The 57,142-nt window shown below is 74.0% G+C and carries 50 protein-coding genes (2 of these 50 only partly in view); 15 read left to right on the top strand and 35 right to left on the bottom strand.

The window, feature by feature from the left end; all coding sequences use genetic code 11:
• Both ACGFI9_RS03365 and ACGFI9_RS03360 read right to left on the bottom strand, forming a co-directional pair.
• On the bottom strand, positions 1-772 hold the 5' portion of the coding sequence (locus tag ACGFI9_RS03365) for an alpha/beta fold hydrolase (RefSeq protein WP_393174380.1). Its footprint begins 101 nt before the window's first position; the window shows 772 of its 873 coding nt (coding positions 1-772); it begins with the start codon at positions 770-772; its stop codon lies off the left edge, out of view.
• Between the two features lie 109 nt (positions 773-881).
• On the bottom strand, positions 882-2,225 hold the full coding sequence (locus tag ACGFI9_RS03360) for a glycoside hydrolase family 18 protein (RefSeq protein WP_393174378.1): 1,344 nt from the start codon (positions 2,223-2,225) through the stop codon (positions 882-884).
• 367 nt (positions 2,226-2,592) lie between these two features.
• Between ACGFI9_RS03360 and ACGFI9_RS03355 the strand changes: the two genes are divergently transcribed.
• Entirely contained in the window at positions 2,593-3,582 is a 990-nt protein-coding gene (locus ACGFI9_RS03355; RefSeq protein ID WP_393174376.1) for a glycoside hydrolase family 11 protein, read from the top strand.
• Between the two features lie 171 nt (positions 3,583-3,753).
• On the top strand, positions 3,754-6,759 hold the full coding sequence (locus tag ACGFI9_RS03350) for a DUF4157 domain-containing protein (protein ID WP_393174374.1): 3,006 nt from the start codon (positions 3,754-3,756) through the stop codon (positions 6,757-6,759).
• Between the two features lie 165 nt (positions 6,760-6,924).
• Here ACGFI9_RS03350 and ACGFI9_RS03345 read toward each other — a convergent pair whose 3' ends face one another.
• From ACGFI9_RS03345 to ACGFI9_RS03245, 21 genes are all read right to left on the bottom strand, one after another.
• Complete coding sequence (locus ACGFI9_RS03345) at positions 6,925-9,480, bottom strand: DUF6519 domain-containing protein (RefSeq protein ID WP_393174372.1); 2,556 nt, start codon at positions 9,478-9,480, stop codon at positions 6,925-6,927.
• A gap of 1 nt (position 9,481) precedes the next feature.
• On the bottom strand, positions 9,482-11,545 hold the full coding sequence (locus ACGFI9_RS03340; RefSeq protein WP_393174370.1) for a hypothetical protein: 2,064 nt from the start codon (positions 11,543-11,545) through the stop codon (positions 9,482-9,484).
• Complete coding sequence (locus ACGFI9_RS03335; protein WP_393174368.1) at positions 11,542-13,941, bottom strand: hypothetical protein; 2,400 nt, start codon at positions 13,939-13,941, stop codon at positions 11,542-11,544. The genes ACGFI9_RS03340 and ACGFI9_RS03335 overlap by 4 nt, the downstream gene beginning before the upstream one ends.
• Entirely contained in the window at positions 13,938-16,439 is a 2,502-nt protein-coding gene (locus ACGFI9_RS03330) for a hypothetical protein (RefSeq protein WP_393174366.1), read from the bottom strand. Before ACGFI9_RS03330 ends, ACGFI9_RS03335 begins: the two co-directional genes overlap by 4 nt.
• On the bottom strand, positions 16,436-16,810 hold the full coding sequence (locus ACGFI9_RS03325; protein WP_393174364.1) for a hypothetical protein: 375 nt from the start codon (positions 16,808-16,810) through the stop codon (positions 16,436-16,438). Before ACGFI9_RS03325 ends, ACGFI9_RS03330 begins: the two co-directional genes overlap by 4 nt.
• Positions 16,807-17,136 (bottom strand): hypothetical protein, encoded by a 330-nt coding sequence (locus tag ACGFI9_RS03320; protein ID WP_393174362.1) that lies wholly within the window; start codon positions 17,134-17,136, stop codon positions 16,807-16,809. The genes ACGFI9_RS03325 and ACGFI9_RS03320 overlap by 4 nt, the downstream gene beginning before the upstream one ends.
• A complete protein-coding gene (locus ACGFI9_RS03315; RefSeq protein ID WP_393174360.1) occupies positions 17,136-17,618 on the bottom strand; it encodes a phage baseplate assembly protein V in 483 nt (160 codons plus the stop codon). Before ACGFI9_RS03315 ends, ACGFI9_RS03320 begins: the two co-directional genes overlap by 1 nt.
• A complete protein-coding gene (locus ACGFI9_RS03310) occupies positions 17,615-18,709 on the bottom strand; it encodes a phage late control D family protein (protein WP_393174358.1) in 1,095 nt (364 codons plus the stop codon). The genes ACGFI9_RS03315 and ACGFI9_RS03310 overlap by 4 nt, the downstream gene beginning before the upstream one ends.
• Entirely contained in the window at positions 18,702-18,965 is a 264-nt protein-coding gene (locus ACGFI9_RS03305) for a hypothetical protein (protein WP_393174356.1), read from the bottom strand. Before ACGFI9_RS03305 ends, ACGFI9_RS03310 begins: the two co-directional genes overlap by 8 nt.
• Positions 18,962-19,585 carry a hypothetical protein gene (locus tag ACGFI9_RS03300; RefSeq protein WP_393174354.1) on the bottom strand — a complete coding sequence of 208 codons (624 nt, stop codon included), beginning with the start codon at positions 19,583-19,585 and terminating at the stop codon, positions 18,962-18,964. The genes ACGFI9_RS03305 and ACGFI9_RS03300 overlap by 4 nt, the downstream gene beginning before the upstream one ends.
• A complete protein-coding gene (locus ACGFI9_RS03295) occupies positions 19,579-19,755 on the bottom strand; it encodes a hypothetical protein (protein ID WP_393174352.1) in 177 nt (58 codons plus the stop codon). The genes ACGFI9_RS03300 and ACGFI9_RS03295 overlap by 7 nt, the downstream gene beginning before the upstream one ends.
• Positions 19,752-21,626, bottom strand: a complete 1,875-nt coding sequence (locus ACGFI9_RS03290; RefSeq protein WP_393174350.1) for an ATP-binding protein — start codon at positions 21,624-21,626, stop codon at positions 19,752-19,754. The genes ACGFI9_RS03295 and ACGFI9_RS03290 overlap by 4 nt, the downstream gene beginning before the upstream one ends.
• Positions 21,623-22,822: a DUF4255 domain-containing protein gene (locus ACGFI9_RS03285; protein WP_393174348.1), complete on the bottom strand. Its 1,200-nt coding sequence runs from the start codon at positions 22,820-22,822 to the stop codon at positions 21,623-21,625. The genes ACGFI9_RS03290 and ACGFI9_RS03285 overlap by 4 nt, the downstream gene beginning before the upstream one ends.
• On the bottom strand, positions 22,819-23,643 hold the full coding sequence (locus ACGFI9_RS03280; RefSeq protein WP_393174346.1) for a hypothetical protein: 825 nt from the start codon (positions 23,641-23,643) through the stop codon (positions 22,819-22,821). Before ACGFI9_RS03280 ends, ACGFI9_RS03285 begins: the two co-directional genes overlap by 4 nt.
• Positions 23,640-24,281 (bottom strand): hypothetical protein, encoded by a 642-nt coding sequence (locus tag ACGFI9_RS03275; RefSeq protein WP_393174344.1) that lies wholly within the window; start codon positions 24,279-24,281, stop codon positions 23,640-23,642. Before ACGFI9_RS03275 ends, ACGFI9_RS03280 begins: the two co-directional genes overlap by 4 nt.
• Positions 24,282-24,294: 13 nt before the next feature.
• Entirely contained in the window at positions 24,295-24,798 is a 504-nt protein-coding gene (locus ACGFI9_RS03270; protein WP_393174342.1) for a phage tail protein, read from the bottom strand.
• Position 24,799: 1 nt separating this feature from the next.
• Complete coding sequence (locus tag ACGFI9_RS03265) at positions 24,800-26,698, bottom strand: phage tail sheath subtilisin-like domain-containing protein (RefSeq protein WP_393174340.1); 1,899 nt, start codon at positions 26,696-26,698, stop codon at positions 24,800-24,802.
• A 258-nt stretch (positions 26,699-26,956) separates the two neighbouring features.
• A complete protein-coding gene (locus ACGFI9_RS03260; protein WP_393174338.1) occupies positions 26,957-27,640 on the bottom strand; it encodes a BTAD domain-containing putative transcriptional regulator in 684 nt (227 codons plus the stop codon).
• A 432-nt stretch (positions 27,641-28,072) separates the two neighbouring features.
• Positions 28,073-28,939 (bottom strand): MauE/DoxX family redox-associated membrane protein, encoded by an 867-nt coding sequence (locus ACGFI9_RS03255; RefSeq protein ID WP_393174336.1) that lies wholly within the window; start codon positions 28,937-28,939, stop codon positions 28,073-28,075.
• A gap of 74 nt (positions 28,940-29,013) precedes the next feature.
• Positions 29,014-29,610 (bottom strand): cell wall protein, encoded by a 597-nt coding sequence (locus ACGFI9_RS03250; RefSeq protein WP_393174334.1) that lies wholly within the window; start codon positions 29,608-29,610, stop codon positions 29,014-29,016.
• A 14-nt stretch (positions 29,611-29,624) separates the two neighbouring features.
• A complete protein-coding gene (locus ACGFI9_RS03245) occupies positions 29,625-30,035 on the bottom strand; it encodes a hypothetical protein (RefSeq protein ID WP_393174332.1) in 411 nt (136 codons plus the stop codon).
• Between the two features lie 224 nt (positions 30,036-30,259).
• On the opposite strand from ACGFI9_RS03245, the gene ACGFI9_RS03240 reads away from it, so the two are divergent.
• Positions 30,260-31,741, top strand: a complete 1,482-nt coding sequence (locus tag ACGFI9_RS03240; protein ID WP_393174330.1) for an amidase — start codon at positions 30,260-30,262, stop codon at positions 31,739-31,741.
• Here the strand turns inward: ACGFI9_RS03240 and ACGFI9_RS03235 are convergent.
• Positions 31,700-32,722 carry a zinc-dependent alcohol dehydrogenase family protein gene (locus ACGFI9_RS03235; protein ID WP_393174328.1) on the bottom strand — a complete coding sequence of 341 codons (1,023 nt, stop codon included), beginning with the start codon at positions 32,720-32,722 and terminating at the stop codon, positions 31,700-31,702. The genes ACGFI9_RS03240 and ACGFI9_RS03235 overlap by 42 nt on opposite strands.
• Positions 32,723-32,846: 124 nt before the next feature.
• Between ACGFI9_RS03235 and ACGFI9_RS03230 the strand changes: the two genes are divergently transcribed.
• Positions 32,847-33,455: a DUF402 domain-containing protein gene (locus ACGFI9_RS03230; RefSeq protein WP_393174326.1), complete on the top strand. Its 609-nt coding sequence runs from the start codon at positions 32,847-32,849 to the stop codon at positions 33,453-33,455.
• A 154-nt stretch (positions 33,456-33,609) separates the two neighbouring features.
• On the opposite strand, the gene ACGFI9_RS03225 is transcribed toward ACGFI9_RS03230, so the two are convergent.
• From ACGFI9_RS03225 to ACGFI9_RS03210, 4 genes are all read right to left on the bottom strand, one after another.
• Complete coding sequence (locus ACGFI9_RS03225) at positions 33,610-34,119, bottom strand: FBP domain-containing protein (RefSeq protein WP_393174324.1); 510 nt, start codon at positions 34,117-34,119, stop codon at positions 33,610-33,612.
• A 169-nt stretch (positions 34,120-34,288) separates the two neighbouring features.
• Positions 34,289-36,361, bottom strand: a complete 2,073-nt coding sequence (locus ACGFI9_RS03220) for a phosphocholine-specific phospholipase C (RefSeq protein WP_393174322.1) — start codon at positions 36,359-36,361, stop codon at positions 34,289-34,291.
• A 157-nt stretch (positions 36,362-36,518) separates the two neighbouring features.
• Complete coding sequence (locus tag ACGFI9_RS03215; RefSeq protein WP_393174320.1) at positions 36,519-37,892, bottom strand: glycosyl hydrolase family 18 protein; 1,374 nt, start codon at positions 37,890-37,892, stop codon at positions 36,519-36,521.
• A gap of 195 nt (positions 37,893-38,087) precedes the next feature.
• On the bottom strand, positions 38,088-39,170 hold the full coding sequence (locus tag ACGFI9_RS03210) for a hypothetical protein (protein WP_393174318.1): 1,083 nt from the start codon (positions 39,168-39,170) through the stop codon (positions 38,088-38,090).
• A gap of 305 nt (positions 39,171-39,475) precedes the next feature.
• On the opposite strand from ACGFI9_RS03210, the gene ACGFI9_RS03205 reads away from it, so the two are divergent.
• The 3 genes from ACGFI9_RS03205 to ACGFI9_RS03195 all read left to right on the top strand — a co-directional run bounded on the left by ACGFI9_RS03205 (position 39,476) and on the right by ACGFI9_RS03195 (position 42,372).
• Complete coding sequence (locus ACGFI9_RS03205) at positions 39,476-40,387, top strand: NAD-dependent epimerase/dehydratase family protein (protein WP_393174316.1); 912 nt, start codon at positions 39,476-39,478, stop codon at positions 40,385-40,387.
• A 151-nt stretch (positions 40,388-40,538) separates the two neighbouring features.
• Positions 40,539-41,630 carry an aldo/keto reductase gene (locus ACGFI9_RS03200; RefSeq protein ID WP_393174314.1) on the top strand — a complete coding sequence of 364 codons (1,092 nt, stop codon included), beginning with the start codon at positions 40,539-40,541 and terminating at the stop codon, positions 41,628-41,630.
• Between the two features lie 136 nt (positions 41,631-41,766).
• A complete protein-coding gene (locus ACGFI9_RS03195; RefSeq protein WP_393174312.1) occupies positions 41,767-42,372 on the top strand; it encodes a TetR/AcrR family transcriptional regulator in 606 nt (201 codons plus the stop codon).
• A gap of 73 nt (positions 42,373-42,445) precedes the next feature.
• Here ACGFI9_RS03195 and ACGFI9_RS03190 read toward each other — a convergent pair whose 3' ends face one another.
• A complete protein-coding gene (locus ACGFI9_RS03190; protein ID WP_393174310.1) occupies positions 42,446-43,765 on the bottom strand; it encodes a cytochrome P450 in 1,320 nt (439 codons plus the stop codon).
• The gene (locus tag ACGFI9_RS03185) at positions 43,762-44,517 is read right to left on the bottom strand and encodes an alpha/beta fold hydrolase (RefSeq protein ID WP_393174309.1); all 756 of its coding nucleotides are present in this window, start codon (positions 44,515-44,517) and stop codon (positions 43,762-43,764) included. Before ACGFI9_RS03185 ends, ACGFI9_RS03190 begins: the two co-directional genes overlap by 4 nt.
• A 424-nt stretch (positions 44,518-44,941) precedes the next feature.
• Between ACGFI9_RS03185 and ACGFI9_RS03180 the strand changes: the two genes are divergently transcribed.
• The 3 genes from ACGFI9_RS03180 (at position 44,942) to ACGFI9_RS03170 (ending at position 49,657) form a co-directional block, all read left to right on the top strand.
• A complete protein-coding gene (locus ACGFI9_RS03180) occupies positions 44,942-46,474 on the top strand; it encodes a glycosyltransferase family 39 protein (protein ID WP_393174307.1) in 1,533 nt (510 codons plus the stop codon).
• Positions 46,475-46,673: 199 nt separating this feature from the next.
• Positions 46,674-48,506: a glycosyltransferase family 2 protein gene (locus ACGFI9_RS03175; protein ID WP_393174305.1), complete on the top strand. Its 1,833-nt coding sequence runs from the start codon at positions 46,674-46,676 to the stop codon at positions 48,504-48,506.
• Positions 48,500-49,657: a glycoside hydrolase family 26 protein gene (locus ACGFI9_RS03170; RefSeq protein ID WP_393174303.1), complete on the top strand. Its 1,158-nt coding sequence runs from the start codon at positions 48,500-48,502 to the stop codon at positions 49,655-49,657. Before ACGFI9_RS03175 ends, ACGFI9_RS03170 begins: the two co-directional genes overlap by 7 nt.
• A 32-nt stretch (positions 49,658-49,689) precedes the next feature.
• Here ACGFI9_RS03170 and ACGFI9_RS03165 read toward each other — a convergent pair whose 3' ends face one another.
• The gene (locus tag ACGFI9_RS03165; protein ID WP_393174301.1) at positions 49,690-50,316 is read right to left on the bottom strand and encodes an AAA family ATPase; all 627 of its coding nucleotides are present in this window, start codon (positions 50,314-50,316) and stop codon (positions 49,690-49,692) included.
• Between the two features lie 109 nt (positions 50,317-50,425).
• Here ACGFI9_RS03165 and ACGFI9_RS03160 point away from each other — a divergent pair, with 109 nt between their 5' ends.
• Positions 50,426-50,746, top strand: coding sequence for a hypothetical protein (locus ACGFI9_RS03160; protein WP_393174299.1), 321 nt, complete (start codon positions 50,426-50,428; stop codon positions 50,744-50,746).
• A gap of 163 nt (positions 50,747-50,909) precedes the next feature.
• Here the strand turns inward: ACGFI9_RS03160 and ACGFI9_RS03155 are convergent, their stop codons facing one another.
• Positions 50,910-51,158, bottom strand: coding sequence for a hypothetical protein (locus tag ACGFI9_RS03155; RefSeq protein ID WP_393174297.1), 249 nt, complete (start codon positions 51,156-51,158; stop codon positions 50,910-50,912).
• Between the two features lie 316 nt (positions 51,159-51,474).
• Here ACGFI9_RS03155 and ACGFI9_RS03150 point away from each other — a divergent pair, with 316 nt between their 5' ends.
• The 4 genes from ACGFI9_RS03150 (at position 51,475) to ACGFI9_RS03135 (ending at position 53,681) form a co-directional block, all read left to right on the top strand.
• Positions 51,475-52,671 (top strand): helix-turn-helix domain-containing protein, encoded by a 1,197-nt coding sequence (locus tag ACGFI9_RS03150; protein WP_393174295.1) that lies wholly within the window; start codon positions 51,475-51,477, stop codon positions 52,669-52,671.
• Between the two features lie 152 nt (positions 52,672-52,823).
• The gene (locus ACGFI9_RS03145) at positions 52,824-53,069 is read left to right on the top strand and encodes a hypothetical protein (RefSeq protein ID WP_393174293.1); all 246 of its coding nucleotides are present in this window, start codon (positions 52,824-52,826) and stop codon (positions 53,067-53,069) included.
• Positions 53,038-53,466, top strand: coding sequence for a hypothetical protein (locus ACGFI9_RS03140; RefSeq protein ID WP_393174291.1), 429 nt, complete (start codon positions 53,038-53,040; stop codon positions 53,464-53,466). Before ACGFI9_RS03145 ends, ACGFI9_RS03140 begins: the two co-directional genes overlap by 32 nt.
• The gene (locus ACGFI9_RS03135; RefSeq protein ID WP_393174289.1) at positions 53,463-53,681 is read left to right on the top strand and encodes a hypothetical protein; all 219 of its coding nucleotides are present in this window, start codon (positions 53,463-53,465) and stop codon (positions 53,679-53,681) included. The genes ACGFI9_RS03140 and ACGFI9_RS03135 overlap by 4 nt, the downstream gene beginning before the upstream one ends.
• Before the next feature lie 283 nt (positions 53,682-53,964).
• Here the strand turns inward: ACGFI9_RS03135 and ACGFI9_RS03130 are convergent, their stop codons facing one another.
• From ACGFI9_RS03130 to ACGFI9_RS03120, 3 genes are all read right to left on the bottom strand, one after another.
• Positions 53,965-54,621 (bottom strand): HAD family hydrolase, encoded by a 657-nt coding sequence (locus ACGFI9_RS03130; RefSeq protein WP_393174287.1) that lies wholly within the window; start codon positions 54,619-54,621, stop codon positions 53,965-53,967.
• A gap of 77 nt (positions 54,622-54,698) precedes the next feature.
• Complete coding sequence (locus ACGFI9_RS03125) at positions 54,699-56,123, bottom strand: endo-1,4-beta-xylanase (RefSeq protein WP_393174285.1); 1,425 nt, start codon at positions 56,121-56,123, stop codon at positions 54,699-54,701.
• 279 nt (positions 56,124-56,402) lie between these two features.
• A protein-coding gene (locus ACGFI9_RS03120) for an endo-1,4-beta-xylanase (protein WP_393174283.1) crosses the window boundary here: on the bottom strand, positions 56,403-57,142 show its 3' portion. 454 nt of this gene lie beyond the right edge of the window; 740 of the gene's 1,194 nt are visible here — the last part of the coding sequence; its start codon lies off the right edge, out of view; the stop codon is at positions 56,403-56,405.

Below are 57,142 nucleotides of genomic sequence, written 5' to 3'. Positions count from 1 at the left end.
ACGCCCGCCATACCGCCAGCGGGTCGTACCAGGCGGCGACCGGACCGGCGTGCGCCCAGAGGGCGAGCACCGGACAGCGGATCCGCCGGTTCCCCCGGTCGGCCTCGTCGTGCTGGTAGTCCAGCGTCGCGGCCGCCCGGTACTGCTCACAGACGGCGTGGATGGTCTCCGGCGCGCTGAGCTTCGCGGTGTACTCGGCCCGTACCTCGGGGGAGAAGGCGTCCGGCAGCTCGGCGAGGTCGTCGAGCATGTGGTCGACGATCACCCGCGGCGCCGCGCCGACCAGGCGCTCGGGCACCGGCTCGGGCGCGGCGAGGAACGACCACAGCCAGAATCCCAGGCTGAAGTCCCGGTCGGCCCGGCGGTAGGCGTCCCCGGTTGGCACGATGTCCAGCACCGCCAGGCGGGTGACGGCGTCCGGATGGTCCAGCGCCATCCGGTACGCGCACCGGCCGCCACGGTCGTGCCCGACCACGGCGAACCGGTCGTGCCCGAGCAGCCGCATCACCTCCAGCTGCTCGTCGGCGATGACCCGCATGCTGTACGGCGCGTGGTCCGCGCTGCTCGGTGGCTTCCCGCTGTCACCGAAGCCGCGCAGGTCGGTGGCGACCACGTGGAACCGCTCCGCGAGGCGTCCGGCCACCCGGTGCCACATGAGGTGGGTCTCCGGCATGCCGTGCAACAGCAGCACCGGCGGGCCCTCGCCACCCCGGCGGCCGTGGATGACCGTGTCTCTCGTCCGGACGTACAGCTCCTCGAAGCCGTCGAACACCAGACCCTCCGCTCCCCGCCGACCGACGATCCCGTGGTCATCGTCCCGCCGGACGGGGGTCCGGTGGGACGAAACGGCTCTCGGCGGGCCGACGACCGTCGCGGTACGGCTAGGGCGTCGCGAGCCCGAAGCTGATCGTCCTGGTCAACGTGGCGTTGTCGTCGTCGCCGTCCAACGACCAGACCATCGCTCCGCCCAGCCCGGCCCGGCGGATGTACAGCGCCTTCTGCAGCACCACCGCCGGGTCGTCGTACGTCCAGAAGGTCGTGCCGTCGAACAGCCAGGCGTGCCCGGCGCGGAGATCGCGGTGCACGGTGAAGCCGTTCTCGGCCAGGACCTTGAGCCGCCGGTAGTCCTCGGACCCGGCCTCGAAGGTGGCCGGCGCGGGCCCGGCCGCGGGCTGGAACAGGCCGTCCCCGCCCCCGGTCACGCCGGTCCAGCCGCGACCGTAGTACGGGATGCCCAGCACCAGCTTGTCGCGCGGCGCGCCGCGGGCGATCCAGCCGTCGATCGCCACCTCGGCCGAGAAGTCCGGGCTGTCCGGCGCCCCGGCCGGGACCCGCAGCGCCGACTGCTGGTTGGTCACCCCGTCCCAGGAACCGTGGAAGTCGTATCCCTGCACGGTGGCGAAGTCCAGGTACCGGAAGATCCGGCGGCCCTCGTATCCGGCGCCCATGGCCGCCGGATTGGCCGGCAGGAAGGCGGTCAGCGAGTAGTGCTTGCGGGTCTGCCGGCCGTACGCGTCGAGCTGGCGGCGGAATTCGGCGAGCAGCGCGGTGAAGTTCTCCCGGTCCTCCGGGCGGACCACGTTGCCCGACTCGCCGGGCCAGTTCGGCCACTCCCAGTCCAGGTCGATGCCGTCGAAGACGCCGGCGGCGGCGCCCGGGCCGCCACTGCCACCGTCCAGGACCGGTAGGTTGCCCTTCAGGTAGAGGTCGATGCAGGAGGCGACGAACGCCTTGCGCGAGGCGTCGGTGCGGGCGGCGTTCGAGAAGTACGTCGACCAGCTCCAGCCGCCCAGCGAGATCATCACCCGCAGGCCGGGGTGTCGGGCCTTGAGCTTGGCCAGTTGGCCGAAGTTGCCGTTGAGCGGCTCGCCCCAGGCGTCGGCGACACCGTCGACGCTCTCCTCCGCCGGCACGGGGCGCTGGTAGTCGGCCCAGGCGTCGCCCTCACCCGGCCCGCCGTCCACATAGCAGCGGCCGTCCTCGCTGACGTTGCCGAAGGCGTAGTTGACGTGGGTGAGGCGCCCGGCCGCCCCGGACGTGTCGAGCTTCTTCACCGGGAAGGCCCGGCCGTAGATGCCCCACTGGGTGAAGTAGCCGACGCGGTGGTATCCGGCCCGGCGGGTGGCGTTGTCCGTCGCGCTCGCGGCGCTCGGCGGGACCGCGGTGACCAGCAGGGTCGTCAGGGCGACGAGGGTGGTGAGGCGGCGGTGGCGGAATGGTCGCATCGGCACTCCCACAAGGGACGGACGAGATTCAGTAAAGGAACCTTCCTGATCGATGAAGCTAAGCCGGTCGGAGTGCCCGGTCAAGGGCGACGCGGCGCGCCGGCGCTACCCGGAAGGGCCTCGAAAGTTTCGGAGATCTCGATGCGGTGAACCGCCACTCGCCCGTCGTCGATCGACCCCGGCGGATCCTGCGTCCGCTGCTGGGCTGCGTTGCCGTCCCGCCCGGCAGCGATTGCCGAAGAGCGAGGTCCCGGAACATTTCCGAAAGTTGTTGACCGGTGGACGGGCCTGATCCGATACTTTCGCCATCGACAGGCTTCAACGTATGGCTGCCTGACTTCCCAGCACCCGTCCCGAGGGAGGAAGCATGGTCAGGAAAGATGCCCCCGTCCACCCCGTACGTCGCCGACGCGGCCGCCTCCGGCTGCTCGCCAGCGGCGCCTGCGCCGTCGTGCTGGTCGCCGCCACCGCCCTGCTGCTGCCCGGCGTCGCCAACGCCGCCGTCACCTCCAACCAGACCGGCACCAACAACGGCTACTTCTATTCCTTCTGGACCGACAGCCCCGGGACCGTCTCCATGAACCTCGGGTCCGGCGGCAACTACAGCACCTCATGGAGCAACACCGGGAACTTCGTCGCCGGCAAGGGCTGGAGCACCGGCGGCCGCATGAGCGTGAACTACTCGGGCAGCTTCAACCCGTCCGGCAACGCGTACCTGGCCCTCTACGGGTGGACCACGAACCCGCTCGTGGAGTACTACGTCGTCGACAACTGGGGTACCTACCGGCCCACGGGCACCTACAAGGGGACGGTCACCAGCGACGGCGGCACCTACGACATCTACCAGACCACGCGCTACAACGCCCCCTCCATCGAGGGCACCAAGACCTTCAACCAGTACTGGAGCGTCCGGCAGTCGAAGAAGACCGGTGGCACCATCACCACCGGCAACCACTTCGACGCGTGGGCCCGCAACGGCATGAGCCTGGGCGCCTTCAACTACATGATCCTGGCGACGGAGGGCTACCAGAGCAGCGGGAACTCCAACATCACGATCGGCGGCACGTCCGGCGGCGGTGGGGGCAGCGGTGGCGGCTGCACCGCCACGCTGTCCGCCGGCCAGCAGTGGAGCGACCGGTACAACCTCAACGTCTCGGTGTCCGGGGCCACCAACTGGACCGTGACGATGACCGTGCCGTCCCCCGCGAAGATCATCGCGACCTGGAACATCAGCGCCAGCTACCCCAGCGCCCAGGTGCTGACCGCCCGACCCAACGGCAACGGCAACAACTGGGGGGTGACCATCCAGCACAACGGCAACTGGACCTGGCCGACGGTGTCCTGCGCCGCCGGTTGACCCCGAGCCTCCCTGCGTGGCGCGGCGGCCCCGGGCCGCCGCGCCGCCGTCTCCGCCGCTTGCGGTCGTGGGGGCCGCAACGGTTGTCGGAAATGCGATCCGACCAGCCCGAACGGTCCTTGTTCGACGGTCCGTGGGGCGGCAGGATGGGCGGGGACGGATGGAGTTGCGGTGAGCCAGACGCATGCTGTTGCCGCCCCGAGCGCCGCCCCGCCCGCGGCGAAGACCGCCCCGACCAGCGACCAGCGCCCCTCCGCATCGACGCGGCCGGCCGCCGGGTCCGAGTTCGGCCGGGTGGCGTTCGAGCGGGCGTTCGCCGACCCGGCCCGGCCCGTCCACGGCGCGGTCCGTGCGTCCGTCGAGGCCGCCACCGGCGTGTCGCTGGCCGGCGTACGCGTGCACACCGGCCCGCGGGTGCGGACGGCGGCCCGGGCCGCCCGCGCCGCCGCCTTCACCCTCGGGCGGGACATCGGGATCGCGGTCGGGCCGGGGCAGGCCGTCCCTGACGCGTTGCTCACCCACGAGCTGATCCACGCCGCCCAGCAGTCCGGCGACGGGGACGCCGCGCCGGCCGACGCGGAGGCGCAGGCGCACCACGGCGCGTACGACCTCCACGCGCTCGGGCCGCTGCGCGGCACCGGCACGCCGTACGTCGCGTTCGCGGCCGAGGACTGGCTGCACGGCACCCCGGACATCCGGCACTACAGCTTCACGGAGCTGGTGGACGAGCTGCGCGCCGTCGACGAGTGGCTCAACCGGCAGATCGTCGGCAGCCAGGAGACCGACCGGATGATGGAGGCCAAGGATGCCCTGCAGGCGGAGATCGCCCGCCGGCAGGCCGCCATCCGGGCCGCCGACCGGCCAGCACCGCGACGCCGGGGCCGGGGCCGGGCGGCGCAGGCGCAGCCCCAGCCGGAGCTGCCCGAGCAGACGGAGATGCCGCGCGTGCTGCGGGAGCGGACCAGCACGCAGCTCACCGACCCGGCCGAGATCCGGGCCGAGGTGGACCGGATCACCGCCTGGTTGCAGCGCCCCGACCTGAGCCGGGCCGACCGGTCGATCCTGCGGCAGGAACTCGCCTCGCTCGAGCCCGGGTTCGGCGCGGAGCTGGGCCGGGCGAGCGCCCAGCGGCAGCAGCAGCGGCTGGCCCGCGCCCTGTCGCCCGGGGACGGCGCGGACGAGGCCGCGGTGCTCGCGAACATCCGGCTGATCGAGTCGATCCGGCCCTACCAGGAGCAGCCGGGCATGGCGTACGTCATGCACGACGGCGAGCTGCTGGTCTTCCCGCAGGAACTGGCCGACCGGGTACGCGCGGAGGTCACCGCCGCGTTGCAGGAGGCGGCACGCCGGGCCCGGGACATGAACGACAGCACCGAGTACCGGATGAACGAGCACCTGCGGCTCAACTACGAGGACCAGTACGTCGTCGGCTTCTTCGTCAGCCTGGTCAGCGGCGAGGAGCCGGTGGACCTCCAGCGGCGCATGCTCGGCCCGATGGCCGACTCCAACGTCGCGCTCAGCCGCTACCGCACCGCCCAGCAACGCGGCTCGCTGAGCGAGATGGCCGACGCCGTCTTCACCGCCGTGACGAAGGCCGACCAGGCGCAGACCATCGTGCTCAACGGTATCGACCGGGCCGTTGCGGCCGCCGGCGCGATCGTCACCGGGCTGACCATCACCCGGAACCTGGCGTTCGCGGTGGCGCTGTCGATCGGCGCCATCCTCGCCGCCCCGGTGGTCGCGGCGGGCGTCGCCGGCACCGGCGCGACGGGCCTGCTCGCCACCGGCATGACCGCGGTCGGCACCGGGACCGTGGTGGGCGGCGAGGGCTTCCTGCTCGGCTTCGCCGGCGGGGCGGGCGGTGAGCTGGTCGCCGGTCACGGGGGCGGGGCGGCGCTGCGGACCGGGCTGAGCGAGGGGCGACGCGTCGGCGAGCAGGGCTTCGCGATCGGTGTCGGCGGCGGGGCGAGCCTGGGGCTGGCCCGCAACCTCGGCGTGGGCGCGGCCGGCCTGACCCGCGGCGGGCAGTTGTGGCGCGGCGCGCTCGCCGGTGGCGGCGGCAACGCGCTCGGGTCGATGACCGGCGCCGCGCTCAGCGACGTGCCGGAGGGCGAGAGCCGGGCCGGGTTCGTGCTGCGGTCCGGCGCGTGGGGTGCCGGGCTCGGCATGTTCGGCGGCGCGGCCGGCACCGGCTCCCAGTGGCTGAGCAACCCGGCCGCCCGGTTCGGCGTCGGCGTGGGGCTGCCCAGCCTGGCCGGCGCCGGCGGGACGTACCTCCAGACCGGGGGCGACTGGAGCCAGACGCTGCAGGCCGGCGCGCTGGGGCTCACCGTCGGCGCGCTCGCCAGCCGCCAGCCGACCGGGGTCACCCCCACCCAGCAGCGCGCGTTCCAGCTCGGCCAGGGGTTCATGCGCACCACGCGGACGTACGCGGGTGCGTTGATGATCGGCCTGAGCAACGTCGGGCCCTCGGTGCGGATGGGGGAGTCACCCACCTCGGCGATGATCACTGTGCGGGATGTCGAGGGCGGGGCCGTCCCGCAGGGCCAGGCGCCGGTGCAGCAGCAGGCCCCGGTCCAGCAGCAGGCGCCGGCGCCGGTGCAGCAGGCTCCCGCGCCGGTGCAGCAGCAGGCGCCGGCGCCCGCACCGGCGCAGCAGCCGCAGCAGGCGGTGGCCATCCGGGTCTCCACCGGGGCGTTCATCCCCAACCCGGCCCGCCAGGTGGTCGACCCGTTCTCCGGCCAGGTGCTCGGGCAGCGGTCCGCGTCGGCGCAGACGGCCCGCTCGCTCATCACCGGCATCCGGGCCGACGAGGGGGAGGCGGCGGCCTGGCGGCAGGCCCTCGCTCGCGGCGAGATCGGGTTGCAGGGACCGACCGGCTCGAACGTGCCCGGCGGCGACTTCTACACCGCCGAGATCGACGCCAACGGGCAGGTGACCCTCGTCGCCACCGACGTCAAACTGTCCACCGTGGGCAGCTTCCCGACGCCGGCCACCACCATCAAGCCCACCTGGATGGCAGAGTTGCAGGCGGCCATCGCGCCGGGCCGGCTCAACCTCGGCGACCCCGCGCTGGAGGCCGCGATCCGGGCCGCGTTCGCCGCCGGCCGGGTGCGCATCCGCCAGCTCAACGCCGACTACTCGCCGACCGGCGGGGGCACCATCACCGGCTGGTGAGCCGGGCGAGCCCGGACAGACGAAAGGCGCCGACCTCGTCGGCGCCTCGTCATCCGTGCCGTCCAGCCATACGGGGTGTCGAACCCCTCATCCATGACCGCAAGGTCTCGGCTGTCCCTACCGCGGGTTGTCGTATGCCTGGACCTCCGAGAATAATCCCCTTCGTCAGGGTATGCAACGGTCCAGCGTGAACGAACCCTGCTCCACGCGTACTCCGACGCCCAGCGGGTTGAGCACGTCGCTGACGTAGCGCAGCGACACCCGCTGCACCGGCCCCTCGTCGCGCAGCACCACCCCGGCCCGGAACGGCCCGGACGCGTCGAGGCCGCGCAGTTGCAGGAACGCGCCGAACTGGCCGGTCACCCGCACCGCGTCGACCAGGGTGCCCTCGGTCCGGTCGCCGGTACGCTGCAACCGCGCGTGGTTGTCCAGCATGGTCAGACTGGTGAAGCTGCCCACGTAGAAGGCGTGGCGCTGGCGGCCCCAGAAGAACGGGACCGCGCAGGACACCGTGTTGTTGCTGATCACGACCTGGCCGAGCACCCGCCGGCCGCCACCGGCCGCCCGCAGCGCCACGTGGACGCCCTGCAACGCCCCGGTCACCTCGTTGCCCTCGACCCGGACCAGGTTCGCCCGGTCGCCGGCCACCACGATGCCCTGCCCGATGGCCCGGGTGTCGTTCAGCGCCGCCGCGAGGAACCGGCCGCTGACCGCGCCGACCGCCGCCTGGTGCGGTTCGGTGGCGCTGGCCGCGACGAACCGGGCCAGCCCCTGGTGCAGCGAGGAGCCCGACGCCAGTCGCCGCGCCGGGGTGGCCTTCGCCCAGTCGGCGGCCAGCCGGCGCAGCGCGGCCGGGCCGTCCATCCGTACCGTGCGCTCGTCGGCCAGCGTGACCGCCGCGCCGCCGGCCTTCGGGTCGACGGCCAGGTGGGCGGCGACGAACCGGCCCAGCTCGCGGGCCACCAGGCGGGTCATCCCCACGGTCGCCTTGCCGGCCGACAGCACGACCGTGTTGTCCACGACGGTGCTCTCGGTCGCCGAGGCGACGACGATGCCGGCCTGCTGGTCGCCGATCTCCAACCGGTTGCCGCGCACCTCCACCACGCCCGGACGCACGCCTTCCGGGTCGGGCGCCGCGTAGATGCCCGACTGCGCCTTCCCCGACGAGTCCGGGCACCACACCTCGCAGTCGCGCACCCGTACCCCGTCGCAGCCCAGGAAGGTCAACGCGCCCAGCAGGTGCTCCTCGCCGGGCGGCGTGCCGGGAGCCAGGCCGGACTCCACCCGCAGGCGGGTGACCTCGATGTCCGGGCAACGGGTCGCGACCAGCACCGCCTCGTGCTTCTCGCCGACCAGCACCGTGGCCGGCCCGACCCCGGTGATCACCACCCGCCGCTTGCCCTTGACGGTCAGCGGGACGCCGATCCGGTACGTCCCGGCGGCCAGGCACAGCTCGCCGCCGGTCGCGGGCAGCGCGTCCAGGGCGGCCTGCAGGTCGTCGCCGGGGAACGCGGTCACCGTGCAGGTGCCGCCGCGCAGGCCGGTCAGCGGCGGGAAGGTCGGCCGGCAGTCGGTGAGCACCGTCTTGCTCGTCAGGTCCACCACGGCCAGCGGCGCGGCGGTGTGCACGACGCCGTCGGGCGGGGCGTCGGTCAACGTCTCCACCGCGTCCGCGGCGCTGCCGCGTACCCGCACGCCCCACCAGTCACCGGCCTGGTAGGTGCCGGGACGGGCGGTGAAGGCGATGCCGACGTCGGCGCCGCCGAGGGTCAGCGGGACCCCGCCGGCCGCGCCGACGACCTGCCCGTCCCAGCGCCGCAGGCAGGTGCCGGGCGGGTTGCCCGCCAGCGGGCTGGCGGCGCCGAGGGTGACCGTGTCACCGCCGGCCGACGGCGCCACCGCCGCCACGCTGAACAGCGCGCCGTGGTTGCGCCGGTCGGCCCGCCGGGCCAGCGTGGACACCTCGACCAGGTCACCGGGGGCGAACGTCACCGCGGGCGACGGGGCCAGCGTGACGGCCGTGCCGGCCACCTTCGCCGCCACCGCCTCGCTGCCGTTCGCGTACGACCAGGCGAACCGGGCCGTCTTCTCGGTGCCCGCGTCGAGCACCTCGATGCGCAGCAGCCCGTCCGGCAGCTTGCTGCGCGGGTCGTCCGGGGGCGCGCACGGGTCCGCCGACACCGGCGCGGCGGTCCGTGACACGTCCAGCCGGCCCGTCGACACCGGCGCGGGCAGGCCGGCCACCGAACAGGTGGCGGAGTTCGTGGCGGCGGCCCGTACCCGCCAGCCCACCCGGGTCCGGGTGGTGGTGTCCACCCCGGCGAGGGCCGGGTCGAGCAGGCTCGGGTCCTCCGCCGCCTGCACCTCCTCGACGAACGCGTCGAGGTAGACGTTCACCAGACCGGACGCGGGCAGCGCGGCGATCTCCGGCTGCGCCGCGTACGCCAGGTCGGTGGGGTTGCGGGCGAGCAGCCCGCCGATCCACATCGTCCCGGCGCGGACCGTCAACGCCCCGCCCACGAACTCCACCTTGAAGGCGGTGCTGCCGACCGGCACGCCGGCCGGGCCGATCGTGTCGCGGGCGAGCTGCCGGGCGTCCCGGGCGGGACCGCCGACCATCAGGTTCCAGTCGGTGTCGAGCAGCACCCGGCCCTGCTGCAGGAGCGCCGCGGTCCACCGGTCGGTGGCGCGCAACGGGACGCTGGTGACGTCTCCGGTCATGTCATTCCTCCGGGTGCGCGACGCTCAGGTGCGGATGCACGGTCAACGGGGTCATCTCGGGCAGGCGCTGCGCCAGCCGGACGGCCAGCGGCCCCCGGCGGGCGTGGTGGTACGCCCCGATCTCGCCGCCGTCGCTGGCACCGGTGAGCAGCGCGGACGACGGGCGGGTCGACGGGGCGTCGACCACCGGCGCGTAGTAGCCGGCCGAGTCGAAGCCGATCCCGCCGAAGCGTGGCAACGGCCCGGTCAGGCTGTGGTACGCGGGCGGGTGGGCCTGCGGCGAGTCGTGCTCGCCCAGATGGCAGTAGCGCACGCAACCGGTCGACGTCACGGTCGTGCGCAGCCCGCCGGTGAACAGGCAGTCGGTCACCCACACCTCGTCGGCCCCGACCGGCCCGACGAAGGTGACCCCGGTGGCGGCGAGGTCGGGCGGGAACCGGTCGGCGGCGGCTACCGCGGCGCGGGTCGGGTCGCCACCCGGGTCCCCGCCGCACGGCATCAGCGCCGCGCCCCGCCCGTCGACGACGCAGTCGGTCAGCTGGATCGGGTACGCGGACAGGTCGGCGCGGACCGGGCCGAGCAGGCAGCGCGTCGCGGTCAGCCGGACCGTCCACGCCGTCGGGTCGACCTCGATCCCGTGCCCGGACGTCGGGTCGCAGGTGATCCCGACCAGGTCGACGCCGGCCAGCTCCGGGCCGATCCGCAGCGCGCCGGCGAGGAGGAACCCGGAGAGCTCGACCTGGACGTCGGCCAGCCGCAGGGACAGGTTCCCGGTGACCACCGGGGTGCAGCCGCTGGGGGCGACGACCCGCCACCGGGTCAGCGCGGGGGTCCCGGTCACCGGCCCGGCGGGTGCGGCGAGCCGGTCGCTGGTGAGCAGCCGGATCTCCACCTGCGGCGCGTCCGGCTCGCTCGGGCTGCTGGTCGCCGCCGTGGCGGCGGCGAACGCCGCGCTCAACGTGGGTACCACGAGCTGCCCGGCCGGGTGCGGGCCGGACGCCGGGTCGACGACGATCACCACGCCCGCGTCGTCGCGGGTCTCGGCGGTGCTCGCCAGCGCGCCGAGCCGGCCCGGGACGGCCCGGTAGAACGTGGCGCGCAGGGTGCCGGTCACGTCCCCGGCCGGCTTCACCACCCCCCGGTACGGGTCGACCAGCACCGTCCCCGCCGGGGCGGCGGGCGACCCGACCGGCGGCAGGGCGGTCAGGCCGATCTTCGCCCAGGGCAGCGGCACGCCGTCCACGGTCAGCTCCAGCAGCGCCGGCCCGTCGCCGGTCAGCGGATGGTCGGGCGCGAGGGTCCACACCGGCCCGTAGCTCACGTCACCGAGCGCGTCGATCAGCCGCCACGTGGCGCGTACCGGAAGCTCGCCCGGCGCGCGCGGACGGCGCGGGACGGGCGGCCGGCCCGGCGGGCGCTCGTCCTCGGCGTCGCTGGCGATCTCCAGCGGCCGCGGCCGCAGGTAGAGCGGCGCGCTCACGCCCAGCGGGTGCAGCGCGAACCGGCCGCCGCCCAGCGGCGCCACCTCGACCTGGTCGTAGCCGAGCACCTGCCACGGGAACACCTGTATGGTCGCCGCCGCCGGGTGGTACGACCCGCCCGGGGTCACCGAGCGCCGGGCGGGGTCGAGCCCGGTGCCCGCCAGCAGGTGCTCGCCGTTGCGCAGGTCGAGCGAGGCGGTACGCCGGACCGGGTGGCCCAGCTGCTGGCACCACACCGTGGCCGTCCAGCCCTCGCGCACCCGCGTCGACCAGCCCGTGACGACCTCGGCGAAGTCCTCCAGCGCCGCCGGCGTCCCCTTGCGCCGGCGCAGCGCGGTGGCGTACGCGATCTCCCGCCGGCCGGCGTCGGGCGGCAGCCCGAGCAGCGCGCCCAGGTACGGCAACGCCCACTCCGCGGCGCTGTCCGGGAAGGCGTCGTCGAGCACCCGGTCGACGTCCGCGGCGAGCAGCAGCCACTGCTCCTCGAGGGCCGCCAGCAGGGCGAGCAGCGGCGGTGGCTCGGTCCCGTCCGGCGCGGCGCGCAGCAGCGCCGGCGGCACCATCCGCAGAAAACGCTCGCTCATTGGACCGTCACCGCCGTCAGGCTCAGCAGTTCGTACCGTTCGGCCGGGGTCCGGCCGATCGCGGCCTCGGCGGCGGACGGCGCGCGCAGGCCCGAGGTGACCGAGAGCGCGACCACGCCGACCACCCCGGTGACCGCCTGCGCCACCGCCAGCACGTCGCTCGCGTCGACCGGGACGCCGAGGTCGCGCGGCCGGGGCGCGAGCGGGCCGGCCGGGTCGAGCAGCGCCGCGCGGACCGCCTCGCGCACGGTCACCGGGTCGCGGCGCGGGTCGGCGGTCACCGTCAGCGTGGCGGTCAGCCCGCTCGGCACGCCAGCGCAGACGCACAGGCCCACCGAGGTGTCCCGGCGGGCGTCCAGGTAGCCGGCGAGCGAGGCCAGTTCGGCGGCGAGCGGCGCGCGTACCCCGGTGTCGCCGAACCGCAGCGACGCCACGTGCAGGCCGACCCCGCCGCAGGGGCAGCCCGCCGGGCCCGCGCCCCGCCACGCCACGCTGTGACTCGTCCCCGGTACGCCGAGCGCCAGGTCGGCCAGGTCGTCCACCGACACCGCGCGGTCCAGGGCCCGGATCCGGGCGGCGGCGGCCCGCCGCATCCGCAGCGGGTCCTCCTGGTCGGCGGCGCCGGTGGTCCGGCCCACCCCGGCGATCTTGCGGACGCCGCGCACGCTGCCGAGCAGCGTGTCGATCCGGGTCGCGTCCAGCTCGCCGACGAGGCCGCCGCCGACCCGCCAGGTCGCCGTCACCTCGCCCCGCACCGCCTCGGCGCCGAAGCGGAGCACGAGGCGGCCGTCGGCGGCGAGGCGGGTGGTGAACACCGGCGCGGCCGGGTCCCGCCCGTACAGGCTGTCGACCTCGTCGTAGGCCACCCCGCCGACCCGGACGGTGAGGCTGTCGGTGACCCGGCCCGCCGGGTCGACGTCGGCGGTGACCGGGCCCGGGACGACGGTGCCGCCGTCGGTCACCGTCAGCGGCCCGCGGTGCGTCTCGCCGTGCCGGATCGGGACGAGGTTGGCGGTCGCCGGGGCCTTCGCGGCCGTCCCGGTGAGCCCGGCGCCGAGGACGAGCAGCATGCCCCCCACGTCGTCGGTGGTGTCGCCGGCGTCCCGCGAGCAGTCCGCCAGCTCCCAGCCGGCGGTGGTCCGCACGGCGATGCGGGTGGGCACCTCGGCGGGGCGGGGGTGCACCCGCAGCCGGGTCCCGCCGGGGGCCAGCGGCGGCAGTTCGTGGTGCTGGGCGACGACCCGCTGGTCGACCAGCAGGATCTCGATGTTCTCGTCCTGCTGGCCCGTCGGCAGCGGATCGGTCAGCTCGATCCGCCCGACGTGGTGCCGGGTGCCCGGCGCGACCGACCAGTCCACCCCGCTGACCGACTTGACCGTGGTGACGAACGCGCCGTACGAGTTGGCGACGAGGATGTTCATGCCCGGGCTGGCCGCGCTCGCGTCGGTCACCAGCAGATGGCCGGCGCCGACCGGTGCGGCCTCGCCCGGGTAGCTGACCGCGGCGGTCGCGGCGGCGCCGGACGAGTTCACGTAGGACAGCTTGCTGAGCCGGTGCGCCAGCGACAGCCGCGCCCGTACCCGGTAGGCGGCGTAGGTGGTGCCGCTGACCGGCGCCAGCAGCCCGGTGAGCACCCGGTCGGTGGTGACCAGGAAGGCGCCCAGGTCGTCGGACTTCTTCGTCACCGTCACCACCGCGCGCAGCGACAGGTTGCTGGTGTACAGGGTGTAGACGATCGACATCCAGCCGAGCCAGTCCCACCAGGTCGACGGCATCGGCACGTACCCGGAGGGCTTCTCGGCGACCAGCGCGACCCGGTCGCCGGCGCCGAAGCCGGGGTCGGTGAGCAGCCGCAGCGCGCGCCCCGGCGGCGGCTGCGGGGCCGGCACGGCGGTGACGGTGAGGTCCGCCCAGTCGGCGCGCAGCTGCGTGTCGGTGACCACCTCGAAGGTCTGCGCGGCGCTGGTGGCGGTGCCCGGGGCCTGCACCCGGGTGCCGGCCGGGACGAGCGGGCTCGCCCCGGAGTCGGTCGTGCAGCGGATCCAGCCGCGCGCGGCGGCCCGCTGCGTCGGCCGATGGCCGAGCAGGTCGGTGGTGCGGCGCAGGTCCGTCCAGTCCTGCGCGGTGCCCAGGTAACGCTCGCCGGCGGTGAGTTCGGTGTACGCGGCGACCGAGTCGGCCACCCGCGACCACAGCTCGGCGGCGGTGACCACGGTCGGGTCGCCCGCCACGTCCAGCCGCCCGCCCAGCGGGCCGCCCGGCCCCGGCGTCCCGGCGATGCCGGCCAGCAGGGCGTCGCGGAAGTCCGGCCGGTCGGCCAGCCGGCGGCGCAGCCGGGACAGCCCCGGCGGCGGATCGGGTCGCGGGGTCAGCTCGCGGGGCTCCGGCGCGCTCATCGGCCCCCCTCCACGGTCAGCTCGATCCGGCCCCGGTCCGGCGCGGCGGCGTCGTCGTCGCAGACCGCGATCTCGTCCGGGCCGACCACCAGCACCTCGTGGTACGTGCCGGCCGGCTCGGACAGCCGGCGGGCCTCCGTCACCCGTACCGCGTCCACCCCGGGCACGGCGGCGACGGCCGCGACGACCGTCGACACGTACACCGAGGTGCCGAGCGGGTGGGCGGTGGGGGAGAAGACCGCCCCCGGCCGGCCGGGCCGCAGCGCCGCCAGGATCCGCAGCCGGGCCAGCGCCGGATCGGTCCCCGGGGTCAGGCACACGGTCACCGCGACGAGCAGGCCGACCGGGGTCGCCGGCAGGGTGACCACCTCGGTGCCGGCCATCCGCACCGCGTCCATCACCTCGCCCACGGCCGCGTCGACCGACGGGTCGGCCGGGTCGCTCCCCGTCTCCACGGCCACCAGCCCGACCGGCCAGCAGCCGGACCAGGAGCGGCGCGCGGCGGCCCGGGCCACCCCGGGGACCTGCGTGGCGAACGGTGGCAGGTCGCTCACCAGCACCGCCCGCCGGGGCACCGCCGCGTACGCCTGCGGGGCGTCCCGGCGTACGTCGTCGAGCGGCACCGCCGCGGCGCCGCCCACCCCGGGCGTGAGGTTGCGCGCGGTGACCCCCGCGCCGGCCTCGCTCCAGACGCACGGCTGCCCGACCGGGGAGGTGGTCCGCACCAGGCGGGTCAGCGTGTTCGCCGCGATCAGCCCGTCCGGGCCGGCGCCGACCTCGTAGCGCACCGTCACCGTCGACTGGGCCGGTGGCACCACGCCCAGCACGCCGGTGCGGAACCGCAACCGGGGCGGCTGGTCGTCGTCGTGGTCGACCACCACGCTGAACCCCTCCGCGGTCGCCCGCAGCAGGCTGGTCACCCGGGTCGCCCCGACGGTGACCCCGCTGGGCAGCGCCACCCGGGTGTCCAGCCGCCACGGCCGTCCGCCCGGCGCGCAGGACAGCCCCACCGCCCCCGCCCGGACGAGCAGGTAGTCCGCGACCCGCTCGCGGGCCGGGTCGGGCCGGCCGCCGGTGAGCGGGTCCAGCGGCGCGACCGCCGCCGGACCGTCGACCAGCAGGCCGTGGTGGGCGGGCAGGACGCCGAGCCGGGCCACGCCGACCCGCGGGGTGCCGCCGGAGTGGTCCACGCTGACCGGCACCGTCCGGGCCAGCGCGTCGGCGGCGTCCCAGAACACCCGCACCAGCGGCAGGCCGGGGGAGAGCGGGTCGGTCATCTCGACCGTGTGGGTCACCCGGACCACCTGCGCCGGGTACGAGGCGAGCGGGAGGCGGATCTGCTCACCGCCGCCGTCGTCCGGCGGCCAGTCGGTGACCCGCCGCGCCCAGTCCTGCTGCGCCCCGGCCGGGCCGGGCGCGACCACCTCGAAGGCGAGCAGCGAGCCCACCGGCAGCCAGGTCGCCAGCGGGGTGCCGTCGGCCGGCCGGGGGCGGACCAGCACCGCACTGGTCGCGCCGGCGGTCAGCACCGCGTCCGCCTCGGTCCAGTCGTACAGCGGCACCTCGGCGTGCGAGGCGAAGACGGTGACCGGCGCGTCGGTCTCCAGCGTGAAGTGCGCGGCGTCGGGCGACCGGTCCGGGTCGCCGGCCGCGTCGGTCGCGGTGTCCCCGGGCTGGACGACGAAGCTGCTGTCGGTCGGGCCGGCGTCCGGGTGGGCCCGCCGCACCTGCACGAACGTGGCCGCGCTGGTCGCGGGCGGCACCGGGTGGTCGACCAGCCGGGCGTGCCGGGTGACGCTGGCGCGGCGCCGGGCGGTGCCGAGCCAGGACTCGGTGGCGACCCGGTCCAGGCGGTAGTGCAGCAGGTCACCGAGGTGCGCCATGAGTTCGAGCAGGGTGACCGTGACGTCGGCCGGGGAGTGGTCGGCGTGCGGGGCGAGCGCGTCCAGCCGCTCCAGCAGCATCGCGCGCAGGCCGGCGTAGTCGCGGGCCAGGGTGTCGTAGTCGGGCGGGGTGAGCGGGGCCGGCGGCTCCGGGATCCGTACGCAGTCCGGCACGTCCCCGCACTCCGGGCGCAGCCGTACCGGCAGGTGCCGGCGCAGCGGGTCGACCTGGAGCCCCAGCCCGGCCAGGCCCGCCGGGTCGATGCCCAGCCGGTACGGCGCCCGGCCGGGCAGCGCCGCGCCCACCGCCTGCACGGGCAGGTCGAGGTGCGCGGGGACCGGGTTGCCGTCCGGGTCGGTGGTCGCCGCGACGACCGTTCCCGGGCCGGTGACCGTGACCGCCGGGCGGCCCTGGAACGACCACAGCCCAGCGGCGGTCAGCCCGGCCGGCGGGTCGTCGTAGAGCCAGACCGACACCGTGCGGGTGGTGCCCGATCCGGTGGTGCTGGCCGCGCGCAGCCCGATGACGCTGCCCCCGCCGAACAGCGCCTCCGGCCGCCGCAGCGCGCTGGCCTGCGGCTGCGCCGGCTCGGTGTACGCGTCGAAGGTGGTCACAGCGCCGCCGCCGGCAGGGTGAGGGTGACGGTACGGGTCTCGCCCGCCGGCCGGGGCCGGTAGACCACCTGCGCGGACAGCGTCGAGTCCGCGACGGTCACGGTCACGTCCACCACGTCCAGGCGGTCGCCGAGCGCGTCGGTGAGGCTGCCCCGGGCCCGGGCCCGCACGGTGCCGGCCAGGTCGGGGGAGAGCGGCTGGAACAGCGTCGACGGGCCCAGCCCGGCGCCGAAACCCGGCCGGTGCAGCCGTTCGTTCGGTCCGGTGAGCAGGACCAGGCGGACCAGGTCGTCGAGGTGCTCCAGCGCGGAGCGGGTGGCCAGCCGGCGTCCGGCGCCGACGGTCCAGGGTTGGGCGGCGAAGCGGGTCATGTGCCCTCCACCTTCGACTGGTTGGAGCTGATCTGGAGCGTCCCCTGCGGCGCGGACGCCGCGCTCAGGCACAGCCCCACGCTGGTGTCCAGCAGCACCGGGTCGCCGGCCGTGACCCGGGTCGCCGGGGCCTGCCAGCGCACCGTGGTGCAGGGGCTGGCCACGTTGCCGACCATGAAGGGGCAGCCGGTGATCGTGGCGCCGTCGGAGACCACCAGCACCGGCGCGCCGTCGGCCAGCACCCGGTCCTGGCTCGCGGTGAAGCTCGCCGACCCGCCGTGCGGGCAGGTCGCCACGGTGGCGGTGGTCAGCAGATAGCCGGGCATCACTTCACCACCAGTGCGCCGTCGTTGATGTCGACCTGCCCGTTCTGCATGACGATGGTCGCGCCCGACCCGTTGTCGATCCGCACGCCGTCGTCGTCGAGGGTGATGACCGGGCCCGCCGAGGAGGTGACGGTGAGCGCGCCGTCGGCGTCGGACAGTTCCAGCCGGTGCCCGCCGGGGGTGAGCAGGACGACCGTGTCCGGTCCCGCGCCCGGCACCGCCTGGCCGGCGCTCCAGTTCGCCCCCGACCAGACCGGCTGCGCGGACAGGTCGCCGCGCGGCCACTGCACCAGCACGGCCGCGCCGACCGGCGGCACCAGCGCGAAGCCGCAGCCGTCCCCGGCGTACGGCAGCGCGGGCAGGCACCAGCCGGTCGGGCCGTCCAGCAGCTCCGGGACGTCCACCCTGATCCGGCACTTCTTCTCCGGGTCGTCGTTGTCGTGCACGGTGCCGGGGAACAGCCCGACGTAGCCGCCGTTCACAGCGCCACCGCCACGGCCGGGGCGGCCAGGCCGCCGGCGCCGGCCGGTCCGCTGCCCAGGGCGTTGCGGATCAGGCCCAGCGCCTGGCTGTGCCCGCCGGCGGTGATGGTGTGCCGGACCGACTTCACCAGCCACAGCCCGTCCAGCGTCGGGCCGAGCCCGGCGACGGTGATGGTGCGGCGGGCGCGGACCAGGGGCATGTCGGGGGCGGTCAGCGTGGTGGCCAGGGACGCCCCGAACGCGCTGCGCTCGGCCATCGCCGTCGCGGTCGTCCGGGCGTCCAGCACGCTGATGCCGGCCGCGGCGTGGGTACGGATCAGGGTGGCCCCGCCGAGCGACCGCGGGCCCATCGCGTTCCCGGTGCCCGGGTCGCTCGCCACGTCGGTGTCGGTGGTGCCCGGGACGGTCCGCGTCAGGTGCACCTCCTGTCCGGCGAGCAGTTGCACGGACGCGGTGGCCCGGCCGCCGAGCGCGCCGTAGCCGAGCCGGAGCGTGCCCTGCGCCGCCGCGGTCGGGTTGATCCGCCGGAACACCCCGGTGACCACCCCGTCGATCGACTCCACGTGCAGGTCGAACCCGTTGCGCCCGGCGAGGCCGCGCAGGAAGGCCCAGTCGGTGGCGCTCTGCTGCGGCGAGTAGGTGGCCGAGTCCGTACCGGCCGGGGTGGACTCGACCTGCGCGGCGAGGCCGTACTGAGTGAAGAGCGTCTGCGCGATCGTGGAGTCGGTGGTGTCCTGCCACAGCCGCTGCACGTCGCGGCGGTCCATCTCGACGCTGCGGTCCATCCCCTCCACGGTCAGCGTGGACAGCCCGCCGGGGGTGAAGTTCCAGTTCGCGCTGACGCTGCGCGCGTCGATCTCGTAGCTGGTCCCGCCCCGGCTCACCCGTACGGTGAACGGGGTGGCCGGCGCGACCAGCGCGTCCAGCGAACTGCGCCAGGCGCTGCTGTTGTCGGTGTCCATCGCGACGGTCACGCTGGCCTTGTCCGGGCTGCCGAGCGACTCCTCGACGCTGACGCTCTGCACCAGTTCCAGCTGCCGCGCGGTCAACGGCGCGCCGGCGACGGTGATCACCGTACGCGTCTCAGGCATCGGGCACCGCCAGCATCGTCCCCGGCTCCTCCAGCGTGAGCGCGTCGGCCGCCGGGTTGGCGTCGGCGATCACCCACCACCGGGTGCTGTCGTTGAGCGCCGCCGCCGCGAGCAGGTCGAGCCGGTCCCCGGCGCGGACCGGGTAGACCACGTCGGCCCTCGGCGCGACGCTGATCCGCGGCGTCGACATCCGCCGCGTCGAGCCGTCGTCCTGCGTCACGTCCAGCTGCGGCTGGTCCGCGTACCGGCCGCTCACAGCATCAGCTCCACGCCCTGGGCGATGCCGACGGTGGCGCTGGCGGTGCGTACCGCCTGGTAGGCCGTCGCCAGCACGTTCGCCAGCTTCATGTCCTCGCTGAGGTCCCGGCCGCGCAGCACGGTCAGCGACAGGTCCACGGTGGCCTGCACGGGCTGCAACAGCGCGTCGAAGCCGGTCTCGTGGATGGTGCAGCTGTCCACCCGGACCGGGACGATCCGCTCCAGGCTCCAGGCGAGCACCACCAGCGGCAGGGACGGCGCGGGCACCGGCGGGGCGCCGCCACCACCGCCGCCGAGCGCGCCGGCCACCGCCCCGACGAGCGCGGCCAACCCGCCGCCGCCCGGCTCCAGCAGTCCCTCGATGGTGGCCAGCAGCGGGCCGATGCCGAGCGACCCGGTGATCGGCTTGTCGATCGCGTCCAGCGCGTCGAGCTCGATCTTCAGCGTGTACGACTCCACCGGCGGCCCGCCCACCCGCAGCCCCGACCCGCCGGGCGTGCCGGACTGCACCCGCAGCACCCGGGTGACCTCGGCCGGGTTGTACTGGAACGGCACCAGGCTCGGCACCATCCCCGCCACCGGGTCGGAGAAGGACAGCAGCATCCCGCGCATCAACATGACTGGCTCCCCGGTCCGTGGTCGTTGCCGGTCACGTGTTCGGCGACGGCCCGCGCCACGGCCGCCTCCGGCCCGTCCGGCCAGGGCCGTCCGGCCAGCGCGGCCTCGATCGCGGCGCGCAGCAGACCCGGCTCGGGCGGCGCGTCGACGGTCATCTGGATGTCGGTCACCGGTGCCTCCGGGCGGTGGGTGGACGGCGGCTCTTCTCCAGCTCGCGGCGCACGGCGGCGTGCAGGTGCTCGGACCGCACCTCCGTGCCGGCGGCGATGGCGCTGACGGTGGCGGCCAGCGCGGCGGCCCGGATGGTGGCCCCGGACAGCTCCTCGCGGGCGACCACGGCGGTGTCCACGTCGGGCAGGTGGCGGCGCCAGAGCAGTTCCCGCTCGCCGTGGTCGGGCAGGTCGAACCGGACGGCGAGCCGGATCCGCCGGGCGAACGCGTCGTCCAGCGCCGCCGGGCGGTTGCTGGTCAGCACCACTACGCCGGTGTGCACCTCGATGCGTTGCAGCAGGTGGTCGATCTCCAGGTTGGCGTACCGGTCGCGGGCGTCGGTGACCTCGCCCCGCTTGCCGAACAGCCCGTCCGCCTCGTCGAAGAGCAGCACCGCCCCGGCGGTCGCGGCGTCGCGCAGCACGGTGTCGAGGTTGCGTTGGGTCTCCCCGAGCCACTTGGTCACCACCCGGGCCAGGTCGACGATCCACAGGTCGCGGTCGATCGCCGCGGCGACCGCCTCGGCCGCGGCGGTCTTGCCGGTGCCGGACGGCCCGTGGAACAGCGCGATGACGGCCCGGCCCCGCCGGCCGATGAACCCCAGCCGGTCGTGCGCGGCGGGGGAGTGGCGGGCGTGCGCGACGAGGTCCCGCACCGCGGCGAGGGTCGCCGGGGGGAGGACGAGGTCGTCGAGCGTGGTCGTCGCCGGCAGCCGGCGGGCGAACCCACCGGGGTCGTGGCGGGGCTGGGCCCGCAGCGCCGCGCTGACGTCCCGGGCCGTCGCGGCCCGGCCGTCCAGGGCCGCCACCGCGCGGGCCCGCCCCACCACGGCGGCGATCGCCGGTTCGGCCAGCGGCAGCCGACCGACCAGGTCGGCCAGCTCGTCCGGGGTCGCGGCGACGCCGGCCTGCCGCAGCGCGCGCCGCCAGACCTGTTCCGCGACGGCCAGCGTCGGCGCGGCCAGCTCCACGACGTGCCACCCGGGCGGGCCCGGCTCGTCCGTGCCGCCCAGCGCGAACACCGTCCCGTCCGGCGGCGCCGCACCCGGTTCGAGCAGGACCGCGGGCAGCTCGTGCCCCAGGCGCAGCAGCAGCCGGGCGACCGCCGGCGGCCGTACCGCGGGGGCCGGCGCGATGCCGAGCTGCGCGGCCACGGCGTCGCGCAGCGGCGTACGGTCGTCGGCGACCTCGCAGCGGGCGAGCACCGGGACGCCCGCGTCGAGCAGCGCGGCGATCCGCGCGGCGGCGGCGGCGACCCGCGGCGCGATCCCACCGGGTACGGCTGGGGCGGGGCGCTGGCCGGCGATCGCGGCGACGCTCGTGGTGGGCAGCCGGACCGGGGCGTCGGGGTCGAGCAGCGCGTCCAGCAGCCCGCCGCGGACCAGCGGGTGGGTGGCGTCTACGGTCAGCGGCACGGTCACGCCCACCCCGGCGAGGACGTGCGCGAGCAGGCCGAGGCTCGGCCACCGGCGGCCGGCGTCGTCGTGCACGCAGCCGCAGACGATCGCCACCTGCGGCTCCACCGCCGCCCACCAGGCGATCGCCAGCACCGCCTCGGCGCCGGTGTCGAGGCCGGTGACCCGGACCAGCTCGGCGAACTCGCCCTCGGCCGGCAGCGGCAGCAGCGCCACGCGGGGATGCGGGTCGACGACGCCGACGGCGGCGACGGCGCGGGTCGCGTCGTCCAGCGTCGGGTCGGCCCACGCCTCCCGGTAGCGGCGCAGCACCTCGGCGGCGCCGGAGACGAAGAGGTGCCGCCAGGCCAGCAGGCGCGGGTCGGCCAGCGCCGAGGGAGTTCCCCGCGCGGGCGCCTCGACCGTCGCGATGCTCACGGCGCCACCGCCAGCTCCGTCGCCGGCCCGGCGACCGTGCCGCAGCGCAGGCTGACCGGGACCGTCGCGCCGAGCGAGTCGGCGGGCAGGTCGGGGACGACGACCTGGATCGAGGTCGCCGACAGCGTCGTGTACGGCACCGCCCGGCCGGCGAAGAACGCCTGACCGCCCGCGGTGGCGTGCCGCACGGCCAGCGCCGCCGTCGCGCCGGCGGCCAGCGGCGCGGCGGCGGACACGACGACCGGCACCACGGTGACCGTCGCCTGCCCGCTGCCGGCGGCCAGCCCGTCGGCGAGGTTGGTGACGGTGAGGGGCCGGGCGCCGGGCACGAGTTCCCCGTTGGGCAGGTGCACGGTGAGGCCGTCCGGCGCCGGGCTGGCGGTGAGCCGCCACGGCCCGGTGCTGTGCGTGGTGGCCGGATCGGGCCGCCCGTCGGTGGGGTCGTCCGGGTCGCCGGGTAGCCGGCCCAACGTGACCTGGCGCAGGTCGGTCACGCCGTGCGCCCGTACGGTGAGGGCCTGGTCGAACCAGGCCGTCGCCGGCCGTACGCCCTCGACCACGGGCGCGGGCGACGGCGACACGCCGACCCGGCGGGTACGCACCGGCGGCCCCGGCACGTACGCCGTCTGCGCGGGCACGGTGACCAGGCTGACCTGGTAGCCGATCGACAGCCGCAGCGCGTGCGAGCCGGTGTTCCACAGTGCCGTGATGGTCTCCATCGGCACCTGCTCGATGGTGATCCGCAGCGGCTCGACCATGCCCTCCAGCGCGCCCGCGACGTCGGTGACGGAGCGGGCGGGTCCGGTGGCGACCGGGGTGTCCGCGCCGAAGATCCCGTTCTCGTGCAGCGCCGACATGAGCGCGGAGAGGGCGGCGTGCACCACGTCGTCCTCGGTGCCGCTCTCGCTCAGCTCGCCGGCGTCGGCGGTCAGCAGGTAGTGCAGCGTGAGGGCGAGCGGGGGTCGGCCGCGCCGGGTCCGCCACCCGTGCTGCGGCGCCTCCATGTTGGCGTACGCGGGCGCCGGCTCGATCCGGTAGAGGAACCAGTTGAGCCGGGGCCCGTCCACCGGGCGGTCGAGCGGGCCGACGCTGACCCCGACCGGCGTGGCCAGTCCCTTCAGCGCCTCGGTGGTCAGCACCCGGAGCACCTCGTCCACGCCGGCCAGCACGGGCGGGCCGGGGCTGAACAGGGTCACCAGCCACCCCCTCGCCGGGCGGTGACGCCCCCTTCGAGCGCGCGGCAGCCGCGGAACGGGTCGGTCTCGGCGGGCGGCGGGGCGACCTGGATCTCGATGCGTCCGATCTGGACCGGCGGTACCGGGGCGGGCTGCGCCGCGTTGCCCGGTGCCGGGGCGCCGGCCGCCGGGGCAGGGCTGTCCGCCGCGCCCGGCCCGGGTGTCGCCAGGACCGGCGGGGACGTGGTCTGGTCCGGCCACGCCGTGCCGGCCTCCGGTGTGCCGACCGGCGTGGCGGGCAGCGCCGCCGCGGGGACGGCCGCCCGGTGGCGCTCCCCGTCGGGCGCGGCGGCCCGGGCGGCGGGTCGGACCGGTACCCCGGTGGCCGGCGCGGCCGGGACCGCCGCGACGTCGGAGCCGACCACGGGCCCGGTCCGTGCCGGGCCGACGGGACCGGTGGCCACCCGGGCGGGCGCGTCCGGCGTGGACACCGCCACCGGGACGGCCGGCAGGGGCCGCCCGGCCCGGGACGACGCGGGGACGGCCGGCAGGGGCCGTCCGGCCGGGGACGACGCCGGGGCGGCCGGTTCGGGCTGCGGCGCGATGGACCCGGCCGGCGACGAGGGCGGCCTTTCGATCGGCTGGCCGTCGCCTGTCGGCCAGGCCGGCGGCGCCGGGCGGGTCGGCGGTGCCGGGCTGGTCGGGTGGGGGACCGGCGGCACGGCCGTGGCCGGGAGCGCCGTGCCGGCGTCGTCCAGGTGGGCGGCGAGCGGCGAGCCGACCGTGACCGGGGGCCGGGTGGCGCGGGCGGCCAGCCGCGCGACGGCCGGCGGGACGCTCACGGCGTACTCCCCGCGACCAGCGCGGCCAGCCGGCGCCGGCGCTCGTCCGGCAGCGACTCGATCACCGCGAGGTCCCAGCCGTACCGGGAGGCGAGCAGGTGCACCTCCCGGTCGATGTCCACCCGCAGGTCGCTGAGCGCCCGCAGCACCAGCGCCACCACGTCGACGTCCGCCGCCAGCGGCGCGCCGCAGTCGCAGCACGTCGAGCGCACCGGCCCGCACAGCGACCCCTCCACCCGGGCCAGGTCGTCGAGTGTGGCGCCGTCGCCGACCCGGCACAGCGCCAGCAGCCGGTACGGGTCGCCCCTGGCGGCCAGCAGGTCCGCGTAGCTCGGCTCGCGTACGCCGATCCCGGGCCCGCACCAGGCGCTGCGCTCATGGTGCTCGCCGACGTCGGCCCGGCCCAGCGGCAGGGTGGTCAGCGCGCCGCAGGCCGGGCAGGCGACGGTCAGTTCGAGCGGCCGGCCCACCGCCCGTTCGTGCACCGCGAGCAGCAGCCGGTCGGCGGTGCCGGCCGGCAGGTACGCCGGGTCGGGCTCGGGGGCGGCGGCGCGCAGCACCGCGACGGCCTGCGCGAGGAGGCCGTCGCCGTCGTCGAGCGCGGCGACCAGCCGCGCCAGACCGGGTGCCGCCGACACGATCCGGCCCGCCTCAGACACTCTGCTCGGCGGGCTCGGTGACCGAGGTGTCGCGCTCCCAACCCTCCAGCTCCAGCTTGATGCTCTGGATCGCGACCACCGCCGTCGCGGCGTCCAGCGCCGGCAGTGCCTGGTATTCCGAGACCCAGCAGCGGAACAGCTTGTAGCTGAGCACCTTCTGGTTCGCCTCGTTGAACACGTCGACGATGAGGTCCTTGCGGAAGTCCCGCAGCGAGATGCCCGGCTGGCGCAGGCTGGCCACCTTGTTCGCCCACGCCTCGAAGGCGAGGTCGTGCGTGACGCCGCGTTCCAGGGTGACCGCGTCGTACGTGGTCAGGCCGGGGCTCTTGCGGTCGTGGCCGGGGTCGCCGCCGATCCGGTGCGTCACCGGCGCCGTCGACCGCTTCAGCGGGGACATCTTCGACAGCCCCGCCACGTACACGCCGTCCCACCGGACGCGGAACATGTGGCTCTTGTACGGGTCGAAGCGCGTGGGGTTCACGCTGAACTCGGCCATGTCACTCTCCTGCCTGGCTCAGCTGGGTGATGGTGATGATCACGAACTCGGCGGGCTTGAGCGGCGCGAACCCGACCACCACGTTGACCCGGCCGTTGTCGATCTCGGTCTGCGGGTTGACCGAGGAGTCACAGATGACGAAGAAGCTGTCCGACTCCGCGTGCTTCTCGGACTGCTGGAACGCGCCCTGCCGGAACAGCCCGCGCATGAAGCCCCCCACGGCCAGGCGCAACTGCGCCCAGAGGTCCGGGTCGTTCGGTTCGAAGACGGCGAATTGGGTGCCCAGGTAGAGGCTGGTCCGGATGTAGTCGGTGAGCCGGCGGACGGGCACGTACTTGGAGTCGCTGGAGAGCACGTCGCTGCCCGCGAGGGTCCGGGCGCCCCAGACCACCATGCCGGCGCCGGGGAAGGTGCGCAGCACGTTGAGCCCGAGCGGGTTCAGCGTGCCCGAGACGTCGTCGTTGGTGGGCGCGGTGAGCCCGACCGCGCCGGCGATGCCGGCCTCCAGCCCGGCCGGGGCCTTCCACACCCCGCGCGAGGTGTCGGTGCGGGCCATGATCCCGGCGACCGCGCCGCTGGGCCCCCAGCCGTCCGCGCCGCCGTCCGGGGTGACCAGCCGGGGCCAGTAGACGGCGCCGTGCGCGCCCTGCGCCCGCAGCAGGTTCGCGGCGGTCTTCAACTGCGCCGGGTTCAGCCCCGGGGCCGGGTCGATCACCAGGAACGCGTTCTGCCGCCGGCAGTAGTCCAGGGCGGTGTTGATCGGGGCCGTGTCCGCGGTCGTCACGCCCGGCAGACAGAGCAGGTTGAACCGGGGGAAGTCCAACGTGTCCAGGGCGAGCATGCCCTGGCCGGCGGTGGCCGACACGATCTCGTTCGCCCCGACGGTCGCCCCGTCGGAGCCGCCGGCCAGCGGCGCCGCCGCGGCAACGGCCGGCCGGTACGGCGCGCTCGCGCTCACCTCGGCGCCGCCCCGGGCCACGCCCAGGCCGAGGTCGGCCGACGCGTCGTTCAGTCCGCTCAGCCCGACCACGACCGCGCTGTTCAGGTCGCTGGTCTTGCTGGTCAGCACGAGCTTGCCGCCGGACACGCTGGCGGTCACCGGCCAGACCGAGCCGGGCGCGTTGATGTGGTCCCGGACCTGAGCCAGGGTGTGCGAGACGGGCGGGTCCTCGGCCGGGAAGAGGACGTAGTCGTTGGCCGGTCCCTGGTCGACCGAGAGCCGCAAGGTCTTGCCGGTCACGGTGACGCTCGCCGGGCTCAGCGCCCCGGTGGACGTCCCGGCCGAGGGCGCGGGCGCCGGCGTGCCGGTGACCTCGGCGGTGACCAGCGTGCTGGCGTTGAGCACGGACACCACGTACCGGGTGCTGGCCGGCGACATCGACAGCTCCCGCCAGACCTCCTTGACGCTCACCGTCGCCGGCCCGCCGGCGACGCCCGGCGTCCACTCGGTGAGCTCCAGGTCGAACCGGTCGGCCGGGAAGTCGTCGGCCGGCTTCACCTCGGCGAAGAGGCCGGTCTGCCCGCTCGTCCCGGCGCCGCTGCCGTTGGCGTACGCGCCGCGCGAGCGGGCCCGCAGCGTCACCGTCAGCCCGTTCACGGCGGGCAGGGCGAGGGTGCCGGCGGCCGCGCCCGCGCCGAGCGCCCGGACCACGACGGCCTGGGCGCCGCCGTTGACGAAGAACTGCCCGACGGCGTGACCCATCGGGTGCGCGGTGTCCATCACGTCGCCGAACTGCCGCAGGTAGTCGGCGAAGCTGGACACCGGCACGGGGGTGTCGCCGGGGCCCTTGCGGGCGGCGCCGACGAACGCGGTCAACGACGTCGACACACCGGTGATCGCGTGGCTGCCCGACGGACGTTCGAGCACGTACACGCCGGGGTATGTGGTCTGCACGCTCATGCGCGGATTCTCGCCGCCGCTCGTCGCCGACCCGTCTCCCGAGCGTGGCCGGGCCGTCGCAGGCGCGTTGTCCGCGCGTCTCCGCGGCGTTGTCGCCGCACCGGCGGGCAGCCCGGCGCCGCCGCCGCGGTCAGCCGGCGGCGGCCGAACGGGTACGCAGGACCGCCCGCCCGGCGGAACGGAGGATCGGCCGGCAGGGCGGTGGGTCGGTGGGGTACCGGGCAGCCCGGGACGGGGGTGGTGCGGGGGCGGGCGCGGTCAGCCGACCGGCACGGGCAGCATCTCCTGGAGCTGCCGGCTGGGCCGCAGCCGCAGTTCGTCCCACAGCAGGTCACGGAACCGGCCGTACTGGCGGATCGCCTCCGACGTGTTGCCCTCGGCCAGGTGGGCGGCGATCACGATCCGTTGGGCGCTCTCCCGCAACGGGTCGAGCCCGACCGCGGCGAGCGCGGCGACCAGCGCGGTCGCGGTACACCCGGCCTTCAGGTCGTTGCGCGCGAGCGCCTCCAGCGTGTGCAGGCGTACCTGGCGCAGCGACTCGCGTCGCCCGTCCAGCCAGTCGTAGGACCACTCCGGCAGCAGGTCGCCCTCCAGGAGGCGCACGGCCTGCCGGTCCACCCGCGGCTCGCTGTCGGTGACCGCCTCGGAGAGCCGGTAGATCTCGTGCAAGTCGACCTCGGTGCCCCGGGCCAGCCCGATGTGCTGGTTGTCCTGTTCCAGCAGCCCGGACACGTGCCGGTTGAGCCGCCAGAGCGCCTGCCGCAGGGACGCGTGCGCGTCGCGCTCGCTGCGCTCCGGCCACAGCGTCCCGGCCAGGGTGGCCCGGGGTCGGGGGTGGTCGGCGACGGCGAGGCAGCCGATCAACCGTTGACTGCCCTCGGGCAGTGCGACGTACCGTCCGTTGACCAGCACGCGGAAGCGGTGCAGTACCTCGACGCGCACGTGCCGGGCCTGAGTTGTCGCCGTACCCTCCACCGGCCCTCCCGCCAGTGCCGCCGCCGGGCGCCCGGCACCGGGACACGGCCACGTCCTGACGCGACCAGCCGGGGCGCTCGGCTGTCACCCGGTCTGAGCGACCGCTTCGCGATCTTCCTCAGGGCATCTTGGCAGCCCCGGCGGCAGGCGGGCGAGGGTGTGTAAGAAAGCCGATGCAAGCCGCCAGGCCGGCGGCCCGCGGTTGCCGATTCCGGGCTCCTCGGTCACTGCTGGGACTGCACGGCGGGACGGATGTCGGTCAGCCCTTCGCTGATTTCGATGTCCCAGCGCTTGCCGAAGGCGTTTCGTGCCCGCCAGCACGATGCGGCCGATGCCGCCCTTGGGGATCGGGCGGGATCACCGAGGCCGGTGATCCCGCCCGATCCGGACCCCGTCCCGCTACGCCGGGACGACGTCGAGCTGGGGACCGCTGGGCTTCGGCGTGCCGGCCAGGGCCAGGAGGGTGTGTCCGGTGCTGTCGTCGACCACGGCGACCCGTACGGTGTCCGGATCGCGGTCGGCCAGCGGCACGGCGAACACCGCGGTCACCGCGCGGCCCTGGTAGCGCGCGGCGTGCCCGACGAAGCGCCAGTCACCGTCGTCCCAGTGCTCCCGCACGTCGGAGCGGAGCAGCGGGGCCACCCGCCGGTAGGTGTCGCTGAGTTGGACCTGCTGGAGGGTGGCCAGCAACGGGAGGCCGGTGCCGCCGCGCAGCGGGTGGGTCAGCCGGGCCCGCAGCCGGCGCAGCGGCAGCAGCCAGGCCGCGTCCAGCTCGGGGGAGAGCGCCACCACCGCCGCCGCCTCGGCGAGCAGCAGGGCGCCGCCGGCCAGCGGGCGCGCGGTGAGGGTGGCCGGCCAGTCGCCGGGGAGCAGCCAGGCCAGCCCGGCCGCCGCGACGAGCAGCCCGGCCCGGGCCAGGCTGCGGCCGGAGACCGGGGTGGCGCGGGCGCTCAGGCAGCCGCACGAGGAGGCGGGGGCGGCCCGGCGGGCGTACGTCAGGTAGGCGAGGAAGCCGACGGCCAGCAGGGTCGCGGCGGCTGCCTCCAGCCGCAGTACGGGTGGCAGCAGGAGCAGCGCGCCGAGGGTCAGCTCGACCCCGCCGAGCAGCCGGTACGCGGGCAGCGCCCGGCGCTGCCCGAGCAGCCGGGTGAGCGCCGACCGATGGGCGGCGGCTGCGGCGTGCCGGCTGAACAGCTTGACGCGCGCGGACCAGATCAGCACCGCACCGAGGACCGGTGGTTGCAGCGCCGCGATCGTGTCGATCATGGGTTCTCCCATCGGGTTGGCCGGCGGGCGAGGCCCGGGCGGAGCGGGTGCGCGCCGCCCGGGGAGTCGCCGGGTCAGGCGGCGGCGTAGACGGTGGCGATGTCGATCTCGTTGGTGTCCGGGTGCCAGGCGCCGAGCACCTGCACGTGCCGGCCGACCCGCAGCAGCGACAGGTCGCTGACCGCCGGTGTGCCGTTGTAGACCGCGGCGGAGCGGCCGGGCACGACGTGTGCGACGATCCGCCGGCCCTGGTGGTCCAGGTGCAGCACGTTGCGCCCGACGGCGGCGATGTGCGCGTGCAGGTTGACGATGTTGACCCAGACGGAGTCCGCGGCGAGCGTGCCGTCGGGCAGGCGGACGCCGCGGGCGTAGAGCCCGTCGCCGACGGCCACCTGGTCGAACGTGGTCGGGTGCAGCTTCCAGATGCTGGTGCCGCTGGTGATCTGGATCGAGTGCAGCACGGTGTCCGATCCGGTGACCAGCAGCAGGTGGCCGGAGATCTTGCTGATCCGGCCCTCGACGAAGTTCGGGTCGGGAGCGCCGGGTTCGACGGCCGCCGCCTCGGCGGCGAAGGCGGCCTCGGGGGCGAGCGAGCCGAGCCCGGTGGCGCCCACCACGCCGCCGAGCGCAGCGGTGGCGAGCAGCCGTCGACGGTCCAGGGTCTGGTGCATGGCGGTCCTCCTGTTCAGACGATGTCGACCGAGCAGGGCCGCAGCCCGGCGGAGAGACTGGCGATCGCGCTGAACGCCGCGGGGGTCAGGTCGATGATCCGGTTGCTGCCGCAGGCCGACCCGCAGCAGGTGGTCTCGCCGCAGAACAGGTCGGTCTGCGGGCCACAGTCGGCGATGGTGGTGCCGACCCGGGCGCCGTTGCAGAGGTTGGTGGTGTAGTGCCGGAAGCCGCAGCCGCGCCGACTCATGCTGATGCCGCAGGTGTCGGGGTGGGTGATGGCGAAGCAGGCGTCCGAGGTGTTGGGCCAGGCGTGCTGGTAGTTGCCCGACTTGCAGGTGCCGCAGGCACCGCCTCCCGCGGTGCCGCAGGGACCCCAGGCGGTGCCGCAGCAGAACCACGACATCTCGCCACGCAGAGCTGCCATGGATACCTCCTCCCATAGCGGGTTATCGACAAAGATGAATGCCGATATGGATGGCAATTGTTGTGTCGAGATTCACCGGCGTCAACGCCTTGAACGAAGATTTCCTACATGCGCCCGACGGCGCGGAATCGGTGTGCATCCGATTGGACAACAGGTGTATCCAATCGAAGATCATTAGCCTACAGTTCTCCGCATACGGGCGGCCGACCGTGAGGAGGAGACCCATGACGGAGCTGTGGCGGCTGGGCGCGCTGGAGATCGCTTCCGCCATCAGGAACCGGGAGACGACCAGCCTGGCGGTGCTCGACGCGTTCCGCGCCCGGATCGAGGAGGTCAACGGGCACCTCAACGCCGTCGTCGCCCGACTCGACGACAGCGCGACGGCCGCCGCCGTCGCCGCCGACCGGGCGGTGGCGGACGGGGCGCCACTCGGCCCCCTTCACGGGGTGCCGGTCACCGTCAAGGAGAACATCGACGTCGCCGGATCCGCCACCACCCACGGCGCCGCGGCCTTCGCCGAGGCGCTCGCGCCGCTCGACGCGCCGGTCGTGGAACGGCTGCGCGGCGCCGGCGCCATCCCCTTCGCCCGGACCAACATGCCGGACTTCGGGGTACGCGCCCACACCGACTCGTCCCTCCACGGCCGCACCCGCAACCCGTGGCACGAGGCGGTCACCGCCGGTGGGTCCAGCGGTGGCGAGGCTGCCGCCATCGCCAGCGGCATGTCCCCGCTGGGGGTGGGCAACGACGTCGGCGGCTCGGTCCGGGAACCCGCGAACCGCTGCGGGATCGTGGCCGTCAAGCCGTCGACCGGCGTCGTGCCGCACGCCTCGTCGATCCCACCGGAGGAAGCGCTCATCACGTACCAGCTCATGCTGGCCCAGGGCGTGCTGGCCCGGCGGGTCGCCGACGCGCGGGCCGGGCTGCTGGCGGTCGCGGGGCCGCATCCGCGCGATCCCCTGGCCCTGCCGGTCACCCTGGCCGATCCGGAGCCGGACGCCCGGCTCCGGATCGCGGTCGCCGCCGAACCGGCCGGCTGCGCGGTCGACCCGGCCATCGCCGCCGCCATCCGGACCGCCGCGGACCGCCTGGCCGCCGCCGGGCACATCGTGGAGGAGGCGGCCCCGGCGGGGTACGAACGCACGGCCGACGTGTGGGCGGCGCTGCTGATGAACGACTTCCGCGTGCTGCTGCCCGCCCTGGAGGGCGTGCTCGGGCCGGGCTCGAAGGCGTACCTCACCTACGCCCAGCAGTTGCTACCGCCGATCGACACCGCCGCGGTCACGACGATGTACCTCGAACGGCACGCCGCGGAGCTGCGGTGGCACCGGTTCCTCACCGACTGGGACGTGCTGCTGACCCCGGCCGGCGCCACCCCGCCGCCCCGCCACGACGCGGACATCACCTCACTGGACGGCCTGCGAGCCGCCCTCGACCTGCTCCGACCACTGCTGCCGGCCAACCTCCTGGGCCTGCCGGCCGCGGTCGTGCCGTGCGGGACCGCGTACGGGCTGCCGGTCGGCGCGCAGTTCACCGCCCGCCGGTTCGGCGACCTCACGGCGCTCGCGGCCGCCCAGGTCATCGAGGACGCGTACGGGGTCGTCACGCCGATCGATCCGGTGCTCTCGGGCGACGGCCGTGCCGTGCCGCAGCGGGATGCCGGTTCAGTGGGGCCGGATGAGGCACATGCCGCCGCGGGCGGGTAGGTCCATCGCGGCCAACGCGTCCGGCGCCTCGGCGAGGCCGATGGTGCGGGTGATCAGCTCGGCGGGGCGCAGCACCCCGGCGGTGACCAGGCCGAGCAGCTCCGGATAGGCGTGCGCGGCCATGCCGTGACTGCCGCGCAGCTCCAGCTCGTACGCGATCACCAGGTCCATCGGCAGGGCCGGGCGGCCCTGGGCGGCAGGGAGGAGCCCGACCTGCACGTGCCGTCCGCGCCGGCGCAGGCTCTCGATCGAGGCGACGCAGGTGGCGTGACTGCCGAGCGCGTCGAGGGACAGGTGGGCGCCGCGGCCGGTGGCCTCCCGGACGGCCGCGGCCACCGCACCCGGCGCGGTGAGCGCGCTGCCGTCCAGGCAGACCGTCGCCCCGCAGCCGCGGGCGAGTTCCAGCGCGCCGGGGGCGACGTCGACGGCCACCACCCGGGCGCCGCACGCCGCCGCGATCATCACCGCCGACAGCCCCACGCCGCCGCAGCCGTGCACCGCCACCCACTCGCCCGCGGCCACCCGGCCCTGGCCGACCACGGCCCGGAACGCCGTGGCGAAGCGGCAGCCGAGCGCCGCCGCGGTCGGGTAGTCCAGCTCGTCGGGGAGCCGGACCAGGTTGACGTCGACGTGCTGGACCGCCACGTACTCGGCGAACGAGCCCCAGTGGGTGAAGCCCGGCTGCGTCTGCCGCTCGCAGACCTGCTGGTCGCCGGCGAGGCAGGCGGGGCACTGCCCGCAGGCGCAGACGAAGGGTGCCGTCACCCGGTCGCCGGGCCGCCAGTTGCGTACGCCGGCGCCGACCGCGGTGACGACACCGGCGAACTCGTGCCCGGGGACGTGTGGCGGGCGGATGTCCGGGTCGTGTCCCTGCCAGCCGTGCCAGTCGCTGCGGCACAACCCGGTCGCCTCGACGCGGATGACCGCACCCCCCGGCCGGCGGTACGGGGTCCGGCACGTCGCGGACCTCGGGTCGGGCACCGAACTCGTCGAAGATCACGGCACGCATGCGCCGCATCCTGACATGCCAGGGGGATTCCGATTCCCCGGGGTCCGGCCGGGTTCCGGGGCCGTGGCACCGATCAGGAGCGGCTAGGCTGCGGCGATGCGGTTCGAGCCGGGCGAGATCATCCACCGCCGCTATCTGCGCGGACGGTGGTGCACGTGGGCACAGCCGATGCGCGTCATCGCCGACGACGAGGACGGGCTGCTGCTCTGGCATCCGGCCGGCAGTGACTTCGCCAGGCTGGTCGACGCGGACGGCAGCACCCCGCACGACGCCCCCGTTGACGAGATGCGTGATCCCAAGCTGACGGTCCTCACCTGGGAGACGTACGACATCCTGGTCCTCATGCCGCCGCAGGCCGCCCACTCGGTGTGGTGGTTCTTCCGCGACGGCGACTTCGCCGGCTGGTACGTGAACCTCGAACAGCCCTACGTCCGGCGACCGGGTGCCGTCGACACCAACGACCACGTCCTCGACATCGTCGTGACGCCGCATCGACGGTGGGAGTGGAAGGACGTCGACGAGTTCAGCGGACGCATCGGGCACCCGCTCTACTTCGACAGCGCTGCCGCGGACGCTGTCCGGGCGGAGGGGGAGCGGCTCATCACGCTGATCGAGGCCGGCGACTTCCCCTTCGACGGCACGTACACCGACTTCCGTCCCGATCCGCACTGGCCCGCCCTGCGGCTCCGGTCAGCTTTGGCCTGACAGTCGCCGTCGAACGGATCCGGCCCCGCCGGCCGCGATGTCGCGGCCGGCGGGGCCGCGTCTTGTGCCGCCACTCGGTGCGTTTCTCATCGGTTCGCCGTCTCTCTCAGCGCAGCTTCCGCCCTTCACGGAAGGCGAGCGGTCCGTCCGCCGGTCAGCCCACCGCGACCCGGTGGGTGAAGGCCGCCAGGTTGGCCATCGCCCGGTCGATCCGCTGCTGCAGGGTCAGGGTCTCCTCCCGGCGGACCAGCCGCATCTTCGGTTGCCGCTTGCCCCGTACGTAGAGCGAGCACGCCAGGTCGGCGCAGATGTACTCGCCGACCGTGTTGCCCTTCCGCCCGGCCGCCCCGGCCAGCGGTGCGACGAACAGCGTCACTCCCGACGCGGCGTGATCGGTGAGGCAGATCCGGCACATGCTCGATCGCAGGGCGTTCGGCTTGTACGCCTCCGGCCGCCGCAGTACGAGGCCGGTGAGCCCGTCCTGGCCGGGTACGACCAGCAGTGCCCGCAGCGGGGCACCCGGGTCGGTCCAGCCGAGGAAGTCCAGGTCGGCCCAGGGGACACTGCCCTCGGCGAAGCCGGCGGGTAGCCGGATCCGGCTCGCCTCGCCCTTGCTGCAGTTCAGGAAGGACTGCCGGATGTCCTTCTCCTCGAGTGGTTGCATGGTGCGGAAGCTAACCGTCCCCCTGCCGGCGGTCACCCGCTTTTCCGCCCGCCGCCGCGTGGCCAGGCCGGCTCGGGTGAGGGGTGTCACCCCGCCGGCGGTGACGGCGTGACGGCCCGCCCCGAACGGGGCGGGCCGTCACCTCAGCCGGCGACGACGGCCGGAGCAGTCAGATCAGGCCGCCCATGCCGGGGTCGCTGATGCTGGGCCTGCCGTTCTCGACGTGGCCGGCGTACCGGGTGGTGAAGCCGGCGTCGCCGGCGACCGTGACGGTCAGGTCGTACCAGCCCCGGGTGCGCGACAGCGACCACGAGGGGGTCTTCGCCTCGCCCGGCTTGACCGACAGCCGGGTGTTCCGGGACGAGTAGCGGTCCGCCACCGTCACCTCGACGCGCTGCGTGCCCCGGTTGACCACCTCCAGGCTGATCTCATGGTCGTCCTCGTCGTACCGGGTCCGGATGTCGAGGGCCGCTCCCGCGCCGCCGCTGAAGCGGCGGAAGAAGCCGTTGGGGCCGTGCACCTCCAGGTCGTACCCCGAGGTGGCCGCCCAGCTGTCGGTCACCTGCTTGCCGGGCTCCACCGTGTAGGTGCGCGGAGCCTGGGCGGGGTCGGCCGAGCGGACGTGGAAGACACCCGTCGCACCGCCGGTGTTGCGGAAGTCGATGGTGAACGACGTGGCGGAGGCGTGCCCGTCCACGTGGAAGGTGTACGGGATGGCCCGTGCCGGTCGTACCCCTCGCTCCTGGCCGGGCAGGCGCGGGTCCGCCGGCGGGACCGGAACCTGGTCCGGTTGGCGGGTGAGGTCGACCGGCTTGAGGTCGTCGGTGTCCGGCAGGTCGACCCGCGGCGAGGCGTTCGGGGTCCGGAAGTCGAACGCGCTGGTCAGGTCGCCGACCACGGCGCGGCGCCACGGCGTGATGTTGGACTCGACCAGGTCGGTGCTGCCGTTGCCGAACCGGGCCTCGAGGAAACGGATTAACGAGGTGTGGTCGAACAGCTGCGAGTTGACCCAGCCGCCCCGGGTCCACGGCGACACGATGATCATCGGTACCCGGATACCGAGGCCGTACGGGCCGGCGGGGCGCCGACCGTCGCCGGGGAAGATCTCGTTGGTCGTGGGCACGGTCGACAGGCCCTCGGCGCGGCTCTGCGGCGGCGTCGGCGGCACCAGGTGGTCGAAGAAGCCCCCCTCCTCGTCGTACGTGATGAAGAGGGCCATCTTGCTCCACACCTCGGGGTGTGCGGCCAGGATGTCGACGACCTGCGACATGTACCAGGCCCCGTAGTCGGGCCCCCAGTTCGGGTGCTCGCTGTAGGCCTCGGGCGCCACGATCCAGGACACCTGGGGCAGCGTCCCGTTCGCCACGTCCCGCCGGAAGTCGGCCAGCAGCGCCTCCGGGGCGCGGCCCTGCTTCAGGATCTCGGTGCCGGTCCTCGCCCGGTCCGCCAGCGGCGTGCCGGGCTGGGCGTTCTGGTACTGGTGGAAGTAGAGCAGCGAGTTGTCGCCGTAGTTGCCGATGAACGGGTCCCCGGTCCAGCCCCAGAAACCGTCGGCGGTCAGGCCGAGGCCGACGTCCTGGTAGACCTTCCAGGACACGCCGGCACGCTCCAGCCGCTCCGGATACGTCGACCAGTCGTAGCCCGCCTCGGCGTTGTCGATGACCGGGCCGCCGGCCCTGCCGTCGTTGCCGACCCACCCGGTCCACATGTGGTAGCGGTTCGGGTCGGTCGACGCCAGCACCGAGCAGTGGTAGTTGTCGCAGACGGTGAAGGCGTCGGCGAGGGCGAAATGGTACGGCAGGTCGGCGCGGGTGTGGTGGGTCATGGTGACCACGCCCTTGTTGGGCACCCACCGGTCGTACCGGCCGCCGTTCCAGGCGCCGTGGGTGTCGGTCCAGCCGTGCGGCGGGTCGGGCAGGAAGGTCTGTCCCAGGTCCGGCACCTCGGGCCGGAAGGGCAGCAGTTCGCCCGCACCGTTCGGCTGGTGCCACACGCTCCTGCCGGAGGGCAGGGTCACCGGGTGCGGGTCCGCGAAGCCCCGGACCCCGCGCAGGGTGCCGAAGAAGTGGTCGAAGGACCGGTTCTCCTGCATCAGGAAGATGACGTGCTCGACATCCTCGATGGAACTGGTTCGACTGTTCGCCGGGATGGCGAGCGCCTTGCTGAAGTCCACCGGCAGGGCGGCCGCCGCCACCGGTGCGCCGAGCATCTTCAAGAAGTTCCGACGGTCAACACTTGCCATGAGACACCACCTGATTCGCGCCGAACGGCTGGCGGGTGCACGCTATTGGCGTCAGGTGGACCGCACGTGTCCGTCACCCGAGCGGCACGTCAACGGCCGGGTGACGCAACCGGCCTCCGTCCCCCCGAGCGGGTGGGACGGGGGCCGGCGGGAGCGGTCAGGCCGGCAGGTGCCAGACCTGGTTGACGCCGCCGAAGCAGTCCCAGATCTGCAGCCGGGTGCCGTCGGCGGAGCTGACGTCGGTGGCGTCCAGGCACTTGTTGGACTGCGGGTTGCGCAGCGTGCCGTTGGACTGGGCCTGCCAGACCTGGGCGCCGGTGCCGTTGCAGTCCCAGAGCTGCACCCTCGCCCCGTTGGCGGTGGAGCCGCTGGTCACGTCCATGCACTTGCCCAGCGCGCGGAGCGTGCCGTCGGTGGCCACGGTCCACGACTGCGCGCCGGTGCCGTTGCACGTCCAGAGCTGGATGGCGGTGCCGTTGGCGGTGTTGGCCGAGGCGACGTCGACGCACTTGCCCCCGATGCCGGTGATCGGGCCGGTCCGCCCGCTCGGCGGCGTGCTGCCGCCCATGACGGTGTCGTAGATGGCGCTGACCAGCGAGGTGGCGCCGGTGGTGTCCTGGGACAGTTCCCAGTTCATCATGCCGCCGGCGTTGGCCAGCGCCCACTGCGTCTTGCGCTTGACGGTGGGGATGCCGTTGTAGCACTGCTGCACCCCGCTGACCGTGGTGCAGTCCCGGTTGGCGTTGGCCGGGTCCATGCCGACCAGAGCGGCGTAGGTGTAGTAGCCCGGCCGGCTGTAGAAGGGCACGCCCAGCACCGCCTTGCCGGCGGGCAGGCCGCGCGACTTCCACCCGTTCACGGCGTTGATCGACCAGTCGTAGTTGGCGTGCGGGCTGCCGCCGTCGTACGCCATGATGTTCAGCCAGTCGACGTAGCCGAACACCGCGGTCGGTACCCCCTGCACGTAGTAGCCCTCGGAGACCACGGCGGCGGTGAGCAGCTTGCCGCGGCTGTGCAGGGCGCTGCTGAGCTGCTGCATCAGCAGCGAGTAGTTGGTGGCCGAGGTGCCCGGGTCGGGGTACTCCCAGTCGATGTCGACGCCGTCGAGGTTGTACTGGTTGACGAAGCTGACCACGTTGTTGACGAAGGCGCCGCGGGCGCCGGAGTTGGCGGCGAGCGCCTCGAACGCGGAGTCGTTGCCGTCGTTCCAGCCGCCGATCGCAATCGACACCTTGACGTTGTTGCCGTGCCCGAGCGACACGAGCGAGGAGAGCTTGCTGGGGTTGTCCACCGGTTGCAGGCTGCCGTCGCCGTTGGGCAGCACGAAGGCGTAGTTGACGTGGGTGAGCTTGCCGTACTGGACGGTGTTGACGCTGCCGCTCCAGGACGGCAGGTAGCCGACGCTCTTGAAGTTGTTGGGCAGGACCGCGGCGTCGGCGGCGGACGGGGCGACGGCGATGGTCGCGCCGGCGGTGGCCAGGGCGAGCAGGCCGGAGAGCAGGGCCGAGCGGCGGGGGCGTGGTGAGGACATCGAGGGGCCTTCCCGTTGGCGGGGTTGCGGCCGTACCGCCCGGCCGGCGTGGGATCGGCCGGTCGCCGGATCGGGCGTACGGGTGGGGCAGGGACGGTCTTCCTCGAGGTAGGCCAAATATTAAAGAGCATTAACTAAGACGTCAACGATGTCCTTCGATGCACGCCGGTCCGGCCGCAGTGGACCCCCGGGCCGTCACGCTCCGGGGCAGAGGAGCGGTCCCACGATCGGTAACTGGAGGGGTTGCAGGCAGAGGATCGTCCCGGGTGGATCGGTCGTGGGCGTCGGGTCGCTCGGGGTGGGCGTGGCGTGCGTGGGTTCCGTCGTCGCCGGGGGCGCCGGCGTGGTCGGTTCGGTGCCGGCGGTCCGCGTCGGTCTCGGGGCTGCCGCGGGCGGCGCCTCGGCGGCCGCCTCCCCGGGGTCCGCTGCCGCTTGGGGGACCGGCCCGTCCACCCCGCCGCCGCCACCCGTGGGCCGGGTCCCGCTCCCGGCCGTCCGCGACGGGACCGGGGCGCCGCCGGTGGGGTTGGCACCCGGCGCGGTCGGGAACGCGCGGCCGATGCTGCCCCGGCCGTCCGCGCCGGCGGCGATTCCGCTCGCTCCCGGCTCCGCCCGGTACGGCACCTCCGGCGCGTTCACGGTGCCGGCGGCCAGGACGCCGATCGTCACGGCGACGGCGACGGCGCTGGCGGCGGCCAGGCGCTCCGGGCGCAGCAGCGGCATCGGCGCGTCCGCGGGCGCCGCCGGGGGCGGGGGGGCCGGCCGGGCCTGGCGATGGGCCGCCAGCAGGGTGTCGACCTGCGGTGCGATGGCGGCCCGATCCCCGCTGGCGGTGGCGAACGCGAGAGTCAGGTAGAACCGGAAGTTCACCGCCACGGCGGCCGGCACCTGCAACCCGGCCGGCCGGCGACCGTCCGTGGTGTGCAGGAGCGTGATCGGGAGTTCCGGATGGTGACCCGGCCCCCGTACGTCGGCGTGCCACCACTCCCGCCGGCCGGTGCGCCCGGCGAAGGCGACCCGCAGGTTGGTCACCACCGCCATGCCGGTGTCGACGACCCGCAAGCCGGTCGGCAGCGGTCCGGGCTCGCCGACCGGCGCCGTGGCGATCGTCAGTGCGGGCGCGGGCAGCCCGGTGAGGTGCCGTGCCTCCGCCTCGACCAGATCCACGCTCGGCAGCACGCGGTAGACGACCTCGTCGTCGGCGAGCTCCGCCGGCAGGCCGGTGCGGGGCTCCGTGCAACCGAGGAATCCGGCCGCCTCGAGACGCAGCCGGACCAACTGTTCCTCGCGTCGGTGCCAGGCCTCGAGCGCGGCCTCGTGCGCCCGCTGCCGGCGTTCGTTCTCGCGTCGGGCCCACCTGACCTGCCATCCGGGCTGGCCCGTCGCGACGTTCGTCCCGATGGCTGACCGTATCGCCGTCACACCTGGTACAACGGCGACTGCGCAAGGTGGACACGACGGCGGGGCAGAGCGGTCCGGTTGTGGTGGGAAGAAGAGGAATTGCCGGATAGTGCCGTGATGCCGCGGCCCCCGGCCGCGCCCCGCGTGTACGGCCGCGCGCACCGCAGGAAAGGATGTGAACCATGAGCAGCGCTGTTCTCGGTTCCACCCTCCCCGGACGCGTTGTCGTGACCGGGGCCACCGGCAAGCTCGGTCGTACCGTGGTCGCCCACCTGCGGGCCGTGGGCGTGGACGTCCTGGCCGTGGACCGCGCCGGCGGGCGCGACCCCCGCGACGTCGAGGGCGAGTTCCTGCTGGTCGACCTGACCGACTACGGGCAGGTGGTGGAGGCCCTCACCGGCGGCGCCGACGAGCACGGGGGCAGGGTCGACGCGGTCGTGCACCTGGCGGCGGTGCCGGCCCCCGGGCTGCAGCCCAACGCGACCACCTTCGCGAACAACTCCGCGGCGACGTACAACGTCTTCGCCGCGGCCCGGGCGGCGGGGATCAAGCGGGTGGTGTGGGCGTCGAGCGAGACCGTGCTCGGGCTGCCGTTCGACACCGCGCCGCCGTACGCGCCGGTCGACGAGGAGTACCCGCCGCGGCCGGAGTCGACCTACTCGCTGAACAAGGCGCTCGAGGAGGAGATGGCGCGGCACTTCTGCCGCTGGGATCCGGAGCTGGTCATGGTGGGCCTGCGGTTCTCGAACGTGATGGACGTCGAGGACTACGCGCAGTTCCCGTCCTTCGACGCCGATCCGCGCCTGCGCCGGTGGAACCTGTGGGGCTACATCGACGCGCGCGACGGGGCCCAGGCGGTCGAGCGGGCGCTCGCCCACGACCGGCCCGGCGCCGACGTCTTCATCATCGCCAACGCCGACACCGTGATGAGCAGGTCCAGCGCCAGCCTGATGGCCGAGGTCTACCCGGGTGTGGAGATCCGCAGGGAACTCGGCGAGCACGAGACCCTGCTCAGCATCGACAAGGCACGACGGGTGCTGGGCTACGAGCCCCGCCACTCCTGGCGCGACCACGTGGCTCCCGCCGGGCGCTGACCGCCGTCGGTGGTCCCGGTCGGGGCCGCCGGCAACCCTGGCCAGTTTTCTGGACTTGCGGGTCCATTTTTGCCGAGACAGGGTGTGGACCAGGCGGCCCGGCCCGGGCGGGCCGCGGTTGTAGCGGACGAGCCATCTGGAGATCCACACCATGCACGACTACTACCTGCTCGGCCGGTCCGGGCTGCGGGTGAGCCGCCTGGCCCTGGGCACGATGAACTTCGGGACCGACGGCTTCCACGCCGCCTACGGCAAAACCGAGGCGGAGGCCGAGCCGATCTTCCGGCGCTATCTGGAGGCCGGCGGCAACTTCATCGACACGGCGGACTTCTACACCGCGGGCGAGAGCGAGCGGATCCTGGGCCGGCTGATCGCCGCCGCCGGTGCGCGGGACCGGCTGGTGCTGACCAGCAAGTTCACCAACAGCGTCGACCCGACGGATCCGAACGCCAGCGGCAACGGCCGCAAGCACATGATCCGGGCGGTCGAGGCGTCCCTGCGCCGGCTGGGCACCGACTACCTCGACCTCTACCTGCTGCACACGTGGGACCGGATCACCCCGGTCGAGGAGGTCGTGCGGACCTTCGATGACCTGGTCCGGGCCGGCAAGATCCGGTACGCCGGCCTGTCGGACGTCCCCGCCTGGTACGCGGCCCGGGCGCAGAGCGTCGCCGAGGCGCACCTGCTCACCCCGATGATCAGCCTGCAGTTGCCGTACTCGCTGGTCGCTCGCGGCATCGAGCCGGAGTACGTGCCGATGGCGCAGTCCCTCGGGCTGGGCTTGACCGCCTGGAGCCCGATCGGCGGGGGCCTGCTCAGCGGCAAGTACCGGCGGACCGCGGACGGCCTGACCGGCGCGGGGCGGCTCGGCGGCGCGGGCGGGAACGGGCGGCCGGTCGGTGACCGGGACTGGCGGGTGATCGAGGCGCTGGAGAGCGTCGCCGCCGAACTGGGCCGGAGCATGGCCCAGGTGGCGATCAACTGGGTGGCGACCCAGCCCGCCGTCGGCTCCGTGATCATCGGGGCGAGCAGCCCGGAGCAGGTGGACGGCAACCTCGCCGCGCTCGACTTCGAGATCCCCCGGGAGCTGCGCGACCGGCTCGCCCGGGCCAGCGCCGAGCCGCTGGCCACCCCGTACTCGATGTTCACCCCGGAGTACCAGTCCTGGATCGTCAGCCCTGGACTGGGCATCGGCGACAAGCCGGCCGGGTACGCGCCCCCGGTCCTCAACCGCGCCGCGTGAGCCGCGTCCGTACCCGTCCCGGCCACGACCGCGTCCCGCCGGGGCGGGTCGTGGCCGGGTGCCGCCGGCTCGGCGGCGGCAGCCGGCCGCGCCGGCCGCTACGGTGGGGCTGGCACGTCTCATCGGCGGAGGGCTCATGGCGCACGCGCTGACCCGCAAGGGCCAGGCGACCCGGGGGCGGATCGTCGCCGGCGCCGCCGCGGAGGTGCGCGAGCGGGGCGTCGACGAGGTCCGCCTCGAGGACGTGATGGGGCGCACGGGCACCAGCAAGAGCCAGTTGTTCCACTACTTCCCCGGTGGCAAGGAGGAACTCCTGCTCGCGGTGGCCCAGCACGAGGCCGACCAGGTGCTCGCCGACCAGCAGCCGATGCTCGGGGACCTCACCTCCTGGCCCGCCTGGCAGGCGTGGCGGGACCGGGTGGTCGCGCGCTACCGGGAGCAGGGCCAGCGCTGCCCGTTGAGCGGCCTGCTCGGCCCGACGGGCCGGCGCTCCCCGGCCGCGCGGGCCGTGCTCACCGCGTTGATGTCGCGCTGGCAGGACGCGCTCGCCGACGGCATCCGGCACATGCAGTCGACCGGCGACATCGCCGCGGAGGTGGACGCCGACCGCGCCGCCGCGGCGCTGCTGGCGGGCATCCAGGGCGGCGTGCTGCTGCTGCTCGCGACCGGACGGACCGACCACCTGGAGGCCGTCCTCGACCTGGCCATCGGCGCCCTTCGAGGGTCGGTGCGGGCGGGGTGACGGCGGGGCCCGCCGGCCGGCGAGTCCGGCGCTGCGGTTGGCCGACGGGCGGTTGCGCGAGGCCGGGGCCTGATCAGCGACGCCGCCAGTGGATGGGCAACCGCTTCACCCCACGCTGGAAGTTCGAGCGCAGGTAGGCGGGTGGGCCCGCGTACGTGATGCTGGCGGTGCGCGCGAGCAGCGCCTCGAACAGGGCCCGGAGCTGGCACCGGGCCAGGTGGGCGCCGAGGCAGAAGTGCGGTCCGTGGCCGAAGACGAGGTGCGGGTTGGGATGGCGGGTGAGGTCGAGGCGGTCGGGATCGGCGAAGACGCGTTCGTCGCGGTTGGCCGACGCGAACGAGACCACCACCTTGTCCCCGACCCGCACCGGTACGCCGGCGACGGCGGTGTCCATCGTGGCGGTACGCCGGAACAGCATGACCGGCGTCCACCAGCGCAGCAGTTCGTCGACGGCGGTGTCGAACAGGGCCGGGTCCCGGCGGAGCCGCGCCATCTGCGCGGGGTGTTCCAGCAGCGCGATCATCGCGCCCGGCAGGCCGTTGCGGATCGTCTCGTTGCCGGCGACCGCGAACAGCCAGAACATGTTCTCGAACTCGTCCACCGAGAGCCGGTCGTCGCCGTGCTGCGCGAGCAGGATGGACATGACGTCCGGTCCCGGGCTGCGGCGCTTGGACTCGGCCAGCAGGTGCGCGTACGCGTAGAGGTCAGCCATCCCGGCGCGGGTGCGCGGGTCCGGCATCCGGCCGTCGGCGTCCGGGACGGGCCGGTGCCGCAGCGCCTCGCGGGCCGCCGGGGTGCCGGCCCGCGGGTCGAAGGCGGCCGACACGGCGTAGTCCGGATCCTGGAAGCCGATCACCCGGTTCGACCAGTCGTACAGCAGCCAGCGGTCGGGCTCCGGCACGCCGAGTACGTCCGCGAGGGTGAGCAGCGGCAGGTCGGCGGCGAGGTCCCGGGCGAAGTCGCAGGTGCCCTCGTCCGCGTCGCCCAGCGTGCGTTCGACGAGCGCCGTCGCGTTGGCGCGGATCGACGCCTCCAGCGCGGCGACCGCGCGCGGGGTGAACGAGCGGGCCACCGGCCGGCGCAACCGGCCGTGTTCTGGTGGGTCCATGTTGAGCATCATCCGCCGGACGTAACCCAGGTCCGTCGCGCTGGCCGGGTCGCGGATCTGGGTGGCGCCGAGCCAGGACGAGAAGAGCCGGGGCTGTTTGAGCGTGTCGGTCACGTCGGCGTGCCGGAGCACCAGCCAGAAGCCCGGCCCGCCGGGCAGTCCGAGCAGCGGCGGCTCCTCGACCCACACCACCGGGCCGGCCGCCCGTAGCGTGGCGAGCAGGTCGTACGGGACGCCGTCGACGTAGGTGCGGGGGTCGACCAGGGGCGTCGGATCGACCGTCACTGGCCGAGGAACTCCTCGAGCACCGTGGCCAACCGCACCGGCGTCTCGTACATCGCGTAGTGCCCCGCGTTGGCGAGCACCTCGAGCCGGGCGTTGGGGTAGTGGCGCAGCCAGGTCTGGCGCATCGTGTCGGCACCCAGCGCCGGGTCGTGCTCGCCGACGACGGCGAGCGCCGGCACCGGATTGCCCTTGATCTCGTCGGTGAAGTCGGTACGCGCCCAGGCGGTGAGGTACGCGCCGAACGCCTCCCGGGTGGAGTTGTCGAGGGAGAACCTGACCATCTCGTCGAGCCAGCGGCCGGACAGCCGGTTGCCGGTGGTGAGGTCGATGATGGCGCGCCGGTTGTCGGGGTTGGCGGCCGCACCGTCGAACAGCGCCCAGCCCTGCAGGTCGAAGGGCACCCCGCCGGCCGGGACCGGGCTGATGCCGACGAGGCGTTCCACCCGCTCGGGGGCGTCGGCGAGCACCCGCTGGGCGGCGCTGCCCCCCATGGAGTGCCCGACCACCGAGAACGTGTCCCAGCCGAGCGAATCGGCGAGGTCCAGGGCGTCGCGGGAGATCTCCGCGATGCTGTGGTCACCGGCCACCCCGGCGCGGGCGCCGTATCCCCGATAGTCGAGGAAGGCCCAGGTGAAGCGCTCGGTGTCGATCAGGTCCGGCAGGCCGCCCCAGCCCTTCGCGGACCCGAACCACCCGTGCAGGGCCAGCACCCTGCGCGGTCCCTGACCGACGGTGACCTGATTGATCGTCATGGCGGCGAACCCCTTCCGCGGTGGCGGCGCTGCGACCGAGGTGAACGATCCGAGCGCCGGTGACGCCGGCGGTGTGAGAGCGACCGTAGCCTGCCCGCGGACCGAACGGAAGAGCAGCGGACGGCGGTGACCGAGGTCCTCGCACATGATCAGCTAACCGGCCGGTGACCCGGGCGCTGTCCCGGCGCGGCGTGGCCGGCCGGCGATCCCCGGGTGAGGTGAATGGGTATGCCCCTTTTGAGTTTTTCGGGCGTTATGTCGACTTCTGCTCATTAGGCTCCACGGTGTCATCCAGTCATCGACCCGGGACTTCGGGTGCGGGCTCGTACTGCTCGGTCAGGCACATCCCGAGCACGCCGACCCGCGGCACCGCCGGGCGGGCTGGGCCTCTGTCGCCGGAGCCCACGGAGATGCGTGAATCACGATGAAGGACGCGGACACCATGGTCCTGCCCCGGCTCGGGCCGGTGGAGGCCGGCCTCGAGGATCCCTGGGACGAGGACCTGCCGACCGACCGCCGGACAGAGTCGGCCGAGGCGCTCGGCCGGCCGGCGACCGCCACGACACGGCGGATGGCCGCCTGGCTGGTGCCGGCGCTGCTGATGGGCGTGCTCGGTGCCGTCGGGGCCGGCATGCCGGGCCTGGGCAGGGAGGAACTGGCCACCTGGCGCAGCGCCACCTCGTCCTGGCCGGACTGGTCGGCGCCGCACTGGGGCGACGGCACGCTCACGCCGTACGACCTGCTGATGCGCGCCTGGGTCGAGGCGTTCGGCGCTTCCGACCTGGCCCTGCGCGTACCGTCCATCCTGGCCATGGCCGCCGCCGCGGCGCTGGTCGGCGCGGTGGCGGCCCGGATGTTCGGGCCGGGCGCCGGGCTCCTGGCCGGTCTGATCTTCGCGCTCCTGCCGACCTCGACGCGGTACGCGCAGGCGGCCCAGCCGGTCGCGCTGACCCTGCTCGCCGCGGTGCTCGCCACCTGGTTGCTGCTGTCGGCCGTCGACCGGCCGAGCCTGCGGCGCTTCGTCGCGTACGGCGGCGCGGTGGTCGTGCTGGGCCTGTGTCACGTCGTGGCGCTCCTGCTGCTCGTCGGGCACGGCTGGGCCGTGTTCGCCTTCCGGCGCGGCGTGGCCGGCCGGTGGCTCGCCACCGTGATCGTGGGCGCGCTGCCCGCCGCCGCGCTGAGCTGGCTCGTGCTCCGGGACGGCGGGCAGCTCGCCACGGTGGCCCGGCCCGACCTGACCGCCCTCACGGCGGCCCCCCGGGAGTTGTTCGGCGTGACCGCGCTGGGTGCGGTGCTGGCCGGGCTGGCGCTGTTCAGCCTCCCGCTGCGGTACGCCGCGGCCGTCTTCACCGCCTGGGCGGTGCTGCCCCCGCTCCTCCTGGTGCTGGTCGCACGGGTGACGCCGATCTGGTCCCCGCAGTGGCTGCTGTTCACGCTTCCGGCGTGGGCGGCGCTCGGCGCGGCCGCCCTGTCCCGGGTACGCGCCCGGTGGTCGGTGGGCGTGCTGGCGGTGATCGCCCTCATCGGTGCCCCCGCGCAGGCCGCCGTGCGGGCGCCCGACGGGCACGACCAGGCCCCCCGCCGGCTCGCCGAGATCATGGACGGTCATTGGCGACCCGGCGACGGGATGATCTACGGCTTCGGGGACGCCGGCGACGGCTCGGACGTCCGCGACATGGTGGCCCGCTACCTGCGTCCCGACCGCCGGCCGGTGGACGTGCTCGCGGGGACGACGCCACGCGTCGACGGCGCGACGCCGGCCCCCGGATGCCTCCCCGGCTGCCTGCGCGGCGTACGGCGACTGTGGGTGATCCGCGTGGGCGAGCGCACCGACCCGGTGCCGCCGGCCAGCGGTGCCACCGGGCGGCTGCTCCGGGCGGGCTATCACGTCGAGCAGGTCTGGCGACCGAGCGGGTTCACGCTGGCCCTGCTGGTGGACGAGTACACGGATCTCTGACCGGCGAGCGCCTCCGGAGTTCCGCCCGCGCGGCTGTCCGGTCGCATCGGTAGTTCGCACTTCTTCGGCCTCTTTGCCTGCCTAGGAACAGCAACCATTCGCGAGCAAGACTCAGACCCATGGGGGGAACGTGGCCGTCGCCGCCGATACACGCCTGTCCCGCGCCGCAGGGCGGGGGAACCCGGCCGACAGTGCTCCGGTGGGCAGCTCGGCCGCCCCGCCGTCCGGTCCGGGCCCGGACCGTCGCCAGCGGAACATCAGAGCCCGCCTCGCGTACGCGCGGTGCGGCGCGACCGCCGGCCCGCTGGTCGCGCCGGGGCGCCCGGACGCGGCGGTCGCGTTCCGCCATATCGCCTCGCCCTGGGCGCGCCTGGTCCTGACCCTGCTCGTCCTGGTCAACACCGCGGCCGGGGTGTTGTTCATCGGCTGGCTGCTGCTTCCCCAGCACGTGCCCGGCACCGGCGCGAGCGGGCTCGGAAGCTGGCAGATGGTCGCCGCGCGGCTCGGCTTCTGCGTGGTCGTCGGGGTGGAGCTGATCCGCCTCGCGCAGAACGTGGTCGTCTGGATGTTCGCGTTCCACGCCAAGGATCCCGTCCCCGTCGACCCTCCGGTCGGCCTGCGGGTCGCCCTGCTCACCACGATCGTGCCGAGCAAGGAACCACTCGACGTCGCGGAGCGGACCCTGCGGCGACTGCGGCAGATCGTGTACTGCGGCCAGGTGGACGTCTGGATCCTCGACGAGGGGGACGACCCGGCGGTGAAGGAGATGGCCGCCCGGCTCGGCGTCCGGCACTTCAGCCGCAAGGGACGGCCCGAGTACAACCAGCCCGGCGGCGAGTTCCGGGCCAGGACCAAGTCCGGCAACCACAACGCCTGGCGAGCCGAGCACGAGCACCAGTACGACGTGGTGGCCAACGTGGACCCCGACCACGTGCCGCTGCCGCACTTCCTCGAACGGACGCTCGGCTACTTCCGCGACCCGGACGTCGCCTTCGTGGTGACGCCGCAGGTGTACGGCAACATGCACCAGAACTTCGTCGCGCACGGCGCCTCGGTCCAGCAGTACCTCTACAACGGCCTCATCGCCCGGGGCGGAAACGGCCTGGACGCCCCCCTGCTGACCGGCACCGGTCACCTCTACCGGCCGTCGGCCTGGCGGACCATCGGCGGCTACCAGGATTCGATCATCGAGGACCACCTGACCAGCATCCGGATCCACGCCGCCACCAACCCCCGGACGGGCAACCACTGGAAGGGCGTCTACACCCCCGACGTGGTGGCCCTCGGCGAGGGGCCGACCTCCTGGGCCGACTACTTCAACCAGCAGAAGCGGTGGGCGGCCGGCATCTGCGAGATCCTCGTCCGCCCCGAGCTGCGCGCGCCGCGTACGCTGCCGGCACGGCGGCGCTGGCAGTACCGGCTGCTGCAGTTCTACTACCCGAGCGTGGCCGTCAGCCTGCTGCTGGGCAACCTCGCCACGGCGATGTACCTGCTCACCGGGGTGGGCACCGCGCAGCTCGACGTCAGCGTCTGGTCCGTCCTGTGGGGCTCGACCTTCTGCACCTGGTTCATGCTGTGGCTCTGGCTCCGCCGGTTCAACATCGCGCCCCACGAACGCGAGGAGATCGGCCTGGTCGGCATGGCGCTGGCGCTGTTCGCCGGGCCCGTCTACGTGGCCGCCGGGGTCGCTGCGCTGCTGCGCCGGAAGCTGGGGTTCGTGGTGACGGCCAAGGGGAAGCTGCGCACCACCGAGTCGTTCCGCACGTTCCGGCTGCACTTCTGCTGGGCGGCCGCCGCCGCCGGCCTGCTCGGTGCGAGCTTCGTGCTGGGCACCGGCGCGCCCCTGCTGCGGGTGTGGCCGGTCCTGACCCTGCTGACCGGTCTCGGCCCGCCGCTGATCGCGCTGGCGACGAACCTCAGGGCAAGACGCGAACAGCCCGACGAGCCCACCGGGCCGGCCGCCCGGCCCGGGAACGGTGAACGCCAGACGCCGGCCGCGCGGGTGGCTGCCAACGGAGGTACGCGATGGTGAGGGTGACGATTCCGCGGGTCGTGATGGTGCTGGTCGGCGCGCTGCTGCTGACGTACGCCTTCGCGGTGGCACCGGCCACGACGGCCGGCGGCCGGGAGGAGGCCCTGCCCGACCGGAGCCCGAAGGCTGGGCCGGCGGTGGTGACGACGGCCGCGGCGACCGAGACGTCCCAGACCGCCACGGAGGTCTTCCCGCCGGCCGGCAAGGCGTTCATCGGTGTCATGACCGAGGAGGGACCGTACGACTTCACGCCCGTGGACACGTTCACCGCCGCCGCCAAGCACCAGCCGCAGGTGATGCTCTTCAGCGCGGGTTGGGCGGACACCCCGTTCGACCGGGCGCTGTTCGACCGGATCAAGGATCGCGGCATGCTGCCGATGCTGGGCTGGGAGCCGTGGGACCAACGGGTCGACGAAGCAAGCCGGAAGCAGAAGCTCGCCAACCGGCAGATCGACAAGATCCGTTCGAACCAGCCGCGCTACCGGCTGTCCGCCATCGCGCGCGGAGACTTCGACAGCCACCTGATGTCCTGGGCCCAGGGCATCAGGTCCCTGGGCTACCCGGTGGCCATCCGGTTCGCCCACGAGATGAACGGCGACTGGTACCCCTGGTGCGAGAAGGCCAACGGCAACCAGCCGGGCGACTACGTCAAGGCGTGGCGCCACGTGCACGACCTGTTCCGGACCGCCGGGGTCACCAACGCCATCTGGGTGTGGAGCGCCAACGTCCGGTGGAGCGACTCGACCCCGGCGCTCGCCCCGCTCTACCCCGGCGACCAGTACGTGGACTGGATCGGCATGACCGGCTACTACGGCAGCGGGTCGTTCGCGAAGTACCACTCCTTCGACGCGATCTTCGGCCGCACCGTCAAGGAGATCCGCGCCCTCACCCGCAAGCCGCTGGTGGTCACCGAGACCGGTGCCGCCGAGGCCAGCGGCCGCAAGGCCGAATGGATCAGAGAGACCTTCCGGATGCTGCCCGGCCATCCGGACATCATCGGCTTGATCTGGTTCGAGGTGGACAAGGAACGGGACTGGCGGATCATCAGTTCCGGCGCCGCGGCCACGGCCTTCGCCGAGTCGGTCGCCGCCCCCCGGTACGACTTCACCTGGTCGCCGGAGATGATCCCGCGTACGGAGGTCGGACGGTAGCCGGGGCACGAGACGTCGCTCCTGGTTCCACGTCAACCTCTGATCCGGACCTCGCCGGGCAGGTAGGGCGCAGACGGTGACCCGAGCAGGGCGACGAACGCCGCCTCGACGGTCTCGACGACCGGATGTCCGTGATCCGAGGTGTCGACCTCAACGACGGCGTCGACTCCGTCCGGCGGCTCGAAGATCGACGACTTCATCTCGCCCCGCTGGAACTGGGACGCGAGCTGTCGGTCGATGGCCCCGCCCGCGGCTGCCCTCGCACGCAGGCGCACGTCGATCACCGCCTCGCGGGCGACGACGTGAACCGCGAGCACTCGGGCGCCGGCCGCGAGCAGCGCATCCAGCAGCTCGCGGGACAACACCGAGGACTCCACCACGAAGCTCACCCCCGCGGTGGCGAACAGCCGGGCTGCGTCGACCATCACGGCCTCAGCGCGGACGCTGAACGGGCCGCCGGCGGTGTGAAACGCCCGGTCGAGCTGAAGGCCGCCGTCCGGTGCGGCGGAAGCGGCCGACAGCCCGAGGCCGTTCTTGATCTCGTCCCGGGTCAGAAACGGCAGTCCGAGGCGGCGCGCCGTCGCCGACGCAACGGTGGTCTTTCCCGCCCCCGGGGATCCGCACACGGCGATCACCACCGGTCTCTCCATCCCGAGCATCCGCCGATGCTGTCAGATCGCCAGCCGCGCTGTGAAGCGGGAAGCGGCAAAGGAGGGGCGCAGCGCAATCCGCTGGACGGGGATCAGCGGAGTCTCCGACACTCGGCGTGTGATCGACATGCGGGACATCGGGGTACGCCTGCTGGCGGGAGACCTGGCGAGCGAGGAGTTGCCGATGATTGCGGCGCAAGCGCTTGCCGAAGGGCTGGACAGTCCATCGCTGAGGGAACTTGCCGGACACTCGCGAGGCGAGTACCGCGAGGCGCGTGAGCTGCTGGACCAGGTGGTCGGCGAGCTGGGCTTGCGCAACCTGCCCGACGCCGACCAAGCCGTCTGGGAGGTACCGGGTTATACGCGCGCCGTATGGTGTCCGGGACCACCGCACCGGTGGATGGCGCACATGCTCTCGCTGCCTGTGCCGGGTCTCTAGGGTTCCCGGAACCCCTTGCCACGTTCGCGTTCCTCGCCGACCTCTGGCAGGACTCCCCGGCTGAGCGCGCCCAACTGGAACAGGACATGGTGCGCGAGGCCGAGGGCATGGTGCGGGACATGGGTGTAAAGCTGGGATGCGGGCACCAGGCCTCGTCCTGCTTTCACACCTGGTCAGGGTGGTACCACGAGCCAACGAACCAGGCGCCCGAGCCGACGTCGATGTGCTCGCTCACCCACGGCTGAACGATGGCGGCGATCTGCTCCGTCATGCGCCATTCGTCGATAATCCAACCGTCATCTCCGACGTTGACGTGCTTCCGGAGCGGCTCGACTAATTCCGGGGGCAGCTCCCAGGAGCTTTCGAGGACATCGTCCGTCCCGAACTTCTGAACCACATTGACCACGCTCACGCGACGACCGTAGCTGGCGGCGAACGCCGCGGGGGCGGGCGTCAAGTTCCCCGAGTCCCCGAGTCCAAGATCGGGCCGTCCCAGGCTCCGTCAGCCCGTTGCGAGACCGTCAAATCGGTGGGCGACGGATGAGTCGACCAGTACGCCAGATTCCGTCCAGGTGGTCCAGTCGTACAGCGCGCCCTCTGCGGCGCTTCCTTGCAACTCGCTCACGGCAGAGCGCGTGGAGGCTGCCGCGCGAGTACCGTCGACTGTGGCGGCCCGCCGGAGTAGCGGCCGGCGGCCCGCCGCCCAGTCCGCTACCTGGGAGACGACGATGACCGATCCCGCGACCTTCGGTGCGCGCCTCCGCGCTCACCGCGAACGCGCAGGCAAGACCCGCCCGGTCCTCGGTGGGCTCGTGGGTCGCAGCGCCGAGTGGGTCAAGGCTCTGGAGAATGGCCGTCTTCTCCCGCCCCGCCTGCCCATGCTGCTTCGCCTGGCCGAGGTGCTCGACATCTCCGACCTGGCGGACCTGACCGGCGACCAGTCCTTGCCGGTGGCTTCGGTGACCCGCGCCGGTCACCCCGACGTGGACAACGTCGCTGCGGCGATGCAGCGCACTGCGGTGCCGGTCGGCGAGCCGACACCCGTCGACGTGCTGCGCGGCTTGGTCGATCAGGCGTGGGCGCTGTGGCACCGGTCGACTGTCGAGCGAACGGCGGTCGCCGCGGTGCTTCCCGGGCTGCTGGCGGAGGCGCAACGCAGCGCTCGTCGGCTGGACGGTCCGGCCCGACGGCAGGCGCTGGTCGAGTTGGCGCGCGTCTACCACCTTGCGCAGTTGTACCTGGCCCACCAGCCGTATCCGGAGTTGGTGTGGCTCGCCGCCGACCGGGCGATGCTCGCCGCGCAGAACGCCGATGATCCGGCCGCGATCGCTGTGGCCGCCTGGTACTACGCCCACGTCTACCGGGGCGCGAATCAGGTCGACGCCGCTGAGGAGATGCTCATCGACGCCGCCGGCCTCGTTGACCCGGCTGCCGGTGGGGAGCAGTTGGCGCGGTGGGGGCAGGCGCAGCTCGGCATCGCGCTCGGGCACAGCAAGGCCGGGCGGGCAGGGAAGGCGTGGCGCGCGTGGGACGCCGCCGAGGAGGCGGCGAGCCGGCTCGGTCCCAAGTACGCCCACCCGTGGCTGATGTTCGGGCCGGCGGCCTGCGCCGCGTATGCGGTCACCATCGAGACGGACCTGTGCCGACCTGGTGAGGCTGTCCGGCGGGCCGACACCGCGGACTACCGGGCACTGCCCTCGCATACCCGTCGGGCAGCCGCCCTGATCGAGGCCGCTCGGGCGCACATGCTGGATCGAGGCGAGGTCGCGGCGATCCACCTGCTCGGTCGGGCGCTGCGGGAGAGCGTGGACACGGTGCGGCACCAGCCGTTCGCCCGCACGGTCGCACTGGAGTTGTCGAACCGGCCTGGCACGGTCGGGGAGGACGCGCGGGAGTTGGCTCTCGCGATCGGGGTGACGGGGTAGCCCTCCCTCGGGTAAAAACTGTCCCCACCGCCGCCCGTGACCGCTCGTAGCGTCCACGTCACCGACCGCGGCGGATCTTCATCAGGTCCGGTCCTCGACAGGGCCTGACGAGACTCCACCGCCTTCCGACGCTCGACGTGGAGGCGGAACCTGTGGCGACCTGGTCCGAACTGCGCAAGCTGGTGCGGTGGCTGTTCCGGCGGCCGGAGCCGCCTCCAACACCCGGCACCGGCCAGCAGTACCAGACACGCGAGCAGGCGGAGGCGCAGCGGCGGCTGCTCGACCAGGCGAAGCGGTTGCGGGACACGCAATGGCACCGCGGATCGACGCAGATCGCCCCGACCATGCCCATGGCGCCGGGCCGGCGTGCCGGCTACGGGACGAGGGGTCACCGGTGAGCCGAATGGTGGCTGGCGCTGGTGCCACGTCGGCCGAGGGCAGGCAGCGTGTCTCGTACGAGGGGTACCTGCTTGCCGTCGCGCTGACCTTGGCTCGCCGTCACCGGCTGGTTTGGTCGTGGGGGAGGTGGCGGCGGGTCTGTCGCTGCGGAGCGGATCTGCCGTGCCGTGCCCGTCACCGGGCTCCGATCGGTCGTGGGCACTGGCCGGCGGAGGGCGAGTGGTGAGGCAGGAGCAGCAGATTCTTGGCGTACACCTGCGGGGCCTCGACGGGATGTGTGTGGGTTGCCGGGCGTGGTGGGCGCGGTTGACTCCGTACCCGTGTTGGCAGGTGGAGTGGGCGACCAGCGGGCAGGGGCGGTCGTTGACGGCGGCGCTGCTGGGAGGTCGCGCGTGACCACGCACGGGCCAGTGTTGCCGATCTGGAGCTGTGGTGGGTGCGGCGCGCCGTGGCCGTGCGCGACGCGGCGGCGGGAGTTGCGGGCGGAGTTCGCGGACGCGCCGGTGTCGCTGGCGCTCTACATGGGGGCGCAGCTGGTCCGGGCCACCGCGGATCTGACCTGGGCGCCGGCCGGCACGCTGCACCGGCGCTTCCTCGGGTGGCTGCGGTGAGCATCCTGCGCGCCGGGGATGAGAAGTTCCACTACAGCGACGGTTCGCACCGGTGGATCCCGCCGGACCCGGACTGCGACCAGGAGGTCTGCGACGAGCAGGTGCGCCAGCACAAGCGAAATCCCTCGCCACACACCGTTCGAGAGCGACATGTCTCTGAGACATGTTTATGTCGCAGAGACATATCAGTCTTCGGCGGTGTACCGCTCGGACGGCTTTCCACGATCACGGGCAGGCGGACGGCGCAGGCCGCTGATCGGGACCGGCCGGCCAGCGATTCCGGTCAGTCCAGTCGCCCCACCGCGTCGACCAGCTCGGGGAAGGTCTGGATGAAGGCGCTGACGTGGCGGGCGTCGAAGTCCTCGCGGGTGCGTACGCGGCTCTGCAGGCACGCGACGAAGTGCAGGCCGGCGCCACCTGCGGCCTGGGCGTCCCCCGGGGAGTCGCCCACGTACACGCACTGCTCGGGTGCCAGCCCGGTGGCCGCCAGCAACTCGTCGAACACCCGCGGGTCGGGCTTGCCGAACCGGGTGTTGCCGGCGTGGTAGACCGCGTCCACCCGCTCGGCCAGGACGTGATCCGGGGCCAGCATGTGCTCGACCTCGGCCTCGGTACGCGAGGTCAGCAGCATCAGCCGCCGACCGGCCCGGACGAGCTGGTCCAGCGCGCGGAGGTTCTCCGGCGCGACCACGTCCAGCCGGCCGCCGACGACGTAGCGGCGCAGGACCGGCCGGTAGGCGGCGTCGAATTGGCCGACGTCCAGCCCGGGTGACCGCTTCGGCATCGCGTCGAGCAGCGGTTCGCCCCAGGTTGCGAGGTGTACGGCGCGGGACATCGGCGGGCGTCCCAGCGCCGCCAGGACCTCGTTCTCCAGCTCGAAGCAGACCGCCTCGGTGAGGCACAGCGTGTCGTCGACGTCGACAACCACGGCCTCGATCACGGGACCGAGCCTAGCCGGGGCGGTGAACGGCACGGGGAGGCCCGGCGCGGGAAGCCCCCGCGCCGGGCCATGGTCGGTCAGCTCGCGGTGCAGGTGGCGGTGCCGGACGGGCCGGTGCCGACGCCCTGGAAGCCGAACTCCGTGTAGGCGCCGGGGGCGATCCGGCCGTTGTAGTCGACGTTGCGGAAGGTCACGGCGCCGCTGGTGCCGCTGGGCTGGGCGCTCCAGGTGTTGGTGATCGAGGCGCCCGCCGGGAGGGTGAGCGTGACCGTCCAGCCGTTGGTGCCGGCGGCGCCGGCGGTGACCCGGACGTAGGTGACGAAGCCGCCCTGCCACTGGTTCAGCGTCAGCGTCGCGGTGCAGCCCGTGCCCGAGGGCGGCGGGGTCGTGGTGGGCGGCGGGGTGGTCGGGGGAGGGGTGGTCGGCGGGGGAGTGGTGGTGGGCGGCGGCGTGGTGCCACCGGCGTTCAGCGCGTCCAGTACCGCCGTGTACGCGGGCTTCTTGTTGCCGTTGCTGTCGAACAGCAGCGGCGTGCCGCTGGCCCGCCAGGAGTCGCTGTCCCGGATGCCCCAGACGGTGATGCCGGTGCAGCGGGACACGGCCAGGCAGTCCTTGACGACGTTGCCGTAGGTGGTGGCCTGGGCGGTGCCGGAGCCCTCGATGTCGAGCTCGGTGATCTGCACGTCGACGCCGAGGGCGGCGAAGTTCTGCAGCGTGGTGCGGTAGTTGCTCGGGTACGGCGAGCCGCTGTTGAAGTGCGACTGCAGGCCGACGCAGTCGATCGGCACGCCACGTGCCTTGAAGTCCTTGACCATGTTGTACACGGCCTGCGTCTTTGCCCAGGTCCAGTTGTCGGTGTTGTAGTCGTTGTAGCAGAGCTTCGCGCCGGGGTCGGCGGCCCGCGCGGTGCGGAAGGCCACCTCGATCCAGTCGTCGCCGGTGCGCTGGAGGTTGGAGTCGCGGCGGACGCCACCGCTGTCGGCGAACGCCTCGTTCACCACGTCCCAGGCGTAGATCTTGCCCCTGTAGTAGCTGGCGACCTGGGTGATGTGGTTGACCATCGCCTGGCGCAGCGCGGAGCCGGACAGGTTCTGCGCCCAGCTGGGCTGCTGCGAGTGCCAGGCCAGCGCGTGCCCGCGCACGCGCATCCCGTTGGCCTGGGCGTGGCTGACGATCCGGTCGGCGTTGGTGAAGGTGAACTGGCCCTGGGACGGCTCGGTGGCGTCCCACTTCATCTCGTTCTCGGGGGTGACCATGTTGAACTCGCGGTTCAGGATGCCGACGTACTGGCTGTCGGACAGCTTGTACGCGGCCACCGCGGTGCCGAAGTAACGGCCCTTCTCCGCCGCCGACGCCCCGAGCGTGGTGCCGGCGCTGGCGCTGGTGGCGACGACCACCGTCGCCGCGATCATCGCGACGCCGGCCACCGCCGACAGCAGTGCGGCACGCGATCGCGGCCGGGCTGTGGGGCTCCCGCTGCCGCGGGCGAGCACCTTGTCCATCAGGAAGCCTTTCCATGGTGTGGTGGATGACGAGCCCGCTCCGCCGACTGCCCACCACGGTGCCGCCTCGCCGCGCGGTCGCCCGGAAGCCGCGCGGATCGGACTGCGTCCACCGTGAGTCGATCGGAGCGCCGCTCCCGCAGGGAGGGGCTCCATTCGCGGATGTCATTGTCCGTACGCGTCGGCGACAGCGTCAACAACTTCCGGAAACTATCGGAACACGACGGCGGGGCCGGTCCGTCGTGGACCGGCCCCGCCGCCGTCGTCGGGCAGGAGCGCCTACCGGCGCGGCTGCTGCGGCACCCGCGGCAGCACGAAGGGCGGTCCGGAGAAGACCAGGTCGGCCTTCAACTCCTGGTACGCCCGCTTCGGCTGGTAGTTCTCGTCGTACACGGTCGCCAGTCCCTCGGGCGGGTTCTCGAACCAGCCGGGCACCCAGGAGTGCTTGTCGGTGAAGCCCCAGAGGGTGAACGACAGGCAGTGCGGCGAGGCCAGGCAGGCGCGCAGCAGCACGTTGAAGTTCGCCGCCGACGCCTGCAACCTCGGGTTGATCTCGTTGGAATCCCCGGCCCGCACTCCCTCGGTGAGCTGGCTGCGGACGTCGACCTCGGTGAACGCGGTCGCCAGGCCCAGCCCCGCGAACTTCTTGAGCGCGGCGGCGACCTGGAAGGTGTCGTAGTTGCCGTACTGGGTGCCCAGGTGGCCCTGGCTGCCGATGCCGTCGATCGGCACGCCCTCGGCCAGCAGGTCGCGGGCCATCTCGTAGACGAACTGGGTCTTGTCGTTCGCCGGGTCGCCGGAGCCGAACGCCTCGATGTTGTAGTCGTTGTAGAACAGCAGGGCCTTCGGGTCGGCGGCCCGGGCCCAGCGGAACGCGTCCGCGATGTAGTCCGGCCCGAGGTGCTGGGCCCAGAAGCCCTTGTAGTGCAGCGTCGACGGGGTGTCCCAGGGGTCGCTGACCGCCTCGTTCACCACGTCCCACTGCCAGATCCGGCCCTTGAAGTGGGTGACCACGGCGG

Source organism: Micromonospora sp. NPDC048930, assembly GCF_043197935.1.
GTDB lineage: Bacteria > Actinomycetota > Actinomycetes > Mycobacteriales > Micromonosporaceae > Micromonospora.
Note: the sequence above shows the minus strand (reverse complement) of the source record. Positions and strands in the feature narration are given on the sequence as shown.

Coding starts and splice junctions, on each gene's coding strand:
- ACGFI9_RS03245 (WP_393174332.1), bottom strand. CDS start 30,035: ATGGCAGCTCTGCGTGGCGAGATGTCGTGGTTCTGCTGCGGCACCGCC.
- ACGFI9_RS03355 (WP_393174376.1), top strand. CDS start 2,593: ATGGTCAGGAAAGATGCCCCCGTCCACCCCGTACGTCGCCGACGCGGC.
- ACGFI9_RS03270 (WP_393174342.1), bottom strand. CDS start 24,798: ATGGCCGAGTTCAGCGTGAACCCCACGCGCTTCGACCCGTACAAGAGC.
- ACGFI9_RS03240 (WP_393174330.1), top strand. CDS start 30,260: ATGACGGAGCTGTGGCGGCTGGGCGCGCTGGAGATCGCTTCCGCCATC.
- ACGFI9_RS03320 (WP_393174362.1), bottom strand. CDS start 17,136: ATGCCCGGCTATCTGCTGACCACCGCCACCGTGGCGACCTGCCCGCAC.
- ACGFI9_RS03265 (WP_393174340.1), bottom strand. CDS start 26,698: ATGAGCGTGCAGACCACATACCCCGGCGTGTACGTGCTCGAACGTCCG.
- ACGFI9_RS03255 (WP_393174336.1), bottom strand. CDS start 28,939: ATGATCGACACGATCGCGGCGCTGCAACCACCGGTCCTCGGTGCGGTG.
- ACGFI9_RS03150 (WP_393174295.1), top strand. CDS start 51,475: ATGACCGATCCCGCGACCTTCGGTGCGCGCCTCCGCGCTCACCGCGAA.
- ACGFI9_RS03170 (WP_393174303.1), top strand. CDS start 48,500: ATGGTGAGGGTGACGATTCCGCGGGTCGTGATGGTGCTGGTCGGCGCG.
- ACGFI9_RS03335 (WP_393174368.1), bottom strand. CDS start 13,941: ATGAGCGCGCCGGAGCCCCGCGAGCTGACCCCGCGACCCGATCCGCCG.
- ACGFI9_RS03310 (WP_393174358.1), bottom strand. CDS start 18,709: ATGCCTGAGACGCGTACGGTGATCACCGTCGCCGGCGCGCCGTTGACC.
- ACGFI9_RS03195 (WP_393174312.1), top strand. CDS start 41,767: ATGGCGCACGCGCTGACCCGCAAGGGCCAGGCGACCCGGGGGCGGATC.
- ACGFI9_RS03180 (WP_393174307.1), top strand. CDS start 44,942: ATGAAGGACGCGGACACCATGGTCCTGCCCCGGCTCGGGCCGGTGGAG.
- ACGFI9_RS03300 (WP_393174354.1), bottom strand. CDS start 19,585: ATGTTGATGCGCGGGATGCTGCTGTCCTTCTCCGACCCGGTGGCGGGG.
- ACGFI9_RS03185 (WP_393174309.1), bottom strand. CDS start 44,517: ATGACGATCAATCAGGTCACCGTCGGTCAGGGACCGCGCAGGGTGCTG.
- ACGFI9_RS03325 (WP_393174364.1), bottom strand. CDS start 16,810: ATGACCCGCTTCGCCGCCCAACCCTGGACCGTCGGCGCCGGACGCCGG.
- ACGFI9_RS03200 (WP_393174314.1), top strand. CDS start 40,539: ATGCACGACTACTACCTGCTCGGCCGGTCCGGGCTGCGGGTGAGCCGC.
- ACGFI9_RS03125 (WP_393174285.1), bottom strand. CDS start 56,123: ATGGACAAGGTGCTCGCCCGCGGCAGCGGGAGCCCCACAGCCCGGCCG.
- ACGFI9_RS03230 (WP_393174326.1), top strand. CDS start 32,847: ATGCGGTTCGAGCCGGGCGAGATCATCCACCGCCGCTATCTGCGCGGA.
- ACGFI9_RS03225 (WP_393174324.1), bottom strand. CDS start 34,119: ATGCAACCACTCGAGGAGAAGGACATCCGGCAGTCCTTCCTGAACTGC.
- ACGFI9_RS03250 (WP_393174334.1), bottom strand. CDS start 29,610: ATGCACCAGACCCTGGACCGTCGACGGCTGCTCGCCACCGCTGCGCTC.
- ACGFI9_RS03345 (WP_393174372.1), bottom strand. CDS start 9,480: ATGACCGGAGACGTCACCAGCGTCCCGTTGCGCGCCACCGACCGGTGG.
- ACGFI9_RS03340 (WP_393174370.1), bottom strand. CDS start 11,545: ATGAGCGAGCGTTTTCTGCGGATGGTGCCGCCGGCGCTGCTGCGCGCC.
- ACGFI9_RS03220 (WP_393174322.1), bottom strand. CDS start 36,361: ATGGCAAGTGTTGACCGTCGGAACTTCTTGAAGATGCTCGGCGCACCG.
- ACGFI9_RS03165 (WP_393174301.1), bottom strand. CDS start 50,316: ATGCTCGGGATGGAGAGACCGGTGGTGATCGCCGTGTGCGGATCCCCG.
- ACGFI9_RS03205 (WP_393174316.1), top strand. CDS start 39,476: ATGAGCAGCGCTGTTCTCGGTTCCACCCTCCCCGGACGCGTTGTCGTG.
- ACGFI9_RS03360 (WP_393174378.1), bottom strand. CDS start 2,225: ATGCGACCATTCCGCCACCGCCGCCTCACCACCCTCGTCGCCCTGACG.
- ACGFI9_RS03215 (WP_393174320.1), bottom strand. CDS start 37,892: ATGTCCTCACCACGCCCCCGCCGCTCGGCCCTGCTCTCCGGCCTGCTC.